The organism is Alcanivorax sp. (genome assembly GCF_002726155.1).
Lineage (GTDB): Bacteria > Pseudomonadota > Gammaproteobacteria > Pseudomonadales > Alcanivoracaceae > Alcanivorax.
Window position 1 is genome coordinate 1 of the sequence record NZ_PBSH01000011.1, and the last position, 57,217, is coordinate 57,217.

Below are 57,217 nucleotides of genomic sequence, written 5' to 3' on the forward strand. Positions count from 1 at the left end.
CTGGATTTTATCGCCAAACAAAGCCGTTTCTGGTTGAAGAGTGAAACCATGACTTCCGCCGGTATGGTGCGGGGGCATATCGAGATTGATTTCCAGACCAACGATATCGGTGACGAGCGCATCAGTAACAGCTATGCACCACGTATCCGTCATGCTTATTTAACGTGGGACAAGTGGTTGTTCGGGCAGACCTGGTCCACGTTCTTTAATGTGAGCGCGCTACCGGAAACGCTGGATTTTGTTGGTGCAGCGGGGACGGTGTTTGAGCGTCAGCCCCAGATTCGTTATACCAGCGGCGGTTTGATGCTTGCGGTTGAGAACCCGTCCACGACGCTCTATGGCGGTGCACAAAACCCCTATGACGACAATGCCATGCCGGACCTGGTGGCGCGCTATAACATTGCCGGTGATTGGGGCAATGTCAGTGTCTCTGCCATGGGGCGTGAGCTGGCCTATCAAGATACGATTGGTGGTGTGGATCAGGATGAAAGCGAGTATGGCTATGGCCTGTCGCTGGCGGGCCGCATGATGCTGGGCGCCATGGACGATATTCGTTTTCAGGCGAACTATGGTAATGCGCTGGGTCGTTACACCACGCTCAACGCGTTCCGCTCAGGCCAGATCGAGGCGGATGGCAGTATCGAGCTGATCGATCAATGGAGCGGTGTGCTGGCGTTGCGCCATCACTGGAGTGATCGCTGGCGTTCCAACTTTGCGGTCTCAGTCAGTGAAGCGGATAACCCCGATACCGTGGCGGTGACCACCAGCAAGCGGGTGCAAAGCGCGCACGCCAACCTGATCTGGCAGGTAGCCAAGCCACTCTCTCTCGGCGGCGAGCTGATCTATGCTGACCGGGAAATCGAGAATGGGGACGACGGCAATCTCAAACGCGTGCAGTTCACCGCCAAGTATGCGTTCTGAATAAGAGGCGCTGCACGCCACACGCAAAAGCAAGGGGGCTTCGGCGCTCCTTTTGATTGCGGGTTTGGCGTGTGGCGTGAAGCATGGTGGATGTTGCGGCCGCGAAGCGGCACAAAAAAGGACGCCGAAGCGTCCTTTTTCTTTAGGCGTGCAGCGTGTTGCGTGCTGCATGAGACGTCTCTTGAATCAATCCACATCTGCCGGATACACGCCGTTCTCGTCATGCACTTCCTTGCCACTCAGGGGCGGGGTGAAGGCACAGGCGACGACCATGTCTTCGTTTTCGCCACCGTAGAGGTAATGCTCATCGTGCTCGTCGAGCAGATAGATCGTGCCCGGGGTCAGGTCGTAGACCTTGCCGTCATCCAGGGTTTCGATCTTGCCGCTACCGGAAATCACGTAGACGGATTCCCAGTGGTTGGCGTATTTGATGTGGGTCTTGGTGCCTTTGAAGATGGTGGTGATGTTGAACGAGTGCCCCATCTTGTCTTCTTTCAGAGACAGGCGAACAGACTGCCAGTTGCCGTTTTCGGCTTTCACACAGCGGTCAGACTTCTCGGCTTCAGCCAGAGTGCGAACGATCATGGATAACTCCTGAGCTAAAAAATCGGGAAAGGGAGAGGAATAACGCTCCCCCATTCTCCCGAAAAAGGAGGCGGGGGAGCGTGAACCGCCGTGTTAGGCAGTGATACTGGCCACGGAGTGTGCTTCGCCGCGCTTGATGCGGTCGGTCATCACTTCTTCGACGCTTTCCTTGACGATCTCAAGGGCGCGAACCAGATCTTCTTCGCTGATGGTCAGCGGACACAGGGTCTTGATTACCTGATCGTCGGCACCGGAGGTTTCAATCACCAGCTGACGCTTGAAGCAGGCTTTGGTGATTTCGCCAGCGACTTCGCCATCGCGGGCTACCAGGCCCTGCATCATGCCGCGGCCGTTCAGGTAGAACCAGTGATCATCGTAGCTGGCGGCGATAGCGCGGAAGTGGTCGGTAATGATGTCCGCTTTCTTCTGCACTTCCTTGGCGAACTTGTCATCGCGCCAGTAGTGGTTCAACGCTGCAGCGGCAGTCACGAAAGCCAGGTTGTGGCCACGGAAGGTGCCGTTATGCTCGCCCGGCTTCCACAGGTCCAGTTCCGGCTTCATGAGTACCATGGCGAAGGGCAGGCCATAGCCGCTCAGGGACTTGGACAGGGTGATGATGTCCGGGCTGATGCCGATGTCATCAAAGCTGAAGAAAGAACCGGTACGACCACAGCCAGCCTGGATGTCATCCAGGATCAGCAGCATGTCGTGCTTGCGGCAGACTTTTTCCAGGTTACGCAACCAGTCGAAGCTGGCCGCGTTGATGCCGCCTTCGCCCTGTACGGTTTCCACGATGACGGCCGCAGGATGGTCAACGCCGCTGGAGGAATCGCCCAGTACCTTGTCCAGGTATTCGGTGGTGTCGAAGGCATCGCCCAGATAGCCATCGTACGGCATGGGGGTTACACCGCCCATGGTAACGCCAGCGACGCCGCGATGGTGGCTGTTACCGGTGGCGGCCAACGCGCCCAGGCTTACACCGTGGAAGCCGTTGGTGAAGCTGATGATGTTTTCACGGCCTTTGATGTTACGGGCAATTTTCAATGCCGCTTCCACCGCGTTGGTGCCGGTGGGGCCGGTGAACTGCATCACGTGATCCATATCGCGCGGCTTCAGAATCGTTTCATAGAAGGCATCCATGAACTCACGTTTGGCAGCGGTGTGCATGTCCAGGCCGTGAACGATGCCGTCGCGCTGGATGTATTCCAGCAGCTTTTCTTTCAGGACCGGGTTGTTGTGGCCGTAGTTCAGGGTGCCTGCACCGGCCAGGAAGTCGATGTATTCCTTGCCATTTTCGTCGTACAGATAGCTGCCTTTGGCCTGATCGAATACCACCGGAAAGCTACGTGCATAGCTCATTACTTCCGATTCGTGGCTTTCAAAAATGTCTGTATCCATGGTTTCTGTACTCATGATTCCTGGTCCTCGCTTGAATTAGGGTCGCTGGTTCGGGTTGCGTTTACGCGTCGTCGCGATTGAACGGGCCGATACGTAGCAGGTATTCGTCGTTATGTTCGCCGGCAAAGTGAATGCGCGAATCGAACAGAATAAATTCTTCCGTGGGCATGCTGCGCTGGTAGGCGAAGCTGCGGAACATGCCCCAGGAGGCTTCGTTGTCCGGGGTGATGGTGGTCTCAATGAACTGAACATCGGTGCTTTCTTCGCGCTCGATCAGTTCGGCCAGCATGCGCTTGGCCAAGCCCTTGCCCCGGGCTTTTTCGTGCACCGCTACCTGCCAGACAAACAGGACATTTTGCTGCTTGGGCGGGATGTAGCCGGAAATAAAGCCGACCAGGTCCCCGTCCATCTCTGCCGCCACGGAGGTGTCGGCAAAGTGGGTGCACTGCAGCAAGTTACAGTAGACGGAGTTCTCGTCCAGCGGCTTGCACTCGCTGATCAGTTTGTGAACCCGGCTACCGTCCTGGCTTTCAGGTTTACGAAAGGTGATGTCATCCGATTTGTCGGTGGATGAATCCGTTTTTTTCGCATCGTCTGCTGACATGGTTTCACTTATGGTCCGTTTTGGAGAAAGAGTTTGCGTCCCGGCGGCTGTTCATTTCTACCGCCGGTTGCGCGCGATCAATGGCCCCCAGATCCAGCACCGGCGAGGCGTCGATATCGCCGGCATTCATCATTGCCGCAACCCGCTGCAGGGAGCTAAGAATTAAAGATTGCTCCCAATCCTCAAGGCGGTCAAAGCGTTCGATGAATTCGTCCTGGAGCGGGGTGGGGGCCTTCTCGATGATATCCAGGCCGGCGGAGGTCAGGTGGGCATAAACACGGCGTTTATCCTGCTCGCCGCGCTTGCGTCCCAATAGATCCCGCTTTTCCAGACGGTCGAGAATGGTGGTGACGGTGGCCTGGCTCAGTGATACCTCGTTGGCCAGATCCCCCATGGTCATCTCACCGTGCGCCGCAATCGCCTGCATGATGAGAAGCTGGGGCGATGTCAGGCCGGATACCTTGCTCAGCTTGCGTGAGTAGAGGTCCGTGGCGCGAATGATCTGTCGTAATGCGATTAGCACGTCTTCGTGTCTGGCCATTGCCGAAAATTCTCTTGATAACAAAGTAATGTGACCGAAATTAGACATGGTTTGTCTGCAATCACCTTTGAGATGTAAAGATTCTATCTCCATCAAAACAGGGCAATGGCGAGTAATCCCTTGCGATAAGTGGTAGGCTATCTTAGAGATAAAACATTTAGATGTCAAAATAAATACCGGGCGGTGACGGTGTCATGACCGGCTATATCGTCTGCATTCCTTGCTCTGCGGGGGTTTACGACCTGCCAGGGTGAAAGGCTCGCAGTTTCGACAATCGCACATGTTTTGTGTCACAAAGGACTTCTCCAGTTCCCGAATCCGGGGCCGTTTTTCGTCGTCGTGTTTATAGGCGTTGCCATGATGATTGATTCCTTTCTTCTCGTACTTTCCTGGCTGGACCGCACTTTGGGCGTGATTGAGCGCGTCATTATCGGTGGCTGCATTCTGGCCATGGCTCTGCTGATGAGTGGCCATGTGGTGGGGCAGACCCTGTTTGATGAGGGGATTCCCGGCACCTATGAAGTGGTGAAAATGCTGATCGTGATACTGACTTTCGTGGGGCTGGGCTACGCGGCCCGCCATGCCCGTCACATTCGCATGTCTGCTATCTATGAGCAGCTCAATGGCAAGGCGCGCAAGGGGCTGCAGATGCTGATTTGCCTGGGCACGGCGGTGTTGATGTTTTATTTCGCCTGGAAATCCGGTCAGTACGTCTTTGATATTCAGGAGCGCGGCCGGGTGAGTGCATCACTGCAGGTGCCCATGTGGCTGGTCTACCTGTCGCTGCCCGCAGGATTCAGCATGGCCGGCATCCAGTACCTGCTGACTTTTACCCGCAATGCGGTATCAAAGGGTGTCTGGCGGTCGTTCAACGAAGAGGAAAGCTATGAAGCGGTGCCGCTGGAAGCGGCGGCTGTGGATGATCAGGATGGCCAGCGCTGATGCGTAGCCGTTTTTTTGCTGTGAGTGCTGCTGAATGAGGGGGTTGTCGCTGTGTTAATCATTCTGGCTGTGATCATGCTGGTGTTGCTGATGATGGGGTATCCCATGATGGTGCCGCTGGCGGTGGGGACATTATTCATGATGTTCACCGGGCTGACTTTCTTCGGCCCGGACCAGGCCATCACCTGGATGGTCAATGGGGTGGGTAGCTGGGTGCTGGCGGCGGTGCCCATGTTTATCTTTGCGGCGGACATCCTTACCAAGGGGCATACTGCCAACCGCTTGCTGGATCTGGTGGATGCCTTTACTCGGCACCTGCGTGGCGGTTTGCCGATTACCACGGCGGCGTCCTGCGCCGTGTTCGGTGCCGTGTCCGGTTCCACCCAGGCTACGGTGGTGGCCATGGGCGGGCCCATGCGCCCGCGCCTGCTGGCCAAGGGCTATTCCGACAGCTTTGCACTGGCATTGATTATCAATGCCAGTGATATCGCATTGCTGATTCCGCCCAGTATTGGCTTTATCGTTTATGGCGTGGTGATGAAGACCTCCATTGGCGACTTGTTCCTGGCGGGTATTCTGCCTGGCTTGCTGGTGCTGTTGATGTTCTCCGTTTATTGCTGGATTGGCGCCAGGCTCAAAGGTATTGAGCCGGAGGAGCGGGCCAGTTGGGGAGTGCGTTTCAAGGCCATGCGGGGGGCGATCTTGCCACTGGGGTTCCCGATTCTGGTGGTCGGCGGCATTTATGGCGGGTTGTTCAGTGCGGTGGAGGCGTCGGCCATCGCGGTGGCCTATGCCTTGCTGCTGGAAGTGGTGATTTTCCGCAAGGTCAGCGTGAAGGACCTGGGAGGGCTGGCGTTGTCCTCCGGGATGATCACCGCTGTGGTCTTTATTCTGGTGGCCATTGGTGCGGCGTTTTCTCACACCCTGGGGACTGCCGGAATTCCCGAGAAGCTGCTGGGGCCGGCCATTGAATCCATTGGCCAGAATCAGGTGGCGGCGCTGGCGTTGATCGCCGTGGCATTCTTTATTGGCTGCATGTTCGTGGACCCCATCGTGGTGATCCTGATTCTGGTGCCGATCTTCAAGCCATTGATCGAATCCGCCAACCTGGACCCGATCCACGTGGGTGTTATTGTTACCTTGCAGGCGGCCATCGGCTCGGCCACGCCGCCGTTCGGGTGCGATATTTTCACCGCCATCGCGGTATTCCGTCGCCCCTATCTGGAGGTGATACGCGGTACGCCGCCGTTTATCTTCATGTTGCTGATAGCGACCTTCATTCTGATTCTGTTCCCGCAGTTGTCACTGTGGTTACCGGCACTGGGCGGCTGATTAGCTGTTAGCAGCCTGCGTGCCCCTATTGTGGCCGCAGAGCGGCACAAAAAAAGCCCGGCCAACAGGCCGGGCTTTTTCATTTTCGGCTACCGGGGGAATTACTGTCCCTTGGCGGCCTCGTCGAAGGCGGACAGCAGGGCATTGAGTGATTGCTCACCCCGTGCGCCCACTTCATCAATGTAGATCTGACGTACCGGTTTGGCCTTCTTGCGGAAGGCATCACGCTGGGCCTCAGTCAGTTCAACAATATTGATGTCGCTCTTCTTCTTGATGGTCTCCAGCCGTTCTTCGTTGTACTGGGTCTGGATATCATGACCTTCACGCACCAGGGTCTTGGTGATGTTGTCGATCATTTTTTGCTGGTCCGCAGACAGGCCGTCGTACCAGTCGGCGTTACCGATCAGGGTGGCCACGAACTGGGACTGCTGCGCAAAGATCATGTAGTCCTGTACTTCGTAGAACGCCATTTCCTCGTGGGCAAACACCGGCTGGATGTTACCTTCCGCCTGACCTTGCTGCAGCGCGCTGTACAGCTCGCCGTAGGCAATAGAGGTGGGGGAGGCGCCATAGGCCTTGTAGGTGGCCCGCAGCAGGCTGTTGTCCATCACGCGGATGCCCAGGTTTTCGATGTCATCCGGGGTGTTGATGGCCTTGTTGGTGGTCCACACCTGATAGCCTTCCGGCAATGCCGCCAGCGGCACCAGGCTGCGCTTGCGGAACGATTCCTGCCACGCCTTGCTCTTCAGGAAGGTGTCGCTGTTCAGGCCTTGTGCGGTTACCCATTGATCGCTGGGCATGATGTAGTTCAGGTTGAGCAGCTGGCTTTCCGGTACGGTGCCGCCCAGGGCGCCGGAACCGAAACCAAGCTGAATGGCGCCGCCCTGAATCGCGTCGTATAACGCGGAGTAGCTGGAGCCCCATTTGCCATAGGGAAGAAGCTGAACATCAATCTCCCCGTCACTTTTTTCTTCCACCAGCGCTTTGAAACGTTCGGCGTAACTGTGCTGAACACTGCCTTCAATTTCCTCCAGGCCGAAACGCCAGGTGTCAGCGTTAACGGTGGTGGTCGTGGCGGCAAGAAAGCCAAAAGTAGCGGCGCAAATAAATCGATTAAGTCGCATGCCTTTACCTTGATATTGCTTGTGGGTGGCATTCACTACATTGCATCGGGGTCAGGCTGTCAAGGGAGCAGCCTGCAACGCTGGTACCTCGGCAGGCTTGATGCGACCATAGGCAATGTTTCCCGGTGTGTTCCCGTCTGTGCGAGTTTTCCTGGCGGGAAAGGCACAGGCAAAAGGCGATTGAGAGGGCAAGGCATTGATCAGACACATTCTGCGTACCGGTCTATTGGGCATGTTGTTAGCGCTGGCTGGCAGTCTCTGGGCAGAACAGGAGCCCGCTTCGCCTGAACAAGCGCCAAGAGCGGAGGCCCAGAGCGAGATCGAAAAAGGGCCGGTGATTTCCCAGTTCCGGGAAAACTGGATCCTCGGTGAGCTGCGTTCCCTGCGCCAGGACATGATGGAATACCGCAACCAGATGAACCTGCTGGTCACCGACCGGGAGCTGGAAGTGGCGGACAAGGCCATGGGGTACGCCACCAACACGGTCACCTACTTCTTCTACCTGATCGCCGGCGCCGCCTCGATTCTCGCGCTGGTCGGTTGGTCCACCATTCGTGACCTGAAGGACAACGTGCGGGTATACGCGGAAAAGGAAATGGCTCGCCTCACCAGCGAGTATGAGTCCCGTTTGGCCGATCTGGAGCGTGAGCTGCGCCGCAAATCCCTGTCCATTGCCGAGAACCAGGAAGAAATCGAGCGCACCAACGACATTCACAGCCTGTGGCTCAAGGCCACCAAGGAGCCCAGCGCTCAGGCCAAGATCGAACTCTATGACCGGATTCTGGAATTGCGCCCGGATGATCCGGAAGCGCTGGCCTGGAAGGCCGATGCCGCTCTGGAGCTGGGCGAGCAGCGCTGGGCGCTGAGCCTGTGCGACCGGGTGCTGGAAGTGGACGAGGAGAACTCCCATGCCCTGTACCAGCGGGCCTGCGCCTGGTCCGGGTTGGGAGAAATCGAGAACGCCCTGACCGACCTGGCCGCCGCCATTCAGACCTCAGAAACATTGCGTCGCCACGCCCGTAGCGAAGAAATGTTCGAGCCCCTGCGCGAGCTGCCTCGCTTCCTGGAATTGGTCGGAAGCGACGAAGATTCGGGCTTTTCTGCCTGATAGTCCCTTTCTGTTGCGGTTATAGCGAAACCTGCGCCCGTAAATGGTCAATTTGCGGGACAGTTTCTGCTAGACTTGCCCCCCTTGTATGAGCGGGCGATGACGAACGGATTACCGTTTCGTTCACCTGGGCAGCCTTATCCTGGCTGTTTTCAGTGCCCCTATGGAGAATCCCATGACTCGTGACAACGGTGCCGGTAGCACCAAACAGATGCCGGATGTGGCGTCCAACTCCATGGTGGATCATATCCACACGACCCTGGATTGGGTGGGCATGAGTGAGATCCACTTGCCAGCCCGCGTCAGCGATACCCTGGCAGGCGAGCGCCCGGTGAGCACCTCTATTCAGGCCTATGTGAACCTGGCCAATGCGGATGCCAAGGGCATTCACATGTCGCGCCTGTTCCTGATGCTGGAAGAAACCTTTGGTGATCACTCGGTCAGTGCCGGCTCCATCGAGCAACTGCTGCGTAACTTCCTGCAGACCCATGAAGGCCTCAGTACCCGTGGCTTCGTGCAGCTCGACTTTGAATATTCCATGCGCCGTGCGGCACTGAAGAGCAGCTATTCCGGCTGGAAAAGCTACCCGGTAAGCATCAAGGGCACCCTGTGCGAAGACGGCATGCGTATCGAGCTGTCGGTGGAAGTGCCGTACTCGTCCACCTGCCCCTGCTCGGCGGCGTTGTCCCGCCAGCTGATTCAGGAGCAGTTCCGCAAGGACTTCGCTGAAGGCAAAGTGGATGCGGACGCGGTGTTCGAATGGCTGGGCACGGAAGAGGGCGTACTGGCCACTCCGCACAGCCAGCGTTCCATCGCTCAAGTGCGCGTGCTGCTGGATCACACCGAAGGCGATGCCTTCCCGATCACGGCGCTGATTGATTCCATTGAAGGGGCCCTGAAAACCCCGGTACAAACGGCAGTGAAGCGTGTGGACGAACAGGAATTTGCGCTGTTGAACGGGCAAAACCTGATGTTCTGTGAAGATGCGGCCCGCCGCCTGAAGACCGCGCTGGACCCGCAGTCCTGCTACAAGGATTTCTGGTTGCGTGTGAACCACCTGGAAAGCCTGCACGCCCACAACGCGGTGGCGATTGTGACCAAGGAAGTAGATGGTGGATACCTGCCGATTCCTTGATTGAGAGACGCTGCACGTAACATGCTTCATGCAGCACGCAAAGAAAGATTTCGCGTAGCGGTCATCGTTATCGCGGATAATTCAAAAAAGCCCTCTTCCTTTTGTCGGGAAGGGGGCTTTTTTGTGGTTGCAGGTACAGGCCTGACGCCTAACGCCCGGAGCCTGACGCAGTAGCTACACCCTGCTTGTCTTCTTCGCTACGCGGCTACGACATTGCACCCACGTCCAAGTGAAATGCGAACCCGGTACGCGTATGCCGTGCCGCTATCCGCTAAATTGCCTATTAAAGAAACACCCAGAGTGCGCGCGGGAATGTGCTAACTCACTGAAAAATAATAAAAAACGCCAGGAAGCGATTGCTATGCCCAGCTCGGAGACGCCCCGGCCCCTGAGTGGCCGGTTTTATCGTGCAGACCTTGTCACCCTTCTGAACCAGTCGAACCGGGTGCCGTTGACCCTGTTGCTGGCCCCCGCCGGTGCCGGCAAGTCCACCTTGTTGAACCAGTGGGAGGCGCAGCCTGGTGAGCACCATGTGGTGCAGATGGGGTTGCAGCGCGCCGATGATGATCCAGTGCGGTTCTTGCGCCGTTTCGCAGAGAAGACCCGGGCCGCAGTGCCGGCGTTTGATACCTCCTGGTTTATGCCCTTCGACGTGTCCGAATTGCCACCGTCTTCCATTGCTGACTCACTGTATGACGCCCTGCAGCAAGTGGTGCTGCCGCTGTTTATCGTGTTCGACGACTTTCAGCATATCCAGAGCGAAGAGACGCTCAGCGTCATCGCCACCTTGCTGGCAGACCCGCCCGATAACGTGCACCTGATTATTGCCAGCCGCACCCAGCCATTGTTTGACGTCAGCCGGCTGCGGCTGGACGACAAGGTGCTGGAGATCAGTGCTGTTGACCTGAAAGTGCGGCGCAGCGAAGTGAGCGAACTGAATCAACGCCTGGGCGGTGAGGCTTTGGAAGAGCAGGCACTGGATCACCTGATGGCGATTACCGAAGGCTGGGTGGCCGGGGTGAAAATTGCCCTGCTGGCAGGGATTCGGTCGGGCATGCAGACCCTGCAGGACTTTAACGCCAGCCAGCCGGAAATCATGGATTATTTTGGACATGCGGTGCTCAAGGGGCTGCCGGACTCTGCGCGCACCTTGTTCCTGCAAAGTGCCCTGCTGGAGACCGTCAACGCCGAGCTTGGCGATGAAATTCTGCAAACCCGCCAGTCCGCACGGTTGATTGATGAACTCACCAGCCGGGAGCTTTTTCTGGTGCCGGTGCCAGGCAAGCCGGCCAGCTATCGCTATCACGCCTTGCTGCGGGATTTTCTCCAGGCCCGGCTGAAAATCGAAATGCCCGACTGCATTGTGCCGATTCACCGGCGGGCGACCCGTTACTTCATCAAGACTGGCAATTTTGAACAGGCTGTCTGGCATGCCTGGCGCACCGGTGATGCCGCGCTGTTCGGTAACTGTCTGGAAAAAAGTTTCGAGTTCTGGCTGCAGGAAGGGTATTCCAGCCACATTCTTGAATGGGCGGAAACTCTGGACGATGAAACCATACTGGGCCGCCTTGAGCTGGCGGCTCCCCTGATCAGCACGCTGACCCTGTCACGGCGTTTCTTTCGCGCCCGGTATTATCTTGATGCGCTCAAGGAGCAGGACTTTTCCGGTAAGGAGGCTCGATACCATCACAGCCAGACGGTGGATTTTCTGGAGCTGCATTTGCAGTTATTCCAGCACGATACCGACTTCATGGAAGGGGCTAATCTTTCGTTGCTTATGGAAAGCAGCGGCCACCGGGATATCCGTGCCTTCTCGCTGGCCATGGTGGCCTATTACCACTTGCAGCATGGTCGCCTGGAGTCCGCGCTGGCCTTTTCCTCCCAGGCCCGGGATGTGTTGTTGCGGTTGGGGCAGCGTTTTACGGCAGGCTATGCCGGCTTGATCACTGCGTTGGCCAACCAGCAGCTTGGCCACATTGGAGAAGCGGTGGCCTTCATCGTCGAGAACTTTAACAACACCCGCAGGGATTGCCCTACCTGGTCGCTATGGGCTACCGGCATGGTAGTGGTGTTATACGACCAGAACCGGCTGGAGGAGGCACAGCAGGTATGTGAAGACTTGCTGCCCATGGTCTCGTCTGCTTCCGCGACAGAAGTGATATCCACCGTTTATCTCACCCTGTCACGGCTGCAGCATCTGCAGGGAAAGCAGAAAAGCGCCGAGCGGATGCTGGAGAAACTGTTGGGCATTTTGCAGCTGGGGAATTATGAGCGCTTTGTGAGCATGGCGGTGTTGGAGATGACGCGCCAGGCGTTACTCACCGGCAACTGGCAGCGACTGGATGTGGTAGTGGACCGTTTTGAATTGGCGGCCTGGGTGGAGGAAAACCTCGAGGGTGAAGCGTCCATGTATAGCCAGAGCTGGGAGCGGCGCGGGCTGGCCGCAGTGTACTGGCTGATGGCCCATGGCCGTAATGCGGAGGCAGAAACACTGTTGTGCCGGTTGTTGGTCGTGGTGAAAGGGGCGGGCATCAAGACCCGGGCTTCCATCATCGAGGCCAACCTGCTGGTGCTTACCTCAAAAGCCGCCACCGCCACCGAGCAGAGTCGCAAGGTGGATGCGTTGATCACCCGCTATGGCCTGCTCAACATCAATCGTTCCGTGTTTGATGAAGCGCCAGGCCTGGCGGGGTTGATGAATCGGTTGTGGTCGGCAGGGCAGTTGCTGTTGCCGGATTTCTATACCGGGTTGTTTCCGGCGGTATTCAACGCCACCCCGGCCAGTGATCCCCTGGAAGTGGATCCGGACTCCGTCCTTACCCCCAAGGAAAACGAAATTTTCGAGCTGCTGCAAAGTGGCATGACCAATGCCCAGATCAGCGAACGCACCGGCGTTTCTGTCACCACCACCAAATGGCACCTGAAAAACATCTACAGCAAGCTGGGTGTCTCCAATCGGACCGAAGCCGTGCTGCGCGCTGCCCAGCGCTAACCTTTATAGGCCCCGTAGGAGCGGCGCTTGAGCCGCGAAACGCACTTGGGAAAGCACTTCCTCGCTACGCTCGGTTCGCGGCTCAAGCGCCGCTCCTACAGGGGCCGTTGATGCGATCCCCCAAACCTTGAACCCGTTCGCGCTTTTTCGTTTTCCCCCTCCTTCCCCCTCCCGGGGGAGGGGGTGGAGGGGTTGGCCCCGTTGCTAGAGTGCCGTCGTTGTTATCAGACATACCCCGAGAACAAAAACGACGGAGGTTTATCATGGCTATGTCCCCCTGGGTTACCTGGCCAGCCCTGACCAAGTTTGGTTCACTTGGTGTCATGGGCGCCCTGCTGGTTCTTGCCGGCCAACGGGAAGATCTGCTCGAAAACAATATGTTCGACATGGAAAGCTGGGGTGAAAAAAACGCCAGTATCGTCTGCGATGAGCGCAGCCACGTGGCCCGTACCGAAGACGGCACCTGTAATATCCTGGACAATCCGGCGGAAGGCTCTGCCAATGTGAACTTTGGCCGCAACGTGGACCCCGCCTCGTCCTTTGCGGAATCGGAAAGCGGCAACCTGCTGACGCCGAACCCGCGGGAAGTCAGTAACCTGATCATGTCCCGGGGCGGCGATTTCAAACCCGCCACCACCCTGAACTTCATTGCCACGTCCTGGATCCAGTTCATGGTCCACGACTGGTTCGATCATGGCCCGCGTACCGATGCCAACCCGATCGAATTCCCGTTGCCGGCGGGCGATGTGCTGGGGTCCGGCACCATGTCCGTACAGCGTACCCGCCCGGACCCGAGTGTCACTGGCGATGAATCCCTGGTGACCTACGAAAACATCAACACCCACTGGTGGGATGGGTCGCAGCTGTACGGCAGCGACAAGGAAACCAACGACGAAGTCCGTTCCTTTGTGGACGGTAAGCTGAAAGTCGACAGTAATGGCCGCTTGCCCACAGACTTCCTCAGTGGCAAACCCGTTACCGGTTTCAATGAAAACTGGTGGGTGGGTCTGAGCATGCTGCACCACCTGTTCACCCAGGAGCACAACGCCATTGCGGACATGCTCAAGGCGAACAACCCAGGTGCTACAGATCAGTGGATCTACGATCACGCCCGGCTGATCAATGCTGCCTTGATGGCCAAAATCCACACTGTGGAATGGACTCCGGCGATTCTTGCCAACCCGGTGCTCGAGCGCGCCATGTACGCCAACTGGTGGGGCCTTGGCGGTGATCGTGACAAGCGCGACAAATTCCAGGATGACCTGGACGAGCTGAACAACAACCTGGGTGAACTGGGCGGCATCTTCAACCTGCTCGGTATCGATAACGATCTGGGGCAGGGCGATACCAGCTCCATCGAACACGCCCTGGCTGGCTTGGTGGGTTCGCGCACCCCGAACAACTACGGCGTGCCTTACACGCTCACCGAAGAGTTTGTCTCCGTGTATCGCATGCACCCGCTGCTGCGTGATGAGATCAAGGTCTATGACATCGGCTCCAACGTGGTGGACGAAGAAATTCTGCTTCAGGATACCCGTAACGGTGACGCGGAAGATCTGCTGACCGACGTGGGCCAGGATCGCCTGTGGTACTCCTTCGGTATTACCCACCCGGGCGCGCTGACACTGAACAACTACCCGGACTTCTTGCGCAACCTGTCCATGCCGCTGATTGGCGACATTGATATGGCGGCCATCGACGTACTGCGCGACCGCGAACGCGGTGTGCCCCGTTATAACGAGTTCCGTCGCCAGATCGGCCTCAAGCCGCTTACCAGCTTCGAGCAGTTATCCAGTGATCCGCAGCTGGTGGCAGACCTTAAAGCGCTATACAACAACGATATCGAAATGATCGATACGCTGGTGGGCCAGCTGGCAGAAGAGACTCGCCCGGAAGGCTTCGGCTTCGGGGAAACGTCTTTCCAGATTTTCATCCTCAATGCGTCACGTCGCCTGATGACCGACCGCTTCTTTACCACCGATTACACCGACGAGGTCTACACCGCTGAAGGGATCGACTGGGTAGAAGAGAACACCATGGTCGACATTATTCGTCGCCACTACCCGAACCTGGCCAGCAGTCTGGTAGGCATGGATAACGCTTTCAAACCCTGGGGCCTGAAAATTCCCGAGGACTATCAGTCCTGGTCTGCCCAGGCGAAACAGGACCACCTGTGGGTCAACGGCGCCCTGCGTACCAGCTACGAAGACGGTGAAGTACCGGCCATCGAACCCATCGATATTGGTGGCCTGATCAACTCCGTCCTGTGGAAGAAAGTGCAGGATGTCACCGACGTGAGCCCGCCGGGATACAGCAAGCCGATTCACCCTCGCGGTGCGCTGGCCAAGGTGCAGTTCGTGCCGACGGCAGGCCATGGCTACACCGGCCTGTTCCAGGGGGCAGATCACGGCCTGCTGCGGCTATCTGTGACTGGCGATCCGTCGGACCGTGGCTTTGCACCGGGGCTGGCGCTGAAATTGATGGTGGACGGCAAGCGTTCCGAGAACGTGTCTGCGCTCTATACCCTTAGCGGGCAGGGCGATAACCACAATATCTTTGCCAATGAACTGTCCAACTACGTACAGCCTGAAGTGAACGAAACTCTTGGCACAACGACGCTGTTCTCGCTGGTGTCCAGAAAGCCGACGCTGGTCGTCATGAGTGACATGGCGAAGGTGAACCAGGATGGTTCCCCGGTGAGCAATGCCAACACCCCGTCACAGGTTTATTTCGTGCCCAACGGTGATCTGAAGAATTCCATCAGCACCGCGCCCCACGATTTCCGTGATGACCTGACCGCCCTGAATCCCGGGACCAAGGTGTATGACGTTTACGCGACCTCCAAGTCCATCAAAACGTCCATCTGGCCCTGGGTGACCGCACGCTACGCCCGCGAGCGCCGCAACAGCGCTACCAAAGTCGGCGAGCTGGTCATGGCATCCCCGTTCACCCTGTCCCAGTTCGGTGACACCGGCATCTTCTTCAAGCACCAACGGTACGAAGATCGCTAAGGGAGAGCGATAAACAGAGTTACACCCCCTCAAGCCCGGGCGACGCAAGTCCCCCGGGCTTTTTTTGTGTCTGCTGCCCGGGCCTCAGGGTTGTATTGGCGCGTGAGAACGGATTATGGCGGCTCTGTTTGAGCTGGGGCTTGGTTATCTGTATAAGTTGATCAGTGTCTTTGAGTTTTTGTTCTGTTTTTTGAACATGACATAGGTGATTTGTGGCCAAACTCTTCAATGCTCGCCTTGCTGTATTCTCGACTTTTCTTGCGGCCGGTTCAGCGCCTGTTTTTGGCGCCAGTCTGCCCGATGGGGAGAGTCGCGGAACGGTTGAAACACTGTGCTCTACCTGTCACGCGGTTGATCGCATTCCTGAAAGCCTGGGGTATAGCCGCAGTGGTTGGCTGGCGTTAATCGAGACCATGATCGACCTGTCCGACAGTCCCGAGCGCCGGGATGGCATTGCGGATTACCTTGCGGAACATTTTCCACCGAACCAGCGCCGTGCCCCAACACTTGTCGACGGTGATACGCGAGTTGAGTTTCATGAATGGGTCGTGCCGACCCGTGGCCAACGTTCGCGTGATCCGGTTGAAGCACCTGATGGCTCGATATGGTGGGCGGGTCAATGGGGCAACCTGATCGGCCAGATCAACCCGGCAAGCGGAGAGATGCGTGAGTATGCGCTTCCTGCAGGGGCAATGCCCCATTCCGTGACGGTGGGTAGTGATGGTGACGTGTGGTTTATGGGCAACAAAAACGGGACTGTGGGCCGACTTAGTCCGGCCAGTGGGGATATCAAAGTCTACGATATGCCTGATCCCAACGCTCGTGATCCACATACCGCGGTATTTGATGCCAACGGCCTGCTCTGGTTTACGCTCCAGCATTCCAATCAGGTTGGCCGGCTCGATCCGCGTAATGGTGATATTCGCTTGAAGTCGATGCCGACGGCAGGTTCACGGCCTTACGGCATTAAGGTCGACGCGAAAGGCATTCCCTGGGTTGCATGTAATGGAAGTAACTGTCTGGTGAAAATCGAGCCAGAGACGATGGAGATGACAGAAATTACGCTGCCCCATGAAGAGACAACCGTGCGCCGGCTGGATATCGCGGATAACGGCATGATCTGGTATGTGAATTCCGGGCGTGGCCGGTTGGGGCGTTATGACCCGGAGAACGGTGAAATCAAGGAGTGGCCGTCGCCGAGCGGTCCGACTTCTCATCCTTACGCAATCGCGATCGTGGATGGAATTGTCTGGTATAACGAGTCGGGCATGCGCCCGGACCCGCTTGTGCGTTTCGACCCTGCCACTGAGACATTTCAGAGCTGGCCGATCCCATCCGGCGAGATATTTTCCGGTATTGTGCGCCACATGCGCCCGACACGTGACGGAGATCTGCTGATCCACCAGAGTGCAACGAACCGCATTATTCGGGTCGAGATCGACGACTGAGTTTTGCTGCTGCGAGGGGAACCCAAAACGTGACGCTCTCGAACTTCAGTCTTGCGACCCGCTTACATCCCACCAAAAACGCCCACCTTCCGGTGGGCGTTTTGCGTGCAGCGTGATGCCTGAAGCGTGCTGCATGTCCTGATCAGAATCGGCCGTTCAGGCCCAGTCCCAGGTTGGTCACTTCGTCGCCGCTGCGATCCACCACCCGCATGTATTCCAGGTTGATGAACAGGGTTTTGGTGATGCTGAAGTTCACACCGGTCCCCGGGGCAGGCCTTTATTGCCCCGCCCCTACCTCTCTTTGGCGCTCCCCGCTTGCTGCGCTCTCCAAACCACTTCACAACGTTTATTGGCGCAGATCAATGTGTGATGGTTTGCTCAGCAGAATCCCGTCGCATAGTGCAATTATATGTACTATGGTGCTTGAGGAGGCCCTTTACGGCATGTGCGATAAAAGGAAAGTCGCGAGGGCTTCATCTGTTCGTCACGGACAATATGTCAATCAGAGAAGCGGCCAGTCTTTGGTGGCTCGATCGGGAATGGCTCAAGCTGATTTATCACTATGGAGAGTGACAATGAAGAATGTATACAAAGTTGTTGGCTCGCTATGCCTGACAGGGGCTTTGGCCTCGCAGGTGATGGCTGCCGGTGGGGGTGGGGCGGTGCTAACAGCCGATCCTTCCAGGCATTTTGATGAGAAGGGCAATCCACCCTCTGAGTATACCGTTGAGTTCCAGAATGAAATGCGGTCTTTCCTGCCGTTTAATGACACGCGGGATTTCGATGAACACAAGAAAGGGTTCATTGCTGCACCTGATTACAAACAGATCAAGGCGGAAGACGGTCACGTAGCCTGGGATATGGGCAGCTACGATTGGCTTCTGGATGGCAAAGACTTCGATTCCATTCATCCCTCTCTGCAGCGTCAGGCCATTCTCAATATGAATTATGGCCTGTATGAAGTCTTGCCCGGCAAGATTTACCAGGTCCGAGGTTATGACCTTTCCAATATCAGTTTTATTAAAAGCAAGAAGGGCTGGATTGTTTTTGATGTGCTGACCAGTAAAGAAACGGCGGCCGCAGCCCTGAAATTTGTCAATGAGCAGCTCGGTGAGCGACCCGTTGTAGCGGTTGTTTATTCGCATTCTCATGCCGACCATTTTGGTGGTGTTCGCGGGGTTGTGGATGAAGCCGATGTACGTGACGGGAAAGTTGAAATTATTGCTCCTGTTGGCTTCATGGACCACGCGGTTTCCGAGAACGTGTATGCCGGGAACGCGATGAATCGCCGTATGTACTATCAATACGGCGTGCTGTTGCCACGAAGCCCCTATGGGCATGTGGACCAGGCCATCGGGAAAATTACGTCTTCCGGGAATACCGGCTTGATTCCGCCCACTCGCATTATCGAGAAGGATATCGAAGAGCTGACGGTGGACGGGGTCAAAATGGTGTTCCAGAACACTCCCGGCACCGAAGCACCTGCGGAAATGAATACCTATTTTCCGGATATGAAAGCGTTCTGGGCGGGTGAGAATATCACCGGCACAATCCATAATATTTATACCTTGCGGGGCGCGCTGGTACGCGATGCTCTGGAATGGTCCAAACAGATCAACAATGCGCTATATATGTTTGGCCAGGACGCCGATGTGATGTTCGCTTCACACAGTTGGCCGCGCTGGGGGAATGACCGTATTCAGGAAGTGATGCGTGCCCAGCGCGACGCGTATGCGAATCTGAATAACGGTGTGCTGTATCTGGCAAACCAGGGCGTTACCATCAATGAAATCCATAATGTTTATGAAGTGCCGGAGTCGTTGCAGAAGCAGTGGGCGGCACGGAGCTACCATGGCTCGGTGGAACATAATTCGCGTGCGGTGATTAACCGGTATCTGGGCTACTGGGATGCCAATCCGACAACCTTGATTCCATTGTCTCCGGCGGACTCAGCTCCCTTGTTTGTCGACATGATGGGCGGCTCCAAAAAGATCATCAAGAAAGCCCAGAAGCTGTACGAAGAGGGTGAATACAAGCTGAGCCAGGAAATTCTCAACAAGTTGGTCTATGCCGAGCCGGATAACCAGAAAGCCAAAGACTTGCTGGCGGATACGTTTGAGCAGATTGGTTATCAGCAGGAAAGCCCCAGTGTTCGGAACAGCTTTCTGGCGGCAGCGTATGAGCTTCGCAACGGTATCCCCACGGGTAGCTCAACCAACACCAGTGGCCCGGATATGACGCGGGCAATGGCCACTGAACTTTGGCTGGATTTCCTGGGCGTAAGGCTGGATAGCAAGAAAGCGGCGGGCAAGGCCTTTACCATCAATCTGGTCACGCCGGATAACGATGAGACGTTTATTCTCGAACTGAGTAACGGCACGCTCACCAATATCAAGGGCTTTCAGGAGGATGATGCCGATCTGACCATTACCATTGATCGGGCCGATCTTGAAAAAACCATGATGGGTAAAGTCAGCTTCGATGAGCAAATTGAATCTGGAAAAGCGAGCCTGGATGGGGACAGAGCCCCCTACGAGACCCTGAAAACGCTGCTGACGCAGTTTGATATTGGTTTCGAAATTATGCCCGGCACTGGAGGAGAGCAGTCATCTACTGAGCGTGGGGCATTTGAGCAAGCCCCGGCAGCGGATACTTCCGGAGGCTGATTCAAACTGCGTGATGGGGCTTGTTGTTATTGCTGATCGGCCAGTGTCGGCGGTGCAGGTGGCAAGCTCCTGCACCATAAAAAACCGCGCCTAGGCGCGGTTTTTTATGAGGTAGAAAAAGCAAGATCTGATCCTCATGTCCCCCTCAATAAAAACGTCCCTCTGGCCCTGAGTAACCGCACGCTACGCCCGTGAACGCCGCAATAGTGCCACCAAGGTTGGTGAGCTGGTCATGGCGTCCCGTTTACTCTGTCCCAGTTCGGCGATACCGGCATCTTCTTCAAGCACCAACGGTATGAGGATCGCTAGGGGAGAGCGATAACCAGAGGCGCAACCCTCAAGCCCGGGTGACGGAAGTCCCCGGGCTTTTTTGTGTCTGCCCGAGCGGTCCCTGCCTCATGCTCACCGGACGAGGGTGTCTTGCTTGTAGGATATGGCTTACAGAAAAAGCTAAACAGTTGATATAAAGTGATTTTCAGGGAAAGGGGAATTCGGGATAACTCAGGAAATAACCCGCTGATTCGAGTTTTGTCAGGTGAGAAAGGTTATCAACTTTTCTCTATCCTATTGTGTTGACTGGATCTTATGGCGGAGGCGGGCGGTGGTTGATTAAGAGTTATGTCGAAAAAAGATATGTCGAACGGTTCGACTGAATACGCTGTTAAGCAGTTAAGGATAAACATGAAAATTTACGGACACGCAGACAATATTTACGATGCAGTTGATGCGGTAGTTGAACACGGAGTGGCAGCGGTTGAGGGGACGAAGACTCCTGCCGTCAATTATGCCAACCGCATTATTGAAGCATTAGCTGTTTATCCAGATGTGGCCGCAACCATTGGCTATCAAAATGTAGTAAATGAGGGTTACCTTTACTATGTCTTTGATACAAATAAGTTCGGGTGCGGGGATAGCCGCTTAAAAGAAATAATTAATGAAATTGATGAATCAAATGCTTAACAACGCGCTGCTGGCGGACAAATTTTCCGCTGCGCTCCAAATTTGCCGCAGAGCGCGGCGTTATGGCCCAAATGGAGAGTCATGAAGAAATTCCTAGCATCGTTATTTGGTATTGCCTCAGTCACTGCTAGTGCGGCGGGAATACAAGTAATTACAGTTGATGAACAGCATATCCAAATGGGGCTGGCCGAAGGTCAAGTGGGCGAATACTACGCAATAAAACCAGCTATTGAAATTGAGCTAGATGCTTCAAACTATAAATTTCCGGCTATCCTTGGGCAAGAATCAAATGAACCAAACGCGATTCAACTCATAATCGATAATGAGCATCAATATACAGCGTATTGGGAGCCTGGCGTAACGAAGTACACACTTAATAATGCTACGCTGGTGCCACGGTTTAAGGACTTTAATGGTTTCAACTCTGGAGACCAATTTGTAATTGCCATTGGCGTCTTGGTAATTGATCACGTGAAAAAAGAACAAGCATTTAAAGTGCAATGGGTAGGTATGGGCAAAGTCCAGCCATAACAAGTGGCTGCACCGGAAAATGTAGTTCCCGAGCTTTAGTGGACACCTTCTCCTAATCAAAGAACCTGCCCAGCCTCACCGACAAACCCCACAACAAAAAAACGCCCACCTTTCGGTGGGCGTTTTGCGTGCAGCGTGATGCCTGAAGCGTGCTGCATGTCCTGATCAGAACCGGCCGTTCAGGCCCAGTCCCAGGTTGGTCACTTCGTCGCCGCTGCGATCCACCACCCGCATGTATTCCAGGTTGATGAACAGGGTTTTGGTGATGGTGAAATCTACTCCCAGGCCCAAAGACAGGTCTTTGTAGTTTTCCCCGTCGGAGCCGCCGAAAGCGTTTTTCTCGGTGGTTTCCATGTAGGTGGCACCGATCAGGCCGTAGGGGCGTACCGGCATGGTGTTGGGGAACTGGCCGCGAAAGTAGGCGCCGTAGTAACGGTCGATTTCCACGTCCACGTTGTTGCTCAGCTCATCTTCACCGACGCCCAGGCCCAGGCGTACTTCGCCACCGAGGGTTTCGTCGCGGTTGATCCAGCTGCCGAACTTGAATTGCAGGGCTTTGGGGTCAGCGCTGGAGGTGGTGTTATCCGGCTCGATGTCGCTGCTGATGATATCGATACCGGCAAAACCGCCGGCGTTGGCGAAAAGGGGCATTGCCAAAGCAGCGGCAAACAATACTTTTTTCATGGGTTCTCCCACTGGATGTGAAGTCTCGACGCAATAATAGAGTGATTGTAGTGAAAAGTGGGGGCGACGGCGACCGGGCCGTTTGAGGGGATGTTAGGGAAGGGCGGGAGGGGCGGGGGTGCCTGCAGGGGATGCAAAGTGCATCGCCTGCAGGCGGCCTCCTGTGGTTCAGAGCTTAGTGGTCGTCGTCATGATCGTGCTCGTCTTCGTCGCTATGTTCTTCTTCATGGTCGCTATCAAGACCGGCCCAGGCCAATGCTGCGGGCGGGAAGGTCAGGCTGAGTGGGGATTCCAGGCTGCCTTCTTCAAGATGCACGACAACGATGGCGTTGTTGTCGGTATCCGAAAGAAAGATATGCGCAGGCTCGCCGGCCACGGCCATTTGGGTATTGCCCGGGGCGATGGCATCTTCCACGTGGGCGTGCTCACTCCAGTCAGCGGTGTCGAAAATACGCAGGTCACCGGCATCATCCAGCAACACAAGGTGTTCCCCGTGGGGATCCAGGCGGTGGCTTTCCAGTGTTACGGCGGCGCCTTCGGTCCAGTCCAGTTCTTCGGCGTCACCGTCTTCCGGGTGGATGACAAGGATACGGTCACCGGCATAACCCACAAAGTGGCTCAGTTCGTGATGACTGTCGAAGCTGCCGATACGCTCGCCGGCCCCCAGGCCAAGAGTGGCGTTGGTGACTTTCTCGGCGGTGAAATCCTCTCCGTCCTGATGGACGATCAGGATGCCGTCGCTACAGCCGAACACCGAGTAGTCTTCGTTGGAGCCGGCGCCATGAAGGTCCGGGCAAGTCGGCGCGATGGTGTCTTCCTTGTGATAGTGATCGCCATGCTGATGGTAGACATCAACGGTTTCCGGGAGGCCGGAAGCGGCAGTGCGGAAGGTGGCCAGCAGTACATCGCCGCGGGGCTCGGCCACACCATGGTGGGCACTGGCGAGGGTCTGGCTGGCTACGCTGGAAGCGGTTTCCAGCGATTCATCAGTGAGCAGTTCCACCTTGGCCATGACGGCGCTGGCGGCATCGCCGTCATAGAACAGGGCGGCCTGTTCTCCGTGGACCCGGAAGTGGGTGGGCGCCGGGCCGGTGAGGGTGCCCGCAAAGGTGGGGATCACTTCGTCCACATGGTCGTCATGCAGGTAGAGCCCGCCATCGACGATCTGTACCTGGTTGTCGTCTCGTTGCATGGCCAGGACAAAGCGCTTGCCCGGGCTGGTGTAAAGCGCGCTGGCGTCGTGGTCCAGGGAGAGGGTGCCGGGTAGCAGGGCGCCGGCCTCCAGGTCATACACATACAGCTGGGTGCCGTCGTCATCGGCGGCAATCACCAGTCGGCCGGGATGATCACTCTCGGCATGGTCGTGTTCATCTTCACTGCTGCCCAGCGAGCTGGTGCCGGTTTCGTTACAGCCGGCCATGGCGAGGGCGGCAAGCAGGGACAGGGGCAGGGCTGCGTTTTGTTTCAGGTTTTTCATCATGCGTTGCATGGTGTTCTCCATATTCGTGTTGTTGTGTCCGGCGGAGTAAAGGCGCCGGCACAGATGCCGTTAACGTTGCGGCTTAAAATTCAATGCGGGTACCCACGGTGACGTTGCGACCTGGCTCCGGCACGGTGCTGGCAAGGAAGGAAGAGTGGTTGAATACTTCTTCTCCTAACAGGTTGTTGCCGCGCACATAGAAGGTGTAGCGCTGGTCGCCACGGAGCCGGTAGCTAAGGGTCGCGTTGACCATGTCGTAGGACGGGGTGGTGTCCTCAAAGCCAGCGATCTGGTCCTGTGCAAAGCTGCGGTAGAACTCCAGTTCTCCGTCGAAGTTGCCCAAGTAGCTATTGAGACGCGTGCCTAGCCGTTTGGCGGGGATGCGGGGCAGGTAGCCGCCATCATCGAAGGTCGCGCGCACCGTATCACCAAAGACCGTGATCCCTACCGGGTCGATGCCGTAGTAGCTTAGCGAGGCTTCGGCACCGGTGAAGGTGGCGTCACGCTGGCTGTACTTGATCAGACGAAAGTCTTCGATCTGGTCGAGGGTACGGGCATAGATGTAGTTGTTGATGCGGTTTTCGAAGATGCCCAGATCAAACAGCCAGTCGCCCTGGGTCTTGCGCAGGTTCAGGTTGGCGTTGAGGCTGACTTCGTCATCCAGATCGCTCTGCCCGCCACCGCAGTCGCTGAGCAGGCCGCACTCGTAAGTGTTGGTCGCCAGATGAACGCCTTCTGCATAGAGCTCCTGGGCGCTGGGTGCACGGCCAGAGTGACCCACAGACAACACCAACTCATAACCGGGCACAAAGGCCCAGTTGGCTGCGCCCGAGAAAGAGGCATTGTCCGCGGTGACTTTGGCAAGAGCCTGGCCATTGCGGTCGTCCGGTGTTTGCGTCAGGTGCTCCTGGCGCGCCCCAAGCTCAAAGGACCATTGCTCATTGAGGATGTATTCCTCTACCGCAAAGACGGCAATGGATTCGGTCTCTGTCTTCGGCACGAAGGCTTCGCCACCCAGTGAGCTGAAGTCGAATTGGGTGTACTGCAGGCCCACAACGCCGCGCCAGTTACCCAGCGGTTTGTGTTCCACTTCCAGTCGCGCATCGCCGCCCCTGTTGGTGAAGGTGCTGCCGATGGCGCCTTCCTCAATTTCGTGGTGGCGATAATCGGTGTGATTGCCACGGAAGCGAATGGCGGTCACCCCGGCGAAGGGCTCGCGGTATTCACCACGGGCATCCACCCGGCGGCTGGCCAGGTCCACATAGGGGACAACCTCGCCATGGTCATGGGTATGTGAAGAGGTGGGGCAGCTCAGGCTGGTGCCGCTGGCCTCGCACTCCTCGAATTCGTGGCTGTGGCCGGGCAGGCCGTAGTTGTCGCGGCGATAGCTGTAGGCCATGCCGAAGTAGCCCTGATCCCCGATCCAGGAGGCGCCAATGCTGCCATTGTCGCTTTCCGCATAGGTGCCGGGCACGGTGAGTTCTTCGAAGCCATTCACTTCGTAGTCGTCTGCGTCGCGGCGACTGCCTTCCACCCGAAACACCAGATTGTCGGTGGCAGAGACGGTGAGGCCGGCGGCAGTGGCGTTCTCATCGGCCACGGTATTGGCCCGGGCTGCCACGAAACCCTCCACGTCTTCGCGAGGGCGCTGGGTGGGGATGCGGCTGTCCAGCACATTCACAACACCACCGCTGGCACCGCTGCCATAGAGCAGGGTGGATGGGCCGCGCAGCACTTCTATCTGGCGCGCCAGCAGGGGGTCCACCGTGACCGCGTGATCAGGGGAGATACTGGAGGCATCCAGTACCTGGGAGCCATCATTGAGCACCCCCACTCGTGGGCCGCCCTGACCGCGAATGACGGGTCGGCTGGCGCCGCCGCCAAAGGTGTCACTGTGGACACCGGGCTGGTCTTTCAGGGTTTCCCCGAGGGTGTTCTGGCCTTTCTGGGTGAGGGTTTGTTGGTCCATCACCGAATAGGGTGTGCTGGGGCTGTCACTGCCCAGCGGCAGGGCGGACACGTCCACTTGCTTCAGCTCGTGGGCCTGGTCGGCGGCTGCGCTGTTGTTTTCAGCATCGGCCAATACTGCCGTGGGCACCAACAGGGCCACGGCGACGCACCCGGTCAGGGTCTGGCGTCGAAATATCATAACTACCTCTGTCTCTAGCGTTCATGCAGGGCATGAATGAGGGCGCGAGTAAAAGGGCGCAGCCGAAAAGAAAGCAGCTGGCCGGACTCGTGCCGGAAACACGTTTGTTGCTGATCGCAGGCAGGCGCAGCAGGCCCGGCTCTCATTGAGAGGGGCAAAAGGCGATGCGCCAGTATGATCAGGGATCAGTAACGGGAATCAGGCAGAGACAGGAGGGCCGCGGGGTGGATAGGGGTTGCGTTCGCTGCGGTGAACCACGGTGGTGGTGAGAGGCAGCGGGGTGGGTTCCACCCGTTGAGTGACGGGGGTGTTGTAAACGCTGGGCAAGGCCAGCAGGCCGTGCCCATGGGTACATACCTGGCAATCAGCGGAAGCCAGCAGCTCCTTGGTGGGGCTGTGTTGGCCGGCGTCGATGTGGGCTGGGGCGTGCCATGCCAGCAGCAGCTGGGCACAGAACAGCCCGAGCACCAGAGACAGGGAAAGGCCGCGACGGTATTGGCTCAGCATGGCGGGGATCATTGTGACGTACCCCCGTTATTGTCACCGCAGAGCGGTGTGCAACGGTGCTGTTCCTGGTCGGGCTCGGTGCCGGGTACATAGTCAAAACCACCCGGGTGCCAGGGATGGCACTTGCACAGTCGCTTTGCTGCCAGTGCGCTGCCGCGCAGGCTGCCATGGGCAACTACCGCCTGCCGGGCATATTCCGAGCAGGTGGGGTAGAAGCGGCATTGATTGCCTATCCAGGGGCTTAGCGCCTTCTGGTATAGCCAGATGGCGCCAAGCAGAAGCGATTTCACGAGCGAATTTCTGCCTGTCGTTAAATGTTGTGAGTTGTAAAAAATCCATGATATAGCCATCGCGTGGGGAGATACCAGCGCTGTTCCATGGTCGTAATACGCACAGTGATAAAAAAACGTTGTGATTTCATGACACTGCAACGGCAATGGAAGCAGCAAGGTAGCAAGGAGAGACCATGAAAAAAGCCACAGGATGGACCCGCCCGGTACGCGTCTCAGCACTGGCCGTTACCCTGATGTTGTCTGCCGGTTCCATGGCAGCAGATTGGGAAACCGTGAACGAAGGCAGCGCCCGCACGGATATCAGCACCTATGAAAAAGCCATGGAGGACAGCCCGGTAAAAGCGTTTCGGGGTGTCACCGAAGTGCAGGCGCCGGTATTGAGCGTGTTGGCGGTAATGGCCGATGCCAGTGCGTGTTCCGAATGGTTGTATCAGTGCCAGTCGCTGGAACTGCGTGATAACGATCAGGCCTACATTCGTTTCAAAGGCATCTGGCCGGCCAAGGACCGCGATGCCCTGATCAAGACCCGGACCACCCAGAATGAGGAAACCGGTGCCATTACCCTGGCCTCCCACGCGGTGGACGGTGAGCCGGAGCAGGAGGGTTATGTGCGCGTTGCCGCGCTGGAAGACCAGTTCATCCTGACGCCGCTGGACAATGGCTGGACCCGCATCGAGTTTGAAACTTTTATCGACCCGGGCGGCAATGTGTCATCGGTGGCGAACGTGATTTCCCACAAGGCGCCCCAGGAAACCCTGCAGGGATTGCGTGAGATGGCCAGCAGTGAAACCTATCAGAATGCCAAGCTGGATAGCGCCCTGAAACGCTACCCGGAATTGAAAGGCATGGACTTGCCGCAGAGCCATACACCGGAATGAACAAGGCTGTTGGCTCTAATAGGGTTACCAGGGTTAATAAAGAGGAGCGCCGGTAATTGGGGCCAATCCCCCGGCCGGCGCTTGTTTCCCCGCCCCCTGGCCGCATACTGCGGCCAGCATGCTGTTTAGCGTATTTTGACAAGTGAGGAGAAAACTTTTGCGAGCACTGTTTGTGGCACTGTTGCTGGCCCCCCTTATGCTGGCGAACCCGGCCTGGGCGGCGAATTGGAAAACCAATCATGAAGGCAAGGACAAGGGGGATGTCACCACCTATGTGCGCGATGTCTCCAATAGCCCGGTCAAAGCCTTCAAGGGCATTGTCGAGGTGAAGGCGTCAGCCACCTCGGTACTGGCGGTGATCACCGCCGTGGACACCTTCCCCGAATGGATTTTCCAGAATCAGGGCGCCAAGCGGTTATCCGTGGAAGACCGTGAAGAAATTCACATGCGCTTTAATGGTATCTGGCCGGTGTCGGATCGGGATGTGGTGCTGGCCAATACCCTGAGCCAGAACGAAGACACCGGTTCCATTACATTACACAGCGTGAACGCCGATGGCGTGTTGGAAAAGCAGGATGGTTTCGTGCGCATCCCCGCGCTGGATAACCAGTTTGTTATTACCCCCATGGAAGATGGCTGGGTGCGGGTGCAGTTTGAAACCTTCGTGGACCCGGGCGGCAGCGTGCCGGTGTGGCTGGCCAATCTGGTGGCGACCAAGGCACCGCTGGAAACCTTGCAGGGGTTGAAGGTTCAGCTGGAAAAGCCGCGTTTCGCCAATGCTACACGGAAAGATTTGCCGCCATTGCCGGGGATGGACACACTGTCCCTTGAGGACTGATTCCCCGGCACGTCTGCCCGGGTGAGTTCATGGAGTCACGCACCCGGGGTATCCGCCCGGGCAAGGAGACGAGGGCGAGCCATGGTGCTGGCACGGTTTCAGCAGTGGTATACCCAGTTACGTTCCAGCATGTGGTTGCTGCCAGCCTGTTTTCTGGTGGCGGCATCGCTGCTGGCCTTTATCCTCACGGCCATCCCCGGCGAGTTGCCGGATGCCAGGGAACATTGGTGGGCTTACCTGCTGGCGGTAAACCCGGAAGGTGCCAGCGCGGTGCTGACCACCATCGCCGGTTCCATGATCACCGTGGCCGGTGTGACCTTCTCCATTACCATGCTGGTGTTGGCCCAGGCGGCCAGCCAGTATTCCCCGCGCCTGCTACGCGATTACATGGCCGACCGGATCAATCAATTGACGCTGGCCGTGATTGTCGGCGTGTTTGCCTATTGTTTACTCGTGCTGCGCAGCCTGCCTGCGGACTCGTTGTTGCTGGGGCATGGCGTTGCCGTGATGGTGGCGTTGCTGGGGGCATTCGTCGGCCTGGCGCTGCTGATCTATTTTATTCACCACATTGCCAGTTCGATCCAGGTGTCCCAGGTGGTGGCGAAAATCACCGAAGACACCCAGGCCGCCATCGCCCAGCGCTACGATCAGGCGTTCGGGCGGGTCGCCGAAAATCCGGCGGCATTGCGAGCGGAGGCGGTGGTGGTGGATCTCGATGGTGATGGTTACAGCCATAAGCCGGGCGGGTATCCGTTAGCGGCGCCGCTCACCGGGTTTGTGCAACAGGTGTACCTGAACGGCCTGGTCAAAGAGGCGGATGCCCAAGGGCAGCTGATTACCATGCGCGTGGCGGTGGGCGAGTTTGTGGTGCAGGGGCAACCATTGTTGTACCTGCATGGCCCGGGCTGGGGAGAAGAGCGATGCGCGGCGTTGTTGCGTTGTTACGTGATCAACCGTCACCGCACCATCGAGCAGGATCCTGCCTTTGGCATCCGCCAGCTGGTGGATATTGCCATTAAAGCCCTGTCCCCGGGGATCAACGATTCCACCACTGCCGAGCAATGCGTGTTGTACCTGGGGGCGGTGATTGCGGACCTGTCCGGTCGCCATATGCCGGAGCCCTTTCGGCGGGTGAATGGGCAGCTGCGGCTGCAATGCCAGCAGCGAGACTTCGCCGACTATGTGGAGGCCGCCTTTGCGCAGATCGCCCGCAATGCCCGGGGCAATCTGGCAGTTTTGGCCACGCTGGGTAGCTCGCTGGCCATGCTGGAACGCACGGTGCCGGCTGAGAGGGTGGGCCCTATACAGCAGCAACGACGCCACTGGGTCACACAGGTGCGAGATAGCCTGTCGCGGGAGGACCAGCTGACCCTGAAGATTTGAAAGGGCTGCGCTACAAGGTCGGCTTGAGTGCTCGCTATATTCATGGGATGATTTCTTTAAATTCATAGGATGACCAGATGAATAAAGCGAAATTACCTCGTCTTTCTCTGGTGGATAGCGCGGTGGCTGAATTACGCAGCGCCGTGGCGCGTGGTGAGTGGCCGGTGGGCGAGCGCATTCCCACCGAATCCCGGCTCAGTGAGCAATTCGGCGTGGGGCGCAACACGGTGCGTGAAGCCGTGCGGGTGCTGGTGCATGCGGGGCTGCTGGAAACCCGGCAGGGCGCCGGCACCTTTGTGCGTGCCCGGCTGGACCCCACCGAAGCATTGCGAAGGATGGAGCGCAGTACCCTGCGCGATCAGCTGGAAATGCGGATGGCGTTGGAAGCCGAGGCCGCTCGGCTGGCAGCCCAGCGCCGTGATGGGCCTGATCTGGACGCCATGCACTCCGCGTTGGCGGCACGCGGTGCAGCGGGGGCCAACCTGCCCCTGCGCATTCAGCATGATCGCGCTTTTCACCAGGCCATGATTGCCGCGGCCCATAACCGGGCGCTGGCGGAGCTGTACCGCTATTTCAGTGAAGCGGTGGCGCGCACCATTGCGCGCACGGAATACGATGACTCTCTGCCGGAACCCAGCCAGCAAGACCATGAAGCCTTACTGGCGGCGGTGGAGCGGGGCGATGCGTCCGCCGCCGAGCAGCAGGTGCGGGCGATGCTGGCGCCTGCGCTGGCGGCGTTGCAGGCGTCCTGATGATGGGGCTGTTGCGCCGGCTGGATGGCTTTACCCTGTTACTGTTAATGGTGATTGTTGCTGCCACGGTGTGGCCGGCTGGTGGTGGCCTGGCAATGGGGCTGTCGCAGCTGTCTACGCTGGCAGTGGCGGTGCTGTTCTTTGTGCACGGGGCGGCGCTGTCTCGCAAACAGGTGCTGGCCGGGGCGACTCACTGGCGGTTGCATCTGTTCATTTCCTCGCTGACCTTTGTGGTCTTCCCGTTGGCGGTGTTGCCGGTGACCTTGCTGGCACCGCAGTGGATTCCGCCAGAACTGGCGTTGGGCTTTCTGTATCTGGGGGTGTTGCCCTCCGCTGTCTCCTCTTCCATCGCGTTCACTGCCATGGCGCGGGGCAATGTGCCGGCAGCGGTATGCAGTGCTGCGGCCTCCAATGTGTTCGGCATGATGCTCACCCCTTTCCTGTTGATGTTGATGGTGTCCGCCAGCGGTGATGGTGCCTTTGATGTTGCAGGGGCGCTGAAAGGGATCATCCTGCAGCTGCTGCTGCCGTTTGCCCTCGGGCAGTTGCTGCGCCCGAAACTGGTGGAGCTGTTAACACGTTGGCCCGGTTTTATAGGCCGTTACGATCAGGGCGTGATTATGCTGATCGTGTATGTGGCCTTTTCGGAGTCGGTGAACGAAGGCCTGTGGCAGCAGTTGCCGGTGGCGTCGTTGTTGCTGGCGGTGGGCTTGTGCTTGTTGTTGCTGGCACTGGTGATTGGTTTATCCATGTTGTTGGCGCGGCGCCTGGACTTGAGCCTGGCGGATGAAATCGCGGCGGTGTTTTGTGGTTCGAAGAAAAGCCTGGCCTCCGGTTTGCCCATGGCCAAGGTACTGTTCGTGGCCAACCCGGGTTTCGGCATGATCGTGCTGCCGATCATGTGCTACAACCAGATCCAGATTCTTTGCGGGGCGTTCCTGGCCGGGTATTACCGGCGCAAGGTTGAAGCGCAAGCGGCGTAACCTGCAAGCCTTGGTAGGGCATCTTGAGCGTGGGTTTGTCGGATTACGGCCTTCGGCCTAATACGACCTACACGCGCTACGAAGCTGCTGTAAGGAGCTCCCTTCCAGGGAGCGAACCGAGCGCAGCGAGGGAATCGCCCGGGAGGGCGATCAGGCGTTCCTGATCCGCCTGGTTCGCACCTCGAGAGGTGCTCCTACAACTGGAGGTAAACCAACAGCGCGCCCCTTTGTTGGGCGCGCTGTTACCTGGAGTTGATATGTGCCGCGTTTCTTCTATCTGCTCCAGCGGGTGCCTTCGCGGGTGTCTTCCAGTTGAATGCCGGCCTCGGTGAGTTGTTGGCGGATTTCGTCGGCGCGGGCGAAGTTCTTGTCTTTCTTGGCCTGGGTGCGCTCGGCGACCAGCGCGTCGATATCGTCGTTGCTGAGGCCGTCTTCGCTCACGTTCTTGTTCTGGAACCAGGCGGTGGGGTCCACGGTGAGCAGGCCGAGCAGGTCGGCGGCGGCGAGCAGCTCGGCTTTGAGCTTCGGCTTGTCGCTGAGCTCGGCCTTGTTCAATTCGCCGGCAATGGCGTGCAAGGCGCTGACGGCTTCTGAGGTGTTCAGGTCATCTTTCAGCGCGTCCAGTACCGGGTGGTTGTCCGGCAGTTGGTAGCCCGCTTCCGGCGCCACGGTTTCACCGCGACCCAGCAGGGCGTAGTAGAGCGTATCCAGCCCCTTCTCGGCGTTATCCAGTACGTCGGCGGAGAAATTCAGCGGCGAACGATAGTGACTGGAGAGCAGGGCGAAACGCAGAATTTCACCGTGGTACTGGGTGAGCAAATCACGCACCAGACGGAAGTTGCCCAAAGACTTGGACATCTTCTCGCCATCGATATTGATGTAGCCATTGTGCAGCCAGTAGCGCACATAATCGGTGCCGTGGGCGCAGCAGCCCTGGGCAATTTCGTTTTCATGGTGCGGGAAGATCAGGTCCTGGCCGCCACCGTGGATATCGATGACATCACCCAGATGCTTGTGAATCATGGCGGAACATTCGATGTGCCAGCCCGGGCGGCCACGGCCCCAGGGGGAATCCCAGCCGGGTTGCTCATCGGTGGACGGTTTCCAGAGAATAAAGTCGCCGGGGTGACGTTTGTAATCCGCTACTTCCACCCGGGCGCCAGCGAGCATGTCTTCCAGTTTGCGGCCGGAAAGCTTGCCGTAGTCGGGCATGGATTCCACCGCGAACAACACCTGGCCGTCGGCTTCGTAGGCGTGCCCTTTTTCCACCAGGGTGGCGATCATCTGGATCATCTCGGGGATGTGGTCGGTGGCCTTGGGGATGATGTTCGGGGTTTTGGCATTCAGTGATGCCATGTCGTCAGCAAAGGCCGCGGTAAAGCGTTCGGTGAGGGCACTGATATCTTCGCCGTTTTCCGCTGCCGCCTTGATGATTTTGTCATCAATGTCGGTGATGTTGCGCGCATAGACCACGTTCGGGTAGAGCCGTTGCAGCAAACGGTACAGAACATCGAAAACCACCACCGGGCGGGCGTTGCCAATGTGGACGAAGTTATACACCGTGGGACCGCACACGTAGAGGGTGATGCGTTTGGGGTCCAGCGGAATGAAGTCGTCCTTTTTCCCGTTGAGGGTGTTCTGCAATCGTAAGGTCATTTGCCGTACAACTCTTTGGGGTCTTTGATGGGGGCTTTGTCGATGGTTACGTTGTCGGCGTCGGCTTTCCAGTAAAAGCAGTCGCGGCGGCCGGTGTGGCAGGCGGGGCCGGTCTGGTCCACTTTCACCAACACGGTGTCCGCGTCGCAATCAATGCGCAGTTCTTTCAGCATCTGCACCTGGCCGGAGGATTCCCCCTTGCGCCATAATTTTCCCCGCGAGCGGGAAAAATAACAGACACGGCCTGTGGCCAGGGTTTCTTCGATGGCGTCGCGATTCATCCAGGCCATCATCAGCACTTCGCCGCTGTCGTGCTGTTGGGCAATGGCGGGTACCAGGCCGTCGCTGTTGTATTTGAGGTTGTCCAGCGCGTCCTCGAGGGAGAGCTGGAAGCCTTCGGGTTGGTGTTCGTTATCTTTGAACATGACGCCTCCAGGGCGTTTCTATTCTGAATGTAGGAGCACCTCTTGAGGTGCGAACCGAGCGACAGCGAGGAATTTGGCAAACCTGGTTCGCGCCTCAAGCGGCGCTCCTACAGCGGCTCCGTTAAATCGGTAAGCGAGTCGCTGCGGCCAGAGCTGCGACGGCTTCGTCCAGATCCACGGTTTCGGTGGCCTGGGAGCCCAGGGTGCGAATCGCCACCTGGTTCTGTTGTGCTTCCTGCTCGCCGATCACCCAGATACGCGGGGTCTTGGCGCGGGAGTGCTCGCGGACCTTGAAGCCGATCTTTTCGTTACGAATATCCAGTTCAGCCGGTACCCCGGCGGCAACCAGTTTCTGTTGCACGGCAGAGGCGTATTCGTCGGCGGAATTGGTAATCGTGCAGATTGCCACCGGGCGCGGCGCCAGCCAAAGAGGCAGGTGGCCGGCGGTGGATTCGATCAGGATACCCAGGAAGCGTTCCAGTGAGCCCAGTACCGCACGGTGCAGCATGACCGGGCGCTGGCGGGAGCCGTCTTCGGCTACATATTCCGCATCGAGGCGGTCAGGCAGCACGAAGTCCACCTGCAGGGTGCCGCACTGCCAGTCACGGCCAATGGCGTCACGCAGCACGAATTCCAGTTTCGGGCCGTAGAAGGCGCCTTCACCCGGGTTCAGTTCGCACTCCAGGCCCAGGGACTCCACCGCCGAGCGCAACGCGCCTTCGGCCTTGTCCCAGGTTTCATCGGTTCCGGCGCGGTTGTCCGGGCGGTCGGAGAACTTGATGCGGAACGAGTCGAAGCCAAAGTCGGCATAGACTTCGCGCAGCATCTTGATGAAACCGGCGGTTTCTTCGTTGACCTGCTCTTCGGTACAGAAGATGTGAGCATCGTCCTGGCTGAACGAGCGGGCACGCATCAGGCCGTGCAGGGCGCCATGGGCTTCGTTACGGAACAGGGTGGTGAATTCGCCCAGACGAATGGGCAGGTCCCGGTAGCTGGTGATGCCTTGCTTGAAAATCTGCACGTGGCCCGGGCAGTTCATCGGCTTCACGGCCATTTCTTTGTGGTCGTGGGTGCAGACGGTGAACATGTCTTCGCCGTACTTGTCCCAGTGGCCGGATTGTTCCCAGAGGATGCGGTCCATCATCTGCGGGGTGGAGACTTCCTGATAGCCGCCTTTTTCCATCTTGCCGCGGATGTAGTTTTCCAGGTTCTGGCGCATGCGCCAGCCTTTCGGGTGCCAGAACATGCTGCCCACCGCTTCCTGCTGGATATGGAACAGGCCCATTTCCTTGGCGAGTTTGCGGTGGTCACGCTTTTCCGCTTCCTCAAGCTGCTTGAGGTGAGCATTCAATTCTTTTTTGTCGCGCCAGGCGGTACCGTAGATGCGCTGTAGCTGGGCGTTGTTGGCATCGCCACGCCAGTAGGCGCCGGCCACCTTGGTCAGCTTGAAGCCGTCACCCAATTTGCTGGTGCTGGGCAGGTGCGGGCCGCGACACAGGTCGATGAATTCGCCCTGGCGGTAGAGGCTTACCTCCTGATCGGCGGGCAGGTCGCGGATGATTTCGGCCTTGAACTCCTCGCCTTTCTCCAGGAAAAACGCCACGGCTTCATCGCGATCCCAGACTTCACGCCGAATTTCCTCATTGCGGCGCACAATGTCCTGCATGCGCTTTTCAATGGTTTTCAGGTCATCCGGTGTGAACGGGGTGTCCCGATGGAAGTCATAATAGAAGCCGTTGGTAATGGTCGGGCCAATGGTCACCTGGGTATCCGGGAACAGCTCCTGTACGGCTTCGGCCATGACATGGGCGGCATCGTGGCGAATCAGTTCCAGGGCCTCGTCGGTGTCCCGGGTGATGATTTCCACCGTGGCGCCGTCGTCGATGGGCAGATAGACGTCGATCAGGTTGCCGTTGGCCTTGGCGGCCAGGGCCTGTTTGGCGAGTTTTTTGCTGATACGTCCGGCGATCTCGAAGGCGGAGGCCGGCTGCTCAAACTCCATGCTTGCCCCATCGGGCAGTTGATAGCTCACACTCATGAGACAAGGGATCCAGGTGATTGGCTCAGAACCGGCAGATGGTAGGCAATCAGGCCCCCCGCTTCAAGGTGCGGGGGCCGTTAAGCACCCTTCGGGGTGCGATTTTGCGGCCTTTAATGCGCCTGTCGTGGATTAACCGACGTATGGCACAGAATTTTGCCTGTTTCCGGGCGCCCGCCTATGCTTGGGGCGGGGATGCAGGGATAGATGACAATGAGAGTCCAAGGATGAACCCGATGGAGCTGGATAGCCCATGATGACACCCTCACAGACGCAACAGATGGCAGACAACGCGCAGTTGCCCAGACTGTTGCGGGTAGCACAGCATCTGAGTGAGCAGAAAGATGTACCCCGTCTGCTTGATGCGCTGCTCAAAGAAGTACTCTACCTGTGCCATGCAGACACGGGCTGGGTATGGTTGTATACCGATGGCCGCCCCCGGGCCGGGCTGAACTGCCTGTGTCGCGATGGGACCGGTGAAAGTGATGCGGTAAAGGAGGCACCACAGTGGTTCCGCCCATTAGCCGATGAGGCTGATGGCGCCGCTGGTATTGTGGAGCAGTGTTTCGCCGCCGGTGAGCCCCTCACCGTGGCATTGACGCAAACATCCCTCAATGAGGCGGATCAGGCATTGCTGGCGGCACTGGCCCCGCAGGCCAAAGGCGTGCAGCTCTGGCCACTGTATAACCACGAAGGCCTGGTCACCGGTGTGTTGCAACTGGCTTACGACAAAGCGGTGCCCCGCAATCTGCAACGTCTGGGTGAGCATGGGCACCTGATTTTCCAGTCCCTGCTGACCTACGGCGGGATTGCCTTGAGCAATCTCAGCCAGGTGCAGGAACTCAAGGACTTGCTGGACGCGTTTATCAAAGTGCTGGCCCAGGCCATTGATGCGAAAAGCCCCCATACCAGTGCGCATTGTCAGCGGGTGCCGGTCATCACCGAAATGCTGGCCCAGGCCACCTGTGATGATCAGGCATTGTTCCCGGATTTCTCGCTGGATGAAGAGGGCTGGTACGAGCTGCACGTGGCCGCCTGGCTGCATGACTGCGGCAAGCTGGCCACCCCGGATTCGGTGTTGGACAAGTCCACCAAACTGCACACATTGCACGATCGGATTGATGAAGTGGCCAGCCGCTTTGCTGCTCTGCGGGCAGAAATCCAGTTTCGCTACGAAAAAGACTGTTTGCTGAAACCGGCAGAAGAGCCGTCCCACCGGCAGCGGATGGAAGAGTCCATTGATGCCTTGAAGGAAGAGCTGGCGTTTCTGGAGCGGATTAACCGGGGCGGCGAGGCCATGGCCGACGTCGATCAGCAGCGGGTAAAAGAGATAGCCGCGCGTAGCTGGACTGATGCCTGGGGTCAGAAAAAACCATTGCTCAGCGATGATGAGGTGTACAACCTGTGCATTCCGCGCGGCACTCTGACCCCGGAGGAGCGCAAGATCATCAACGGCCACATGGATGTGACGCTGGATATGCTGGGTTCATTGCCGTTCCCGCGCAAACTGCAGCGGGTACCGGAATACGCTGGCGGCCACCATGAAAAAATGGATGGCACGGGCTTCCCGCTCGGCCTGACCCGCGACCAGATGTCGATTCCTGCCCGCATCATGGCCATCGCTGATGTGTTCGAAGCGCTTACAGCAAAGGAGCGTCCCTACAAAACACCGCTGAAACTCAGTGAAGCGCTGGGCATCATGCAGCGCATGCGCGACAACGACCACCTGGATCCGGATCTCTATCAGCTGTTCATCCGCTCGCGGGTGTGGCGTCAATATGGCGAGATGCATCTGGACCCGGTGCAACTGGATGTGGAAGATGGCAGCGCGTTTTTGTGATGTTTTTTCTGCAGGCGCGCGACTCCTGCAGAACCATAGGCCCATTAGTCTTTGAGGTTTTCTGTGCGTATTCCTTGTTTTTTCCTGCTTTGCCTGTTGTCTTCGTTGTCCATGGCCAGCGATTGGCTGTTGTCATTGGAAGGGCCGCGTACTCAGGGTTCCTTGTTGCGTGGGCAGGTGGAAAAGGGTGTGGCGGTCAAGCTGGGCGACCGGGCAGTGCGCACCTCCGATGCGGGTTTTTTCGTTGTGGGGGTAGGGCGTGATGCCGATCTGCAACAAACACTGGTGCTGGAGAAAAACGATAAACAGCAACAGGTGTCGGTGACGCTGGAAAAGCGTGAGTATGCGATTCAGCGTATTGAGGGCGTGCCCAAGCGCACGGTCGAGCCGCCACCGGAAGCGGTGCTCAAGCGCATCCGTCGAGAGGTGGCCGAGATCAAAACAGCGCGGGATACCGATTCTGATCTGATGGCTTTTCTCAGCGATTTTCAGTGGCCACTCACCGGGCGGATCAGCGGCGTCTATGGCAGTCAGCGGGTCTATAACGGCAAGCCAGGTCGGCCGCACTACGGCGTGGATGTAGCTCGGCCCACGGGTACCTTGGTAGTGGCGCCAGCGGATGCGGTGGTGACACTGGTACAGCAGAATAACTACTACTCCGGCGGTACCCTGATCATGGATCATGGTTACGGCGTCTCTTCCACCATGATCCATCTTAGCGAAGTGCTGGTGAAAAACGGGCAGACGGTGAAGCAGGGCGACCCGGTGGCGAAAGTGGGCGCTTCTGGCCGCGCGACCGGGCCACACCTTGATTGGCGTCTGAACTGGTTCGAGGTCAAGCTGGACCCGGTCACGGTGGTGCCGCCGATGAAAGAATGAAGGGTGCGTTGTTGTCGTTCCCCGGGTGCTAAATGCTCAAGATAGAGGCCCTCGCCGGGGTGCTCTTGCTATATTTATTATTCCGGCTATGGTTGCCTCTATAGTTGGTTGAATATCAATGTAGGAACGCTGCTGTGTTTTATCTTTTCTCCCTCTGGATGGATTTTCTCCCCACCTTTCCGGTTTAAGCCGGGCGGAAGCCGTCCGGCTTTTTTCCCGTTGTCGACATCGTTCGATATCCCTTTTTTATATCAATCTGGTGAACGGTTATGGCTGCGCTTATGGAGCGTTTGTCGTTGTGTCGCTATGGCTATGGAAAACGCTATTTAGCAAAAAATCCCCTGTTTTTCCTGTCGCCGGTCCGGCTGATGCTCGTGATGGAGAAAATAGAGATGTTGCGTGGAGTGGAGTGTGAGCTGACTGCGGCAGCGGTGGGCGACCGTGTTTCCTTGTTCAGTTTTGAAGATGAAGAGCAGATGTCCTTCACGTTGGCAGAAGCGGGAAAGCGATCCCTGGGGGACAAGGACATTTCTGTGCTTTCTCCATTGGGCGCTGCTTTGCTGGGAGCCTTGCCCGGAGCAGTGGTTAATGTGAGTTTCCTTGGCCATGGGCACCGGTATCTGTTGCTGAAGGTGAAAAAAGCAGCAGAAAAAATGAATGTTTCAAATAGAGAGGGAGGGTCATACCTTGCATGTTTCACCGTAAGACAAGACGGAGAATATGAAACCTGTTTGAAAGGAAATCGTTATGAGTAAGGAAAAAGTGAAGAAAAAGCCGCAGAAAACCCTGAAAGAGAAGCGGCGGGAAAAAAGAGCCAGTAAATAATGACGACAGGGCGCCTTGCGCGCCCTGATTTAAGCCTGTTTTAGCAGGATGCGAAGTTCATCAGTGTTGCCAGTCAAGTCTGCCAGGGTGTACTGATCCAGCGCCTGCAGAAAAGCTGTCTGTGCCTGTCCCAGTGCCTGCTTCAGCTTGCAGGCGGGATCTATTGGGCATGACGATTCCGTGCCAAAACAGTCCAGCAGTTTGAGATTTTCTGTTTGCCTAACCAGCACCCCTACATTGATCTCTTTCGCGGATTTCGCCATCACCAGGCCGCCCCCTCGCCCTCTCAAGCTTTGCACATAATCCAACTGCACCAGTGTCTGTGCGACCTTGGCCACGTGGTTGTTGGAGATGTGATACGCATCGGCAATTTCCTGGACAGTGGCCGGGTGCTCGTTACGCCGGAGGGTGAGATAGATTAGGGCCCGCAGGGCGTAATCCGTATGTGTTGTGAGTTGCATGGCTTGACCCGCATTAAATGAGTATCTAATATGCCTCTTTGAAAGAGGTATGTAAAATACCTATTAATGTCATCAACGGGAGTCACGCCGTGCTTACGCAGAACCAATTGGCTGTTATTCAACAAACCGTTCCTGTTCTTCAGGAAAACGGAGAGGCACTCACCCGGCATTTCTATGCACGTATGTTCCGGGAGAACCCGGAGGTGCGGCCCTTTTTTAATCCGGCCCATCAGCAGGCTGGAACCCAGCAGCGAGCTCTGGCAGGGGCTATTTGTGCCTATGCACAGCACGTTGATAACCCGGCGGCACTGGCGGATGCGGTGGAATTGATTGCTCAGAAGCACGTTTCCCTGGGAATTCAGCCGCAGCACTATCCGATTGTTGGCGCAAACCTGCTAGCGTCTATTCAGGAGGTGCTTGGAGTTGATGAAACGTCGGAGATCGTTGATGCCTGGGCGGCGGCTTACGGGGCGTTGGCAGACATCTTTATTGGCCGTGAAGGGGCGTTGTATCAGCATCAGCAGGATGCGTTCGGTTGGCAGGGCTTCAAGCCTTTTGTCGTTGCCCGTCGTGAGATGGAAAGTGAGAATATCATTTCCCTTTACCTGGCTCGCCAGGATGGAGAGGCCCTGCAGCCGCACCAGCCCGGCCAGTACATTACCGTACGGGTGACGCCGCCCGGTGGTCAGCCGGTAATGCGTAACTACAGCCTCTCCTGCGCGCCGGGGGAAAGCCATTATCGAATCAGCGTGAAACGGGAGCTGGCTCCCGCTGACGCGGCGCCCCATGGTGTGTGTTCAGGTTATATCCATGAGCATATCCAGGAAGGGGAGGTTGTCGAAGTGGCGCCTCCCTGTGGCGAGTTTACCCTGGCTGACTCTGCGGGTGACGGCGTGCCGCTGGTGCTGGTTGCTGGTGGTGTGGGAATTACGCCGCTGCTTTCCATGCTGCATGGGGCGCTGGCTCAGCAGAAGGGGCGTGAAGTGATATTTATCCAGTGTGCCGTGAATGGAGCCGTTCGGCCTTTTGCTTCGGAACTGCAAATGCTGACGGACAGTCATGAAAATTTGCATTGTCATGTTCGTTACAGCGAGCCGTCTGCCCAGGATAAGGCGAAAGGTGGTTTTGACAGCACCGGGTTTCTGGATCGTGCATTGCTGGATCAGTTGGTGGGAGAGCGTCGCGCAGAGTATTACTTCTGTGGCCCGGTGCCCATGCTGAAGGCCCTGTATGGCGTGCTGCAGGAAAAAGGCGTGGACGATGCGGATATCCATTACGAGTTCTTCGGTCCGGCAGAAGGGCTTGCCGCTTGAGTGTCTGCAGCGCCGGGCTGCTAACGGAAGAGGCCGCGCTCATCGAGCACGGCCTCTTGTTGTTCGCCGACAGCGGTTAATGGCACCGGCATGCCATAGCCAGTTCAACTATCCACTAATTCAGCATCTCCACTACGCCTTGATTGCTCATCATTGCTACCCGGTTTCGCCCGGCACCTTTTGCCTGATATAGCGCTTCATCAGCCATTTTCAAGAGCTGGGCACCGTCTGCGGCGGTACCGTCCGAGCAGGCGACGCCAACGCTGATGGTGACTACCTGGCTGACCCGGGAGCCGCTGTGGGGAAGGCCAAGTTGCTCGACCCGGTTACGCATGCGCTCAGCGAAAACCAGCGCATCGTTGAAGCTGGAGTCAGTCAGGGTAATGACAAATTCCTCGCCACCGTAGCGGGCTACGAAATCGGTATCGCTTTGCACCATTCCCAGAGGGACGCCCGCCACTTTTTTCAGGCATTCATCGCCGGCCGGGTGGCCATAGGTATCGTTGTACTGTTTGAAAAAATCGATGTCGAACAACATCAGGGTAATACGTTCTGGCGCATCCGGGTTGTTCTGATTCAGCTTGTGATAGAGGTGGCTCAGGCGGCTTTCCATTCCCCGGCGATTGATACAGCCGGTCATGCCGTCGACGGTGGCCTGGTTTTCCAGTACTAGATTAGCGGAGTGTAATTCGTTTCTGTGCTGGAACAGTACATGTTCGGAGAGGAAGTGCTGTCGCAACAGTCGCTCGTACACGTATTGGCCAAACAGGCTCATGCTCGCAAAGGCCAGTGATACCAATACCAGGGTGGATGGTTCAAAGGGATGGCGGCTGGAGCCGAGCTGCAGGCTGAAAACCATGCAGCCAATCATGATCACTGAACTCACCAGTGCGGAATAGAATGGCACCCGTATCAGGATGCAGATCATCAGGATGGCCAGAGGGGTGTGAAAGAAGAAAGTGTACGCCAAGGGGTGATCGACAATGGCGCCCAGATAATTGCCGGTAAGGGCAATGGCGAATGCCAGTATCAGCGTGGCTTCATGAAGCCAGTTGCGCCATTGGGGCTTGCGGATTAATACCAGACAGCCGCCGGTGAGCATCAAGGTGAAAAGGCGTGGGCGCCAGGAAATGTTGAGAACGTCGGGAGAAATGCGTGACTCGATAAACATGGCGGAGACAATCAGGAACGCCACCAGTGCCAGCGCCCAGGGCATGACTTTGGCCACGCTTGCCCGGAAATAGAGGCGAAAATCCTTTTCCAGCGGTTTGGGCAGGCGAAGGTGCCACGGTAACGTAATATCGTTGCCGGTTGGCAGTGGGGTATGGTTCTGGTTTGCGGTCACGGCCGTAGAGGCTCCTTTCAGTCCATGAATCGGTGACTGCGTGCGTGAGCAGCATGCACTACATCATAGTGCAAAGTACTGTCATATCGATAATGGGCACGTGGCCAGCGGTGTATTGTAAGGACAAAAGGGCAGCTGTGGTTAGCCCGGCAGAGTTAATCTAATCCAAAAGCGCTAACAGTGCCTGCTGTTTCCCTTGAGGGAGTTGGCGAAAGCGTTCCAGCAGGAAGGCTTCTTCGTTGCCTTGCGGCACCGCTGCTTCGCCGTGGGGCAGGGTATGCGGCCAGTTCTTCAGGCTATGTTCCAACCGGGCAATAATTTCCGCGTTCATGCTGCGATGGCTGTGGTTGGCCGCTTCCGCGACCTCGTTTCGCATACCGCAGGGAAAACGAACCACGAACTTCTCGGTTCGCGTGGTTGCGTTGCTTGTCATAGTAACCTCTGAATCACGCCTGCTTACATGGGGCTGGCGAGAAAGGCTTGCCGGCCTATGACAACAGAGCAGGCTGTGCTGTTATCTGGACACAAGCTTCAGACCTTACGCATTTTTTTGCCTCCAGGCGATACTGGCAACATGCCAGTAATGGCGAAATAGAGACACGGTTAACACTCAAATGCGTAAAAGTTTTTTTTACACAGAGAAACGTCATGGACTTGTGATCTGGTGCACGGTGCCAGTGAGGATCAGCCAGTGCTAGAATTGATCCTGTTGATGTGGGCATGAGTGGCTATTCATAAAATGAATATTGGTGCGGCAGATCTGAATCTGCTCAAGTATCTGGATGTGCTTCTGCGTGAGCAGAATGTGACCCGAGCGGCGGAGCAGCTGGGGATTACCCAGCCGGCGATGAGTAATTCGCTGAAACGGTTGCGCGAGTTATTTGGTGATCCTTTGCTGATCCGTACCAGTGACGGCATGACGGCGACGGAACGCGCACAGGAGCTGCGGCCGTTGGTGCGGCAAATTCTGTCCCAGGCGGAGCAATTGTTCACCCCCGAGGACGTGTTCCAGCCGGCGGACAGTCGCCGGGTGTTTCGGATCATGACCAGTGATTATGCGGAAGCGACTCTGGTGCCCCATATTGTTCGTCGCCTGCGCGCCGAGGCGCCCAATGTGGTGCTGGATTTCCTGACCCCGTCGGACGTGAGCTACCAGGACATGGAGCAGGGCCGGGTGGATATGGCAGTGAATCGCTTTAACGAAATCCCGGGCTCATTTCACCAGGTAAGCCTCTGGAAAGACTCCTTTTCCTGCTTGCTCAACCGGGATAACCCCATTGCCGAAGGCTTTGATCTGGATAGCTATCTGTCCGCCCAGCACATCTGGGTATCAAAAACCGGTTTTGGCGTGGGATTCGGCATGAATCCGGAAAAGCTCGGCGGGCTGGGGTGGATTGACCATGCCCTGGAACAGTTGGGCAAGAGCCGCAAGATCAGCATCTTCACTCGTCATTATCAAATGCCTGCCTTGCTGGCCATGAATAACGACTTGGTGGCCACGCTGCCAAGCCGGGTGGCGCGCATGCAGGCCCAAAATGAGCGTTTGCTGATCAAGCAGCCGCCATTTGATATCCCCGAGTTCGAGCTGAAAATGGCCTGGTCCTCGCTGTTGCACCACAACGTGGCACACCGTTGGTTGCGGCGGCTGATTCAGGAAGAGGCAGAGCGAATTCTGGCAGAAGAATAGCTACACGCTAGGATGGGGAATCGGGAAAAGCTCTCCCGGCTTTCCTGTTCAACTTTTCACGTTGAACTTTCAACTGATCTTTCGCGGGCAGGGCGACTATCGTGTAGTACCAGCCTAACCCGCGTTGCAGCTTGAAGCTTGCCGCTAAGAGCTTGTTCTCAGATCACCGATGTGCCGCTGAGCCAGCTGCTATGGGTTTTCCCGGGCAGGTTCTCGCCGGCTTCGGCGATGGCGCCTTTGCCGACACCTTCGAAGGCGCGGACCCGAAAGTGCTTGCCGGGAGCTTCATCGGCCAGTTGGGCTGCAATGTGCGCGGCCAGCTGTTCGACGGTGGTGTCCGTGTCGACCATGTAGCAATGGTCTTCCGGGATTACCAGCTCGAAATGACCCTGCTCGGCATCGTAGCGGAACCGGTGGTGGGGAATTTCATCGATGTAGTAGGTGCCTTCCAGATCTTCTTCCGTGCCCAGATAGATGTCTTCCCAGCGGTCCGCCCAGAGCTTTTCCCAGTAACGGCTGCGCCGGCCATTCTCGAAAATGTGAATATTGGAACGATGGCCGTGGGCAATGCGCTGGCAGTTGCCGTCGTGTTTTTTCAGGCCATGGGAATAGTGGTAGAACGGCGCGGTGCCGGTGTCTTCTTCGCGCAGCACCACGCGCACTTCCGCTACATTCGCCGGTACGACGGTCTGGATTAGATCCATCAGATACAAGGTCAGGCTGGCCTTGGACACTTCCGGACCGGGCATCAGCAACAGGCTCTGGCTGGGCGCCACCATGCGGATGGTGCCACCCCGGTATGCCCATTCCAAGCTGGTGTCGTTATCGCGTTCGGCGATGGTGGCCTGGTCATTGTCCACGGGAACCAGCAGACGGTGATCTACGCTGTCATCAATGATCTGCTTGATGCGCTTTTTTATGTGGCCGAAGTCGAAGACCATGCCCTGATCATCCAGATCGCCGCTCAGTTCCAGGTCCACCAGCCAGGATTCGCCCACCATGCCGCGCTTGGGGTGCAGGTAGGAAAAATCGGCGACGGTTAAATTTTCGACAAAAAGAGTGGCCATGCTGTTCCGGTTGATAATGATGGGTTTCGACAGGTCACTATAATGCCATTATTCTGGGCTGCCGCTAAGGTGCACAGCGCTTGCTGCGGACATTTTACGAGCAGTTATCGTAGTAGCTGTGAACCGGGGCACACCAGTTGCACAGTAAAGTGCACATGCTGTGGCGTGGCTACGGGGTTCCGCCGTGGCTTTTCCGCTGACCCAACCGAGAGCAGTTATGGCTGAAACGCTTTTCTCCAAGATCATCGACCGGGAGATTCCTGCCGATATCATCTTCGAAGACGACCAGTGCCTGGCCTTCCGGGATATCAATCCCCAGGCGCCGACCCATTTTCTGGTAATCCCCAAGAAGCCGATTGCCAAGCTGTCCGATGCTGAAGAGGCCGATCAGGCATTGCTTGGGCATCTGTTGTTGGTGGCCAGTCAGGTGGCCGGGCAGGAGGGGCTGGAGGATTTCCGCCTGAACGTGAATAACGGCGCTGGCGCCAGCCAGACCGTGTTCCACCTGCATGTGCATGTGCTGGGTGGCCGTTCCTTCAGCTGGCCGCCGGGCTGATCTTCTCGCCGCCGGGGTACAGGTAAGACGGGCGCCGGCAGGAGAGCGCATGGAATTGCCTGACGTACAGAGGTGGCAAATGGAGCAATGGATAAAACCGGTCACGCTGGAAGGCGAGCATGTAGTGCTGGAACCGTTGTGCGCAGACCATGCGGAGGATCTGGCCGAGGCGACGGCCGATGGCGAGTTGTGGCGACTCTGGTATACCACGGTGCCTGCCCCGGCAACGGTGGCGGATTATATCGATACGGCTTTGCAAGGGCGGGCACAGGGTGATATGCCTTTTGCGGTGCGCCACCGCTCCAGTGGCAAGGTGATCGGCAGTACCCGTTTTTTTCGGGTGGATGCGGTTAATGGCCGCCTTGAACTTGGACACACCTGGTATGCCCGCCGCTTCCAGCGCAGCGCGGTGAATAGCGAGTGCAAGCTGCTACTGCTGGGCCATGCCTTCGAAACTTTGAATGCCGTTGCGGTGGAGTTGCGAACCCACTGGCATAACCACGCCTCACGCACGGCCATTGCCCGCCTGGGCGCCAAACAGGACGGCGTGCTGCGCCACCATACGCGTTCCGCCGACGGGGTGTACCGCGACACGGTGGTGTTTTCCATTCTTGAGCAGGAATGGCCGGCCGTACGTCAGAACCTGCGTTACCGACTGGACCGTGGTGCATCGTGAATTACCTGGCCCATTTGACCCTGGCGCAACCGTCGGTGCCTTCCAAGGTAGGTAATGTACTGGGGGATTTTATGCGCGGTGCGGTGGTCAGCGAGCTGAGTGAGCCACTGCGCCGGGGGCTGGATAATCATCGTCTGGTGGACCGCTTCACCGACCAGCATCCCTGGGTCATGGCGCAACGCCGTGGGTTCTCGGCCCGCCGGCGTCGTTTTGCCGGAGTGGCGCTGGACGTGTTGTTCGATCATTTTCTGTGGCAGCACTGGGCCACCTTCTACGGACATGACCGGGACGCAGCCATTATCCGCCATTACCAACATCTGCAAGCGGGTCTGCCGTTGATGCACCTGCCCATGCGTGAGCGGGTGGAGCGCCTGATTGAGCATGATCTGCTTAACCAATACGGAGAGTTGGAGCGGGTTGGGCAGGCGCTGGATGTGATCGCCGGGCGTATCCGCTTTGCCAATGACTTTGCCGGCATCATCCAGGAAATTGAGCCGCGCTATCAGGCACTGGAGGCCGGGTTCTTGGCGTTCTATCCCGAGCTACAAGCGGTGGTCAGGGAGGCCGCACTGGAGTGATGACGGGTTGGCTGCAAGCTCCAAGCTGCCCACAGCGCCATAAAGGGCGGCATTTCTCCAACAGCAGGGGCCGCGTTCTGACCTTCGGGACGCGGCCCCTGCTGTTTCAGAGCCTTTCTTGCTTTCCGGCGTGTTGCCGCGTGTGGCTTGTCGCTTGCTGCTGTCCTTTGCTCACAATGCCGGCATATTCAATTCAGCCATGGTGTCGTAATACAGCTCATCGGCCAGGTTGCTGTTGCGGGCCCGGGGGGAGCGCAGGGCCGGTTTGTGATTGGCGAAATACTCGCCGCTGATATCCGCGTACTGTTCGTCCAGCGCCAGGCTGACCGGAAGCGAAGCGGCTTTTTCCGGGGTGGTGAGCGTAGGGCGAATCAGCGCCATGACGGCGCTGGGCACATGACGGAAAATCGGTGTGTCCACGCCGCCGGGGTGCAGGGCATTACTGGTGATGCCGGTGTCTTTCAGGCGGTCGGCCAGTACATTGCTGAACAGAATATTGGCGAGCTTGGACTGACCGTAGGCGTCCATGACCAGGTAGGGCTTGCGACCTTTCCAGGTTTTCTTGTTGATACGGCCCAGCCAGTGAGCCACCGAAGCCAGGTGCAGAATCCGGGGCTGGGTGCCTTTCTGTAGCAGCGGCAGCATCAGGTGTGTGAACAGCACCGGAGCCAGGTAATTCACCCCGAACTGCATTTCGTAACCGTCTTTGGTGAATTCCTGCCGGGTGGGGACCACGCCGGCATTGTTGATCAGTACATCAATGTGCCCCAGCTCCTGGTAGAGCTTGGCTGCACAATCGCGTACCTGTTCAAGGTCCGACAGATCCAGCGCGAACAAACGTATTTTGGCCTGCGGGTGGGTATTCTTGATTTTGGCCACGGCGGCCTGACCTTTGGTCTGGTCGCGACAGGCGAGGATCACCTCCGCGCCACGGCCGACTAGTTGCTCGGCGGTACAAAAGCCGATGCCAGAATTACCGCCGGTAATCAGTACGCGTTTGCTCATGGTCGTTTTGCCCTTCTTCCCTGTTGGTGTGTCGCCAGCTTAACAGGCCTCACAGGTTGGAGTGGGGCCGGTGAGGCCATTTTCGGTGTTTTCCTGTGGCCGCTGTTGCGTCATGGGGAGCCATTGAAGGATATCCTGACTGACCTGTTGCCACTCTTTGCTCTGCAGTAGCAGGTGTGGGCCTTGCGGATAAAAACGGTAACTGCCTTGCGCCGCCAGATGGTCGCGCAGGTGGCGAATACCCGCTTCGGGGACCGAGTGATCCTTGCCCCCGTACAGTAGCAGGCTGGGTACGTTCAGCTGGCTGGCCGAATCGCTGGCGCTGTCCGCCAACTTGATCAAGCCCCAGTACGCGTCCATGCGCACTTCACGCATGACGCGGGGATCCTTGGCCAGGCGTTGGGCGCTGGCCGGCGAGAGGGTCGGATCGTCGGGATCGCGCTCCACCGTGAGGCGGTAGCCCGGCGCCAGGGTGGCAGCAGTGGCGATGGCTGCGTTCCAGCCGTAACGAAAGCGAATGCCTTCGCGCACCGCCGGGGCGGCCAGTATTAGCCCTGCCACCTTGTCCGGTTCCCGTTGTGCGGCGAGTATGCCTACGGCGCCGCCCAGGCTTTCGCCAAGCACAAACAGGGGTTGCGGGTAGTCCTGGTGCAGGCGGTGGATTTGCGTCACGGCGTCCTGCACCAGTGTCGCCTCGCCGGCCCAGTGTCCCTGCTCCAGTCGGTCGCCAAAGCCCGCCTGGTCATAGGCCACAAAAACATAACCGGCCTCGGCGAACCAGGGGCCCAGCTGTTCAAACGCGGCACCGAAATCCCCGAAGCTGTGCAGGCCGAGAATGACCCCCTGTGGCGTGCCGGCAGGGGCCCACTCGCGCACAGTTTCGGGGAGGGGGTCGGGTATACTGGTAGTGTCTGGTTGTTTGCCGGAAAAAACACTGCAGGCGGACATCAGCACCCCGGTAAAAACAATAAGAGAAAAGCGCAAAGTACGGAGAGTCATGCCATGAGCGTAGCAGTGCCGTTGCAACGGCGAGTGAATGCGGGGTTCTTTTTCCTGGTGCTGGTGGTTACTACCGGGCTGGTCTCTCGTTGTGAGGCGGAAAAAGCCCCGGCGGTGGCGATGATGGGGTTGACGGTAACGGCGTCTGCCTATAACTCGTTACACGGGCAGGGGGCGGGCAGCGATCATGCGTTGGCCGCCTGGGGGGATCGCCTTGAGCCGGGTATGCAGGTCATCGCAGTGTCCCGCGACCTGATTCGGCTGGGGCTGACCCATAATACCGAGGTTACCGTGGAGGGCTTGCCGGGTGTATGGGTGGTGAAGGACAAGATGCACCGGCGCTGGAAGCGCAAGATTGATATCTATATGGGGGAGGATGTGCAGGCGGCCCGTGAATGGGGCCGCCGCAAGGTCAAAATCCGTTTTCCCCGGCCGCCGGAGAAACCCTGACACCGACTATTCCCGGCTGAGAAAGGTCATGGTCATCTTGGTGGAGGCGCTGGGCAATACCTTGTCCAGCAGTTTGATGAATTTAAAGACCCCACCCACCGGGTTATGCACTGGCAAGTTTTCGTTGGCGGCCTGCCAGGCTTTGGCGGCAATGTCGTCGGCCGTCAGGTTCACACCTAATCGGTCCACCACCGGGGCGCGGAATTCGGCGTCGTCCAGCATCGGCGTTTTGACAAACGGCGGCATGATATCTACCACCCGAATGCCCTGGCGGGCCCACTCGATATTGAGCGCTTCGGTAAGCGCCCGCACGGCAAACTTGCTGGCAGAATAAGAGGCCAGGTGCGGCACGCCATAGACCGCGGACGCAGAGCTCATGTTGATCACTGCCGGTTCGGTACGTAGTTGCAGGTGCGATTGTGCCGCCAGAGTCATGTTGATCAACCCGGTGACATTGATATCGATGATCTGCTTGTGCTGGGCGGCACTGATGTCCTCGAAGTGCCCCATGCGCAGGATGCCGGCACAGTTGAACAGCACGTCGAAACCCTTGCCCCGGGAAAAGGCCTCGCAGGCTTGCTGGCAGGCACCGGCATCGGTCACGTCCAGTCGCTGATACCAGCTGCCACCCAGTGCTTTTGCCAGCCTGGCGAGTGCGGTTTCATTGATGTCGGTCAGGCCCACCTGCCAGCCCTTATTATGAAACAGCGTGGCGGTGGCCAGCCCGATGCCGCTGGCGGCGCCGGTGATCAGGATGCGCTTCATGGGGTGGTCCCTTTGTCGTGCTGAGGCATTGCGTGTTGGTGGATAAAGCGGGCGCAGGTCATCAAAGCCTGATCCGCATCCGCCAGTACCCCGGCATGCAACTGGAAGTCGTGCCAGCGCTGGGGGTGAACCTGAAGCCTTGCTGGTGTGCCGGCTTCGTTCAGTGCGGTGCACAGGCGGTGGCTGTCATTGAGCAGGATTTCATCGCCGCCGACCTGGATCAGGGTGGGAGGCAGCTCGCTCAGGACACCAAACAGCGGAGAGCATTGAGCGTTGCGGGTGTCATCACCGGCATAGGCGGAGGCACCGCTGGCCAGCCAGGCATGGCTGAGCATGATGTCCCGGTCGGTATCGAAAAGTTGCCCCAGGGTCAGGTCCACCCAGGGGGAAAACAGGATTGTCGCGCAGGGCAGCGGCGTGCCGGCGGCTTTCAGCGCCTGCAGTGTGGCCAAAGCCAATCCGCCCCCGGCGGAGTCGCCCATCAAGGTGAGTGAGGTGGGGCTGACACCGCTGTCCAGCAAGGCCTGGTACACCGCCACGGCGTCTTCGATGGCGGCGGGGCAGGGGTGTTCAGGGGCCAATCGGTAATCCGGTACCACCACGTGGGCATTGGCGAACCTGGCCAGATGCGAGGTGATTGCCTTGTGGCTGTCCGGGCTGCCGGCCACGTAACCGCCGCCGTGCAGGTAGAGCACGGTGCTTTGTGCATGCAGTGGCTGATAGTGGCGGCAGGGAACCTTGCCCACTGGGCTGTCGTGGCTGCCAATGCCGCCGGCTTTGAGTGTGCTGTAGGCCATGATGTTCAGCCATCGCCGCTGCGCAGCAAAGCTGAAACGGGGATTGGCGACAGGTTTGAACAGCAGCGCCAGTGACTGGCGCAGAATGCCGGCCAGTAGCTGCTGAAGTGTCGATTGGCTACGGCTTATGCGATCAACAAACAGGCTCATAGGGATTTGTACTCGTAGTCACTGAGTTCCAGGTGCTGGGTTTGGCGGCGGTAGTCAAAGGTGAACCCGGGCCAGTTGTTGGTGTTCTTGCCACTTTCGGTCTTGTACCAGCTGTGGCAACCCTTGTCCCACACGGTGTCGCTGATTTTACGCTGCACATTATCGTTGAACCGCGTCTGCACGCTTTCGCGCACTTCCAGCGAATGCAGTTTCTGCTCTTCCATTTCGGCCAGGCATTGCTGCACGTAATGAATCTGGCTTTCCAGCATGTAGATAATCGAGTTATGGCCCAGGTTGGTGTTGGGACCATACAGCATGAAAAGGTTGGGGAAGCCGCGCACGGTGATGCCCAGGTAGGCTTCCGCGCCGTCCTGCCAGGCGGTATTCAGGTCCACGCCATCGCGGCCGGTGATGGTCATTGGGGTAAGAAAGTCGGTGGCCTTGAAGCCGGTGCCGTAAATGATCACGTCCACGTCATGGTGGGTGCCGCTGCTGTCGGTAAGGCCTTTCTTGTCCACCGCATCAATGCCGTAGTTGATCACCTCGGTATTGTCTTGGGCCAGCGCTGGGTAGTAATCGTTGGACATGAGAATGCGTTTGCAGCCCATGGGGTAATCCGGGGTCAGTTTTTCACGCAGCGCCGGGTCGCTAATTTGCTTTTTCAGGTGCCGGGCGAATAGCCATTCATAGACCGCCATGGCTTTCTGGAAGGAGGTAAAGCCAAGTACACGGGATTCATTCGCCGCATAAATACGCATGCGATCCAGTGTCTGGGTCAGTGGCAGTTTCTTTAATACCCAGTGTTCGGCTTTCTTGTAGGCGCGGTCCGGTTTGGCAATCACATGGGCGGCGGAGCGCTGGAACAGTTTGACCTTGCCGGCCACTTTGGCCACTTCCGGCACGAACTGAATGGCGCTGGCGCCAGTGCCTACCACTGCCACGGTTTTGCCGGTGAGGTCCTCATCATGATTCCAGCGGGCGCTGTGAAAGTGTGGGCCCTGGAAATCCTCGATGCCGGCCAGTGGCGGGTAGGCCGGTTGGTTAAGTTGGCCGGTGGCGGTGATCAGGGCACGGCAGGTGATGATGTCGCCGTTAGTCAGGGTGATTTCCCATAAACCGGCGTCATCCATAAAGCGGGCTTCTGCCACTTCGGTGTTGAAACGGATATGGCGATACAGGTCGTACTTGCGCGCGCAGTACTGCTGGTAGGCAAGGATCTCTTTCTGCGGCGCGAAGCGGCGGCTCCACGGGTAATGGCGTTCAAAGGAGAACGAATACAGATGAGAGGGCACATCACAGGCGGCACCGGGATAGGTGTTATCGCGCCAGCAGCCGCCCACATCGTGCCCTTTTTCTATCAGCAGCAAGTCGTCTTGCCCCTGGGCTTTCAGGCGAATCGCCATGCCCAGTCCGCCGAAGCCGGCGCCAATAATGACCACGTTGTGCGTTGCTTGCATGGGAAACAATCCGGTTAATAACGTTAGGTTCCACTCTAGCGATACATAAACGCCTTGTTTATGGCATTCTGGGACAGAAATTTGTGGAATTCGGACATTGTCGGTGACAGTACAACGAGCCATTACCAGCGTGCGTATGCAGGTGGCCTTTGCCGAAGAGCGGGGGCTGCCGGTTGCTGCGTGTCTGCGGGGGTCCGGCATTCATCCTGGCATGCTGGGCCAGGCAGACTGCACCATTGATGCGGACCAGGAGCTCACTGTGGTGCGCAACCTGTGCCGGGGGCTGGGCAACGAGGCAGAGCTGGGCCTGGCCATGGGGCAGCGCTACCACCTGAGCAGCTATGGGGTCTGGGGCTTTGCGTTATTGAGTAGCCCGACTTTTCGCCAGGCGGTGGAGCTTGGGTTGCGCTACCTGGATCTGACCTTTGCGTTCGTGGATATCTCCCTGCAGCAAGACGGCGATGATGCCATGTTGATTCTGGATGACAGTGGTGTGCCGGATGATGTCCGTGAGTATCTGTTGGCGCGGGATGCCAGTGCCGTGATGATGATTCAGGAAGAATTGTTTGCTGGCCGTATTCCGCTGTCATCGCTGGCGATGCGTTTGCCGCCGCGTCCGGTGGCCCCATTCGAGGCGATTTTCGGTCTGGCCCCGCAATTTGATTCCTGCCGCAGTCGGGCCCGTTTTGCGGTAGGCCTGCTGGATATGCCCCTGCCCCAGGCCAATCCGGTGACAGCACGTTTGTGTGAAGAGCAGTGCCATCAGTTATTGGTGCAGCGCTACCGCAAGGGCAGTGTGGCGGCGCGGGTGCGCCGGCGCTTGTTGCAGCAGCCGGGGCGGTTTCCGGACATGGAAGCCATGGCGGAAGAACTGACAATCACCAGTCGGACATTGCGCAGACAGCTGGCGGCGGAAGGAACCAGCTACCGGGTCCTGCTGGATGAAGTCCGGCGGATGCTGGCGGAACAGTGGTTATTGCTGGGTATTCTCAGCCTGGCCGAAATCAGCGAGCGGTTGGGCTTTTCCGAAATCGCCAATTTCAATCACGCCTTCCGGCGCTGGACCGGGCAGCCCCCCGGCCGCTTTCGTCATCAGCTGAGAGAGCAACACTGACAACCCGCCTGACCATGCTCGGTCTGTGTTCCTTGGGGCGGCAAGCGCTATGGCATCACCGGTAGTGTCATTTCGCCTTCCTTGTCGAAGGAAAGGGGAATCGGCACGCCGGCTACCCGTGCCTTGCCGACCAACCGGTATTGCAATGGCTGGTCCTGGCGCTGCTGGATTTTCTGCAGCTGCTGCAGGCTGCTTAGCAGGCTGGTGGTAATGGTGGTGGTGACCTGGGCATCGCCCATGGCGGGCAGGGTGATGCGTTCGTTGGTCAGTCCACGGGCAAATTTCTCCCCATTAACGTAGATCTCGTAATCCAGGCTGTTGAGGGTGAGTTCCCGGTCGTTGGGGTTGCGGGCCCGCAGGGTCAGCCCCCATTCCTGCTCGAACAGGTTGAAACTGTTCAGGTTAATGCCGGATACGCTGACTTCCGGGGACTCCAGGCCAGCCAGGCTCTGGCAGCCGCTCAGTATCAGCAAGCTCATGACCATCCACAGGGAAACCACTTTTTTCATCTACTCACTCCATCCATAGGGCACAGGGGGCTACGACGTGCCAGTTAGAGGCCAGCATAACGGGAAAGTTGCGAGTGTGAAGCAGAACAGGGAGGAGGGTGATGATTAATGCGTGCCGGACGGCCCGATCGCCAGTCACACCACCGCGCCCCTTGCGGGGCGCCTGTGGTGCGGCATCCTGACCGGGCCGCCGGCACGAGGGCCGAATGACAGAATCATCCGGCTTTCTCGATAGTCGCGTGATCGCCGGGGCGAAAGCAAGTACCAGATGTCGTAAATTTGTATCCGGCAGGCTGTGACAATCACAACAGTCAAAGCCGACAAGCTATGGTAGATTTCCTGAAAAGAACGTATCTGAAAACAACGTAGATAAACGCTAACACCGGGGGAGCGCACATGCGCCGCGCATTCATTTTGTTGTTGATGCTGGTCGCAGCCCAGCTGCACGGGGCCGAGCTGGACAAGGATCTGGCCGATTTCAAACGTGACGTGCTGGAAGTCAATAAACGCCTGCTATTGCTCGAAGAAGAGTTGCTGTTCCCCGCCGATACCCAGGTGGGGATTTATGTTTCTCTGGATGTGGGGCACTTTTTCCAGCCGGACAGCATCACGCTGGAGCTGGATGGCGAAGTGCTGACCAGCCATCTCTACACGGAAAAGGAGATCCGCGCCCTGAAAAACGGTGCGGTGCAGCGCCTGGCGCTGGCCAACGTGAAGAATGGTGACCACGAGCTCACTGCCTTTATCACTGGCACCGGGCCTGCCGGGCGGGAAATGCGCCAGGGGGTGACCGGCCACTTCGACAAGAATCACGGCCGCCATTTCGTTCAGCTTCATATCGAGGACGATACCGCCAAGCAGCAGCCGCGTTTCCGTTTTCGCGACTGGCGCTGAGAGCGGTCTATGCGAATGCGCGGAAGCTTGAAAGGGCTGGTGGTGGGGCTGTTGTTACTCAGTTCCCTGAGCTGGGCCCGGCTGGATGAACCTCATCAGGTGCAGGAGCTGGCCTATGGTGAGGTGGCCTATCTGTATCTCAAAGGCGATTATTTTGCTGCCTTGACCCGTGCCCAGATGGCGCTGGAGCGGGGTGAGGTGGATATCCACAAGGCGGATATGGAAGTGCTGCTGGGGGCCATGTACAGCGCCTACGGCATGCCCGAAGACGCCGAGCAGGTTTTCAACCAGCTACTGGATACCCAGGTCAGCGGTGAGGTCGCCCAGCGGGCATGGATCCACCTTGCCGGTCTTTATTATCGTCAGCAGAAATATGAAAAGGCACTGACCATGCTGGATCAGCAGGTCGGTGAGCCGCCAGCCAAACTGGAAGAAGTGTATTTCAGTTTGCGGGCGCGGACCCTGATGCGTCTGCAACGCTATGAAGAAGCTGCAGAGCTGCTTGATGCGTTCTCCGAAGACCATCCTCTCAATGCCTACCTGCGCTATAACCTGGCGATCAGCTGGATTAACGGCAAGCACCCCGGGTTGGGGCAGGAATGGCTCTGGCAGCTGGCAAACATGCCGCCGGGGGATGCTCAGGTCAATGCCATCAAGGAAAAAGCCATGCTGGCGCTGGCGATCTACATGTTGCGCAGCGACCAGGAAGACCGTGCGCTGGCCCTGTTGCGAGACGCTCGCCTGGAAGGGCCGTTTGCCGACATTTCCCTGCTGCTCTATGCCCGCGCCCTGTTGATTGAAAATCAGCCCCGCAAGGCGCTGCCGGTCCTGCAGCAACTGGACACCAAGTCGATCCAGCGATTGCCGGTGCAGGAAGCGCAGTTGGCGATTCCCTACCTGTACGAGCAAATGGGCGATCAGCGTTCTGCCAGACAGGCATTCGAGACCGCGCTGGACCGCTTCGATGGTTTGCAGCAATACCTGCTGGAAGTGGAAGCGGATATTGCCAGTGGTGAATGGTTCACGGCCATGGTGGGCGAGCCCCGTTGGTCCACCGCCATGGACCCGGTGCCGCCGTTCCTGCCGCGTCGGGTGGAAAGCTTTCCGACCTTCTATGAATGGTTTGCCACCACCGAATTTCAGCGCGGCTGGAATAACTACCACGAACTCTTGCGGCAGAAGAATCTGCTGACCCAGTGGCAGGAAAAACTGCCGGCCTTCGAGACACTGATGGCTGCCCACCGGCGTAAGCAGGATGAAACCCGCCCTGCGGCCCGAGCGTTATTGGACGATTTGTCACAGCAGGATTTCCAGGGGCGCATGACCCGTTTGCAGCGCCGCTACGATGAAGCCGTGGCCAAACAGGACCCGCTGCCCTTCGCCACCGACAAGGAGCACAAGCTGTGGGAGGCGCAGCAGAATGCCGAGCAGCGCACCGAGGGGTGGGGCAAGCGAAAGCGCCCGGATGTGACCGCCAAGCTGGACTTCTACAAAGGGGTTTTGCTGTGGGAGATGCAGGAAAATATCGTGCCGCGCCAGTGGGAACGCCAGCATCAGCTTAATGAAATCGATGGGTTGCTGGAGCAGACCCGTGTGCTGCGCAGCCGGGTGCTGTTTGCCACCTACCGCTCCGAGCGGCTGGAAGATTTCTCGCAGGAATTGAATGCCCTGACCGGCGAGCTGGAACGCTTGCAGCAACGCGGGGCGCTGTTGATGCGTCGCCAACAGTACGGATTGCAGGCGTCGGCCTATGAACAGGTTACCGAAACCCGCAACCGCCTGAAGCGTTTCAGTGCGTCGGCCCATGAAGGGCTGGCCGATCTTTACCATCGCGCCTTGCGCAGCAGCCGCGAGCGTGAGCAGGCACCGACAGATGCCGCGCCCCAGTCCCCCGAGTTCCCGTTGCAGCCGCCCATGGGGTCATCCCGGTGACCGCGCAACAGCTGGATTCCTTGCACCACAGGGGGCAAGGGTTCGATGTGATCAGTGGTGCGGCGTTTTCACCGGCGGACTGGGATCTTTATCCCGATGGCGACAGTTCCGATTGCTGGCGCGGTTATGTGTGCCGTTACGCGATTGAGGACGGTGCCCTGTACCTGGCAGAGCTGGCCCTGTGTGCACCACCAAGCGGGCTGCTCGGGGTGGATGAACAGGGCGAGATAATCACCGCACCGGCACGCTGGCCCGCGCTCAACGGGGTGGCGGCGGAGCGGGTGAGCGGCGGCCTGCTGCCTTGGCGCTATCCTGCGTTGCAGCTTCCTCTTGGCTTTACCGGCTCGTTATTGGTGGGCCAAACCCTGCGGGACGACAGTCTCTACCTGGCCGGCGCGGCGGATTTTCCGCAAGCGGAGGATTACCATGATGTCTGGCGTCTGCAGTTGGAGCAGGGCCGGTTATGTGGTGAGGCACTGGATCGGTCGGGCTAGCGGTAGACTGACAGGGTTCATCATTCAACATCATTGCGCATCATTCTGCGTTGGTGAGGG

52 protein-coding genes are annotated in these 57,217 nt (G+C 57.9%); 29 read left to right on the forward strand and 23 right to left on the reverse strand.

Features of this window, described 5'->3' with window-relative positions:
• Positions 1 to 921 (forward strand): DcaP family trimeric outer membrane transporter (locus tag CL546_RS03790; protein ID WP_290493096.1); only part of this gene is annotated, 921 nt, incomplete at its 5' end.
• A 186-nt stretch (positions 922 to 1,107) separates the two neighbouring features.
• Here CL546_RS03790 and CL546_RS03795 read toward each other — a convergent pair.
• The 4 genes from CL546_RS03795 to CL546_RS03810 all read right to left on the reverse strand — a co-directional run bounded on the left by CL546_RS03795 (position 1,108) and on the right by CL546_RS03810 (position 4,049).
• Complete coding sequence (locus CL546_RS03795) at positions 1,108 to 1,506, reverse strand: ectoine synthase (RefSeq protein ID WP_007149683.1); 399 nt, start codon at positions 1,504 to 1,506, stop codon at positions 1,108 to 1,110.
• 93 nt (positions 1,507 to 1,599) lie between these two features.
• Positions 1,600 to 2,904, reverse strand: a complete 1,305-nt coding sequence (gene ectB, locus CL546_RS03800) for a diaminobutyrate--2-oxoglutarate transaminase (RefSeq protein WP_290493162.1) — start codon at positions 2,902 to 2,904, stop codon at positions 1,600 to 1,602.
• Positions 2,905 to 2,965: 61 nt separating this feature from the next.
• Entirely contained in the window at positions 2,966 to 3,508 is a 543-nt protein-coding gene (gene ectA, locus CL546_RS03805) for a diaminobutyrate acetyltransferase (RefSeq protein WP_063519883.1), read from the reverse strand.
• A 4-nt stretch (positions 3,509 to 3,512) separates the two neighbouring features.
• A complete protein-coding gene (locus tag CL546_RS03810) occupies positions 3,513 to 4,049 on the reverse strand; it encodes a MarR family winged helix-turn-helix transcriptional regulator (RefSeq protein ID WP_290493097.1) in 537 nt (178 codons plus the stop codon).
• 357 nt (positions 4,050 to 4,406) lie between these two features.
• Between CL546_RS03810 and CL546_RS03815 the strand changes: the two genes are divergently transcribed.
• Complete coding sequence (locus tag CL546_RS03815; RefSeq protein WP_290493098.1) at positions 4,407 to 4,991, forward strand: TRAP transporter small permease; 585 nt, start codon at positions 4,407 to 4,409, stop codon at positions 4,989 to 4,991.
• 51 nt (positions 4,992 to 5,042) lie between these two features.
• On the forward strand, positions 5,043 to 6,323 hold the full coding sequence (locus tag CL546_RS03820; RefSeq protein ID WP_290493099.1) for a TRAP transporter large permease: 1,281 nt from the start codon (positions 5,043 to 5,045) through the stop codon (positions 6,321 to 6,323).
• A 101-nt stretch (positions 6,324 to 6,424) separates the two neighbouring features.
• On the opposite strand, the gene dctP is transcribed toward CL546_RS03820, so the two are convergent.
• Entirely contained in the window at positions 6,425 to 7,447 is a 1,023-nt protein-coding gene (dctP, locus tag CL546_RS03825; RefSeq protein WP_290493100.1) for a TRAP transporter substrate-binding protein DctP, read from the reverse strand.
• A gap of 196 nt (positions 7,448 to 7,643) precedes the next feature.
• On the opposite strand from dctP, the gene CL546_RS03830 reads away from it, so the two are divergent.
• The 8 genes from CL546_RS03830 to CL546_RS03865 all read left to right on the forward strand — a co-directional run bounded on the left by CL546_RS03830 (position 7,644) and on the right by CL546_RS03865 (position 21,298).
• The gene (locus CL546_RS03830; RefSeq protein WP_290493101.1) at positions 7,644 to 8,555 is read left to right on the forward strand and encodes a tetratricopeptide repeat protein; all 912 of its coding nucleotides are present in this window, start codon (positions 7,644 to 7,646) and stop codon (positions 8,553 to 8,555) included.
• A gap of 175 nt (positions 8,556 to 8,730) precedes the next feature.
• Entirely contained in the window at positions 8,731 to 9,690 is a 960-nt protein-coding gene (folE2, locus tag CL546_RS03835) for a GTP cyclohydrolase FolE2 (protein WP_230457703.1), read from the forward strand.
• 361 nt (positions 9,691 to 10,051) lie between these two features.
• The gene (locus CL546_RS03840) at positions 10,052 to 12,682 is read left to right on the forward strand and encodes a LuxR C-terminal-related transcriptional regulator (RefSeq protein ID WP_290493102.1); all 2,631 of its coding nucleotides are present in this window, start codon (positions 10,052 to 10,054) and stop codon (positions 12,680 to 12,682) included.
• Positions 12,683 to 12,945: 263 nt separating this feature from the next.
• Positions 12,946 to 15,693 (forward strand): peroxidase family protein, encoded by a 2,748-nt coding sequence (locus CL546_RS03845; RefSeq protein ID WP_290493103.1) that lies wholly within the window; start codon positions 12,946 to 12,948, stop codon positions 15,691 to 15,693.
• A 212-nt stretch (positions 15,694 to 15,905) separates the two neighbouring features.
• A complete protein-coding gene (locus tag CL546_RS03850) occupies positions 15,906 to 17,141 on the forward strand; it encodes a Vgb family protein (protein ID WP_290493104.1) in 1,236 nt (411 codons plus the stop codon).
• A gap of 416 nt (positions 17,142 to 17,557) precedes the next feature.
• Positions 17,558 to 19,807: an alkyl/aryl-sulfatase gene (locus tag CL546_RS03855; protein ID WP_290493105.1), complete on the forward strand. Its 2,250-nt coding sequence runs from the start codon at positions 17,558 to 17,560 to the stop codon at positions 19,805 to 19,807.
• Between the two features lie 681 nt (positions 19,808 to 20,488).
• On the forward strand, positions 20,489 to 20,767 hold the full coding sequence (locus CL546_RS03860) for a hypothetical protein (protein ID WP_290493106.1): 279 nt from the start codon (positions 20,489 to 20,491) through the stop codon (positions 20,765 to 20,767).
• 81 nt (positions 20,768 to 20,848) lie between these two features.
• Entirely contained in the window at positions 20,849 to 21,298 is a 450-nt protein-coding gene (locus CL546_RS03865) for a hypothetical protein (RefSeq protein WP_290493107.1), read from the forward strand.
• A gap of 165 nt (positions 21,299 to 21,463) precedes the next feature.
• Here the strand turns inward: CL546_RS03865 and CL546_RS03870 are convergent, their stop codons facing one another.
• From CL546_RS03870 to yidD, 5 genes are all read right to left on the reverse strand, one after another.
• On the reverse strand, positions 21,464 to 21,982 hold the full coding sequence (locus CL546_RS03870; RefSeq protein ID WP_290493108.1) for an outer membrane beta-barrel protein: 519 nt from the start codon (positions 21,980 to 21,982) through the stop codon (positions 21,464 to 21,466).
• Between the two features lie 175 nt (positions 21,983 to 22,157).
• Positions 22,158 to 23,471, reverse strand: coding sequence for a hypothetical protein (locus CL546_RS03875; RefSeq protein ID WP_290493109.1), 1,314 nt, complete (start codon positions 23,469 to 23,471; stop codon positions 22,158 to 22,160).
• A gap of 73 nt (positions 23,472 to 23,544) precedes the next feature.
• A complete protein-coding gene (locus tag CL546_RS03880) occupies positions 23,545 to 25,611 on the reverse strand; it encodes a TonB-dependent receptor domain-containing protein (RefSeq protein WP_290493110.1) in 2,067 nt (688 codons plus the stop codon).
• Positions 25,612 to 25,809: 198 nt separating this feature from the next.
• Positions 25,810 to 26,118 (reverse strand): DUF2946 family protein, encoded by a 309-nt coding sequence (locus tag CL546_RS03885; RefSeq protein ID WP_290493111.1) that lies wholly within the window; start codon positions 26,116 to 26,118, stop codon positions 25,810 to 25,812.
• 8 nt (positions 26,119 to 26,126) lie between these two features.
• Positions 26,127 to 26,408, reverse strand: coding sequence for a membrane protein insertion efficiency factor YidD (yidD, locus tag CL546_RS03890; protein ID WP_290493112.1), 282 nt, complete (start codon positions 26,406 to 26,408; stop codon positions 26,127 to 26,129).
• Positions 26,409 to 26,584: 176 nt separating this feature from the next.
• On the opposite strand from yidD, the gene CL546_RS03895 reads away from it, so the two are divergent.
• From CL546_RS03895 to CL546_RS03915, 5 genes are all read left to right on the forward strand, one after another.
• Positions 26,585 to 27,289: an START domain-containing protein gene (locus CL546_RS03895; RefSeq protein ID WP_290493113.1), complete on the forward strand. Its 705-nt coding sequence runs from the start codon at positions 26,585 to 26,587 to the stop codon at positions 27,287 to 27,289.
• A 157-nt stretch (positions 27,290 to 27,446) separates the two neighbouring features.
• Positions 27,447 to 28,127: an START domain-containing protein gene (locus tag CL546_RS03900; protein WP_290493114.1), complete on the forward strand. Its 681-nt coding sequence runs from the start codon at positions 27,447 to 27,449 to the stop codon at positions 28,125 to 28,127.
• A gap of 81 nt (positions 28,128 to 28,208) precedes the next feature.
• On the forward strand, positions 28,209 to 29,510 hold the full coding sequence (locus tag CL546_RS03905; RefSeq protein WP_290493115.1) for a DUF2254 domain-containing protein: 1,302 nt from the start codon (positions 28,209 to 28,211) through the stop codon (positions 29,508 to 29,510).
• Positions 29,511 to 29,587: 77 nt separating this feature from the next.
• Positions 29,588 to 30,262 (forward strand): FadR/GntR family transcriptional regulator, encoded by a 675-nt coding sequence (locus CL546_RS03910; RefSeq protein WP_290493116.1) that lies wholly within the window; start codon positions 29,588 to 29,590, stop codon positions 30,260 to 30,262.
• Entirely contained in the window at positions 30,262 to 31,245 is a 984-nt protein-coding gene (locus CL546_RS03915) for a bile acid:sodium symporter family protein (protein ID WP_290493117.1), read from the forward strand. The genes CL546_RS03910 and CL546_RS03915 overlap by 1 nt, the downstream gene beginning before the upstream one ends.
• Before the next feature lie 273 nt (positions 31,246 to 31,518).
• On the opposite strand, the gene cysS is transcribed toward CL546_RS03915, so the two are convergent.
• The 3 genes from cysS to thrS form a co-directional block, all read right to left on the reverse strand.
• A complete protein-coding gene (cysS, locus tag CL546_RS03920; protein ID WP_290493118.1) occupies positions 31,519 to 32,901 on the reverse strand; it encodes a cysteine--tRNA ligase in 1,383 nt (460 codons plus the stop codon).
• Positions 32,898 to 33,326, reverse strand: a complete 429-nt coding sequence (gene hisI / locus CL546_RS03925) for a phosphoribosyl-AMP cyclohydrolase (protein ID WP_290493119.1) — start codon at positions 33,324 to 33,326, stop codon at positions 32,898 to 32,900. Before hisI ends, cysS begins: the two co-directional genes overlap by 4 nt.
• A gap of 121 nt (positions 33,327 to 33,447) precedes the next feature.
• A complete protein-coding gene (gene thrS, locus CL546_RS03930; protein ID WP_290493120.1) occupies positions 33,448 to 35,364 on the reverse strand; it encodes a threonine--tRNA ligase in 1,917 nt (638 codons plus the stop codon).
• A 253-nt stretch (positions 35,365 to 35,617) separates the two neighbouring features.
• Between thrS and CL546_RS03935 the strand changes: the two genes are divergently transcribed.
• The 3 genes from CL546_RS03935 to CL546_RS03945 all read left to right on the forward strand — a co-directional run bounded on the left by CL546_RS03935 (position 35,618) and on the right by CL546_RS03945 (position 38,838).
• Entirely contained in the window at positions 35,618 to 37,204 is a 1,587-nt protein-coding gene (locus CL546_RS03935) for an HD domain-containing phosphohydrolase (RefSeq protein WP_290493121.1), read from the forward strand.
• Between the two features lie 63 nt (positions 37,205 to 37,267).
• Entirely contained in the window at positions 37,268 to 38,083 is an 816-nt protein-coding gene (locus CL546_RS03940) for a M23 family metallopeptidase (RefSeq protein WP_290493122.1), read from the forward strand.
• Between the two features lie 269 nt (positions 38,084 to 38,352).
• Positions 38,353 to 38,838: a GreA/GreB family elongation factor gene (locus CL546_RS03945; RefSeq protein ID WP_290493123.1), complete on the forward strand. Its 486-nt coding sequence runs from the start codon at positions 38,353 to 38,355 to the stop codon at positions 38,836 to 38,838.
• Between the two features lie 99 nt (positions 38,839 to 38,937).
• On the opposite strand, the gene CL546_RS03950 is transcribed toward CL546_RS03945, so the two are convergent.
• On the reverse strand, positions 38,938 to 39,369 hold the full coding sequence (locus CL546_RS03950) for an RrF2 family transcriptional regulator (RefSeq protein WP_290493124.1): 432 nt from the start codon (positions 39,367 to 39,369) through the stop codon (positions 38,938 to 38,940).
• An 89-nt stretch (positions 39,370 to 39,458) separates the two neighbouring features.
• Between CL546_RS03950 and hmpA the strand changes: the two genes are divergently transcribed.
• On the forward strand, positions 39,459 to 40,682 hold the full coding sequence (gene hmpA, locus CL546_RS03955; protein WP_290493125.1) for an NO-inducible flavohemoprotein: 1,224 nt from the start codon (positions 39,459 to 39,461) through the stop codon (positions 40,680 to 40,682).
• A 115-nt stretch (positions 40,683 to 40,797) separates the two neighbouring features.
• Here the strand turns inward: hmpA and CL546_RS03960 are convergent, their stop codons facing one another.
• Both CL546_RS03960 and CL546_RS03965 read right to left on the reverse strand, forming a co-directional pair.
• Positions 40,798 to 42,027, reverse strand: a complete 1,230-nt coding sequence (locus CL546_RS03960; RefSeq protein ID WP_290493126.1) for a GGDEF domain-containing protein — start codon at positions 42,025 to 42,027, stop codon at positions 40,798 to 40,800.
• Positions 42,028 to 42,187: 160 nt separating this feature from the next.
• Positions 42,188 to 42,460 carry an Arc family DNA-binding protein gene (locus CL546_RS03965; protein ID WP_039926367.1) on the reverse strand — a complete coding sequence of 91 codons (273 nt, stop codon included), beginning with the start codon at positions 42,458 to 42,460 and terminating at the stop codon, positions 42,188 to 42,190.
• A gap of 306 nt (positions 42,461 to 42,766) precedes the next feature.
• Between CL546_RS03965 and CL546_RS03970 the strand changes: the two genes are divergently transcribed.
• Positions 42,767 to 43,714: a LysR family transcriptional regulator gene (locus CL546_RS03970; RefSeq protein WP_007150028.1), complete on the forward strand. Its 948-nt coding sequence runs from the start codon at positions 42,767 to 42,769 to the stop codon at positions 43,712 to 43,714.
• A gap of 158 nt (positions 43,715 to 43,872) precedes the next feature.
• On the opposite strand, the gene CL546_RS03975 is transcribed toward CL546_RS03970, so the two are convergent.
• Complete coding sequence (locus CL546_RS03975) at positions 43,873 to 44,781, reverse strand: 6-pyruvoyl trahydropterin synthase family protein (protein ID WP_290493127.1); 909 nt, start codon at positions 44,779 to 44,781, stop codon at positions 43,873 to 43,875.
• A gap of 217 nt (positions 44,782 to 44,998) precedes the next feature.
• Between CL546_RS03975 and CL546_RS03980 the strand changes: the two genes are divergently transcribed.
• The 3 genes from CL546_RS03980 to CL546_RS03990 are packed head-to-tail and all read left to right on the forward strand — an operon-like array spanning position 44,999 to position 46,591.
• Positions 44,999 to 45,337, forward strand: coding sequence for a histidine triad nucleotide-binding protein (locus CL546_RS03980; RefSeq protein WP_290493128.1), 339 nt, complete (start codon positions 44,999 to 45,001; stop codon positions 45,335 to 45,337).
• Positions 45,338 to 45,386: 49 nt separating this feature from the next.
• On the forward strand, positions 45,387 to 46,013 hold the full coding sequence (locus CL546_RS03985) for a GNAT family N-acetyltransferase (protein WP_290493129.1): 627 nt from the start codon (positions 45,387 to 45,389) through the stop codon (positions 46,011 to 46,013).
• Complete coding sequence (locus tag CL546_RS03990; RefSeq protein WP_290493130.1) at positions 46,010 to 46,591, forward strand: acyl carrier protein phosphodiesterase; 582 nt, start codon at positions 46,010 to 46,012, stop codon at positions 46,589 to 46,591. Before CL546_RS03985 ends, CL546_RS03990 begins: the two co-directional genes overlap by 4 nt.
• Positions 46,592 to 46,762: 171 nt before the next feature.
• Here the strand turns inward: CL546_RS03990 and CL546_RS03995 are convergent, their stop codons facing one another.
• Together CL546_RS03995 and CL546_RS04000 are read right to left on the reverse strand one after the other, a co-directional pair.
• A complete protein-coding gene (locus tag CL546_RS03995; RefSeq protein WP_290493131.1) occupies positions 46,763 to 47,596 on the reverse strand; it encodes an SDR family oxidoreductase in 834 nt (277 codons plus the stop codon).
• A 39-nt stretch (positions 47,597 to 47,635) separates the two neighbouring features.
• Positions 47,636 to 48,544, reverse strand: coding sequence for an alpha/beta fold hydrolase (locus CL546_RS04000; RefSeq protein ID WP_290493132.1), 909 nt, complete (start codon positions 48,542 to 48,544; stop codon positions 47,636 to 47,638).
• Positions 48,545 to 48,598: 54 nt separating this feature from the next.
• Here CL546_RS04000 and CL546_RS04005 point away from each other — a divergent pair, with 54 nt between their 5' ends.
• Complete coding sequence (locus tag CL546_RS04005) at positions 48,599 to 49,045, forward strand: 3D domain-containing protein (RefSeq protein WP_290493133.1); 447 nt, start codon at positions 48,599 to 48,601, stop codon at positions 49,043 to 49,045.
• Positions 49,046 to 49,051: 6 nt separating this feature from the next.
• On the opposite strand, the gene CL546_RS04010 is transcribed toward CL546_RS04005, so the two are convergent.
• From CL546_RS04010 to CL546_RS04020, 3 genes are read right to left on the reverse strand one after another with little or no spacing between them, the layout of a single operon-like run.
• Positions 49,052 to 49,810 (reverse strand): SDR family oxidoreductase, encoded by a 759-nt coding sequence (locus CL546_RS04010; protein WP_290493134.1) that lies wholly within the window; start codon positions 49,808 to 49,810, stop codon positions 49,052 to 49,054.
• Positions 49,807 to 50,757, reverse strand: coding sequence for an alpha/beta hydrolase (locus CL546_RS04015; protein WP_290493135.1), 951 nt, complete (start codon positions 50,755 to 50,757; stop codon positions 49,807 to 49,809). The genes CL546_RS04010 and CL546_RS04015 overlap by 4 nt, the downstream gene beginning before the upstream one ends.
• The gene (locus CL546_RS04020) at positions 50,754 to 52,214 is read right to left on the reverse strand and encodes a flavin-containing monooxygenase (RefSeq protein WP_290493136.1); all 1,461 of its coding nucleotides are present in this window, start codon (positions 52,212 to 52,214) and stop codon (positions 50,754 to 50,756) included. The genes CL546_RS04015 and CL546_RS04020 overlap by 4 nt, the downstream gene beginning before the upstream one ends.
• Positions 52,215 to 52,317: 103 nt before the next feature.
• On the opposite strand from CL546_RS04020, the gene CL546_RS04025 reads away from it, so the two are divergent.
• Complete coding sequence (locus tag CL546_RS04025) at positions 52,318 to 53,328, forward strand: AraC family transcriptional regulator (RefSeq protein WP_290493137.1); 1,011 nt, start codon at positions 52,318 to 52,320, stop codon at positions 53,326 to 53,328.
• A gap of 47 nt (positions 53,329 to 53,375) precedes the next feature.
• Here the strand turns inward: CL546_RS04025 and CL546_RS04030 are convergent, their stop codons facing one another.
• The gene (locus CL546_RS04030) at positions 53,376 to 53,837 is read right to left on the reverse strand and encodes an LEA/WHy family protein (protein ID WP_290493138.1); all 462 of its coding nucleotides are present in this window, start codon (positions 53,835 to 53,837) and stop codon (positions 53,376 to 53,378) included.
• 396 nt (positions 53,838 to 54,233) lie between these two features.
• Here CL546_RS04030 and CL546_RS04035 point away from each other — a divergent pair, with 396 nt between their 5' ends.
• The 3 genes from CL546_RS04035 to CL546_RS04045 are packed head-to-tail and all read left to right on the forward strand — an operon-like array spanning position 54,234 to position 57,157.
• A complete protein-coding gene (locus tag CL546_RS04035; RefSeq protein WP_007148718.1) occupies positions 54,234 to 54,731 on the forward strand; it encodes a hypothetical protein in 498 nt (165 codons plus the stop codon).
• A gap of 9 nt (positions 54,732 to 54,740) precedes the next feature.
• Positions 54,741 to 56,663: a tetratricopeptide repeat protein gene (locus tag CL546_RS04040; RefSeq protein WP_290493139.1), complete on the forward strand. Its 1,923-nt coding sequence runs from the start codon at positions 54,741 to 54,743 to the stop codon at positions 56,661 to 56,663.
• On the forward strand, positions 56,660 to 57,157 hold the full coding sequence (locus CL546_RS04045; protein ID WP_290493140.1) for a hypothetical protein: 498 nt from the start codon (positions 56,660 to 56,662) through the stop codon (positions 57,155 to 57,157). The genes CL546_RS04040 and CL546_RS04045 overlap by 4 nt, the downstream gene beginning before the upstream one ends.
• The last annotated feature ends 60 nt before the right edge of the window (positions 57,158 to 57,217 follow it).

Excerpts from the sequence above, each read along its gene's own strand:
- CL546_RS03995 (WP_290493131.1), bottom strand. The coding sequence starts at position 47,596 with ATGAGCAAACGCGTACTGATTACCGGCGGTAATTCTGGCATCGGCTTT.
- CL546_RS03810 (WP_290493097.1), bottom strand. The coding sequence starts at position 4,049 with ATGGCCAGACACGAAGACGTGCTAATCGCATTACGACAGATCATTCGC.
- dctP (WP_290493100.1), bottom strand. The coding sequence starts at position 7,447 with ATGCGACTTAATCGATTTATTTGCGCCGCTACTTTTGGCTTTCTTGCC.
- thrS (WP_290493120.1), bottom strand. The coding sequence starts at position 35,364 with ATGAGTGTGAGCTATCAACTGCCCGATGGGGCAAGCATGGAGTTTGAG.
- CL546_RS03855 (WP_290493105.1), top strand. The coding sequence starts at position 17,558 with ATGGTGCTTGAGGAGGCCCTTTACGGCATGTGCGATAAAAGGAAAGTC.
- CL546_RS04040 (WP_290493139.1), top strand. The coding sequence starts at position 54,741 with ATGCGAATGCGCGGAAGCTTGAAAGGGCTGGTGGTGGGGCTGTTGTTA.
- CL546_RS03980 (WP_290493128.1), top strand. The coding sequence starts at position 44,999 with ATGGCTGAAACGCTTTTCTCCAAGATCATCGACCGGGAGATTCCTGCC.
- CL546_RS03840 (WP_290493102.1), top strand. The coding sequence starts at position 10,052 with ATGCCCAGCTCGGAGACGCCCCGGCCCCTGAGTGGCCGGTTTTATCGT.
- CL546_RS04015 (WP_290493135.1), bottom strand. The coding sequence starts at position 50,757 with ATGAGCCTGTTTGTTGATCGCATAAGCCGTAGCCAATCGACACTTCAG.
- cysS (WP_290493118.1), bottom strand. The coding sequence starts at position 32,901 with ATGACCTTACGATTGCAGAACACCCTCAACGGGAAAAAGGACGACTTC.
- CL546_RS03910 (WP_290493116.1), top strand. The coding sequence starts at position 29,588 with ATGAATAAAGCGAAATTACCTCGTCTTTCTCTGGTGGATAGCGCGGTG.
- CL546_RS03945 (WP_290493123.1), top strand. The coding sequence starts at position 38,353 with ATGGCTGCGCTTATGGAGCGTTTGTCGTTGTGTCGCTATGGCTATGGA.
- CL546_RS03845 (WP_290493103.1), top strand. The coding sequence starts at position 12,946 with ATGGCTATGTCCCCCTGGGTTACCTGGCCAGCCCTGACCAAGTTTGGT.
- CL546_RS03965 (WP_039926367.1), bottom strand. The coding sequence starts at position 42,460 with ATGACAAGCAACGCAACCACGCGAACCGAGAAGTTCGTGGTTCGTTTT.
- CL546_RS03905 (WP_290493115.1), top strand. The coding sequence starts at position 28,209 with ATGGTGCTGGCACGGTTTCAGCAGTGGTATACCCAGTTACGTTCCAGC.
- ectA (WP_063519883.1), bottom strand. The coding sequence starts at position 3,508 with ATGTCAGCAGACGATGCGAAAAAAACGGATTCATCCACCGACAAATCG.
- CL546_RS04005 (WP_290493133.1), top strand. The coding sequence starts at position 48,599 with ATGAGCGTAGCAGTGCCGTTGCAACGGCGAGTGAATGCGGGGTTCTTT.
- CL546_RS03875 (WP_290493109.1), bottom strand. The coding sequence starts at position 23,471 with ATGCAACGCATGATGAAAAACCTGAAACAAAACGCAGCCCTGCCCCTG.
- CL546_RS03970 (WP_007150028.1), top strand. The coding sequence starts at position 42,767 with ATGAATATTGGTGCGGCAGATCTGAATCTGCTCAAGTATCTGGATGTG.
- CL546_RS03870 (WP_290493108.1), bottom strand. The coding sequence starts at position 21,982 with ATGAAAAAAGTATTGTTTGCCGCTGCTTTGGCAATGCCCCTTTTCGCC.
- hisI (WP_290493119.1), bottom strand. The coding sequence starts at position 33,326 with ATGTTCAAAGATAACGAACACCAACCCGAAGGCTTCCAGCTCTCCCTC.
- CL546_RS03935 (WP_290493121.1), top strand. The coding sequence starts at position 35,618 with ATGATGACACCCTCACAGACGCAACAGATGGCAGACAACGCGCAGTTG.
- CL546_RS03985 (WP_290493129.1), top strand. The coding sequence starts at position 45,387 with ATGGAATTGCCTGACGTACAGAGGTGGCAAATGGAGCAATGGATAAAA.
- ectB (WP_290493162.1), bottom strand. The coding sequence starts at position 2,904 with ATGGATACAGACATTTTTGAAAGCCACGAATCGGAAGTAATGAGCTAT.
- CL546_RS03885 (WP_290493111.1), bottom strand. The coding sequence starts at position 26,118 with ATGCTGAGCCAATACCGTCGCGGCCTTTCCCTGTCTCTGGTGCTCGGG.
- CL546_RS03880 (WP_290493110.1), bottom strand. The coding sequence starts at position 25,611 with ATGATATTTCGACGCCAGACCCTGACCGGGTGCGTCGCCGTGGCCCTG.
- CL546_RS03950 (WP_290493124.1), bottom strand. The coding sequence starts at position 39,369 with ATGCAACTCACAACACATACGGATTACGCCCTGCGGGCCCTAATCTAT.
- CL546_RS03915 (WP_290493117.1), top strand. The coding sequence starts at position 30,262 with ATGATGGGGCTGTTGCGCCGGCTGGATGGCTTTACCCTGTTACTGTTA.
- CL546_RS04020 (WP_290493136.1), bottom strand. The coding sequence starts at position 52,214 with ATGCAAGCAACGCACAACGTGGTCATTATTGGCGCCGGCTTCGGCGGA.
- CL546_RS03815 (WP_290493098.1), top strand. The coding sequence starts at position 4,407 with ATGATGATTGATTCCTTTCTTCTCGTACTTTCCTGGCTGGACCGCACT.
- CL546_RS03795 (WP_007149683.1), bottom strand. The coding sequence starts at position 1,506 with ATGATCGTTCGCACTCTGGCTGAAGCCGAGAAGTCTGACCGCTGTGTG.
- CL546_RS04000 (WP_290493132.1), bottom strand. The coding sequence starts at position 48,544 with ATGTCCGCCTGCAGTGTTTTTTCCGGCAAACAACCAGACACTACCAGT.
- CL546_RS03865 (WP_290493107.1), top strand. The coding sequence starts at position 20,849 with ATGAAGAAATTCCTAGCATCGTTATTTGGTATTGCCTCAGTCACTGCT.
- CL546_RS03860 (WP_290493106.1), top strand. The coding sequence starts at position 20,489 with ATGAAAATTTACGGACACGCAGACAATATTTACGATGCAGTTGATGCG.
- CL546_RS04035 (WP_007148718.1), top strand. The coding sequence starts at position 54,234 with ATGCGCCGCGCATTCATTTTGTTGTTGATGCTGGTCGCAGCCCAGCTG.
- CL546_RS04010 (WP_290493134.1), bottom strand. The coding sequence starts at position 49,810 with ATGAAGCGCATCCTGATCACCGGCGCCGCCAGCGGCATCGGGCTGGCC.
- folE2 (WP_230457703.1), top strand. The coding sequence starts at position 8,731 with ATGACTCGTGACAACGGTGCCGGTAGCACCAAACAGATGCCGGATGTG.
- CL546_RS03975 (WP_290493127.1), bottom strand. The coding sequence starts at position 44,781 with ATGGCCACTCTTTTTGTCGAAAATTTAACCGTCGCCGATTTTTCCTAC.
- CL546_RS03895 (WP_290493113.1), top strand. The coding sequence starts at position 26,585 with ATGAAAAAAGCCACAGGATGGACCCGCCCGGTACGCGTCTCAGCACTG.
- CL546_RS04030 (WP_290493138.1), bottom strand. The coding sequence starts at position 53,837 with ATGAAAAAAGTGGTTTCCCTGTGGATGGTCATGAGCTTGCTGATACTG.